This is a genomic window from Opacimonas viscosa, assembly GCF_024199005.1.
GTDB classification, from domain to species: Bacteria; Pseudomonadota; Gammaproteobacteria; order Enterobacterales; family Alteromonadaceae; genus Opacimonas; species Opacimonas viscosa.
Map to the genome: position 1 here is coordinate 57672 of NZ_JANATA010000008.1, position 57671 is coordinate 115342.

Below are 57671 nucleotides of genomic sequence, written 5' to 3' on the forward strand. Positions count from 1 at the left end.
TTCGATTGGCGCCAGTAACCATGAGCTAAACCAATATTGGGAGCACAACAATAGCCAACTGAATCCGACAATAGCGCAAATACGACCAAGTTTTTTTTGTTGAAAAAAATAGCAAATCCACGCAACAACGATAGCGCAAAAAAAATGATTTAATGGTGATGTAAGATAGAGCAACTAAACGTCCCTTTTTATTCAATGCTTTCTTTTTATTCAATGCTTTATGGTTCTCTGCCGAGCAAAATGACTAAAGTTAGCTACACTTATTTTAGATCTATTAAAAATATACCCATAAACCTTAGTGTAAAAACATCAAAAGACAAAGTTTATTGTCGATATTAATGATATCTATTGTTTAGTGAGAACTCACACTATCACATCAAGGAAGAACTATGTTCACGAAAAAATATGCATTGCAGCTCACCTTACTAGGAGGGCTGATTGTAACACTTAGTTCAGCGGTATTGGCAGACCAAGTCGATTCCCATTTGGACAATCTCAGTGAGAAAAATTTTTTAGAGGTTAGTTCAGGTCAAACTATCCCAGTGTCTTCCTTGAGTAGTACGATTCAAAAAGTCAAACAAAGTGTGGTCGGTATTGGTATTTTTACGCCTTTGCAATCTCGCTCTGCAGAACTTCGTGGTACGGGGTTTGTGTTTGGCGATGGCCAATATGTAGCAACGAATTATCATGTTGTTGCACAGACCCTTGATCCTACTATTGTCCAATACTATACGGCACTCGCTGGTTCGGGCAAAAACCCGAGTGTGGTGAAAGCTGAGATTGTGGGAATTTCTCCACAGCACGATCTGGCGATCCTGAAATTAGACAAAAAACTAACACCCATTTCTTTAGCCAGTGATGATTTTATTCTAGAAGGGACGGATATTGCCTTTACGGGCTTTCCAATAGGCGCTGTTATTGGTTTATATCCAGCAACACATAAAGGTATGGTAGCGGCCATAACACCAGATGTGTTGCCAGTATGCAACAGTACATCATTGACTCATCAAAAGTTCGGCCGGTTGGATAATCCGATGATGATCTATCAATTAGATGCGATTGCTTACCCAGGTAATAGCGGCAGTCCTGTTTATGATCAATATACCGGTTCGATTGTCGGCATTATTAACAAGGTCTTTGTGACAGCCGGCAAAGAGTCGGCGATTACGACGCCATCAGGGATCAGTTATGCCATTCCCGTGAAGTATTTAAGAGCGCTTGCCAAGAAACATGGGATACAGGTTTAACAGGCTGAATTATGTCAGTAATTTTTACACAAACAAATATCGACGCAATTAAAATGTACTTCTTTCAATGACTTATGACTTGGCGTGACTTTTGCAGCCTAAATGATATAGAAGAACTAAAGCAAACAAATAGATAAATATGTTTATGCACAGCGACTTATCAATCACTGTGCATAAACAACGATTTTGATATCAACTCAATTTGAATAATTTACACGGAGTTTGTAAATGAAAGAAAATAATCACTTATCACACAACATTGATGAGCAAAGTAATACGCCAGACACGAGTGCTCAAACTAGACGTAATTTCCTCGTCAAAAGCTCCAAAGGCGTAGGTGCTGGCTTATTAATGGCAGCATTACCGACTAAATCCGTATGGGCAACAGGTATTGGGAATTCAATGGCTGCTTCTGGGCACGGTTCTGATTTGGGCGGTGCTGTTTCTTTGCGGATCAGAGGGAGAAACTATTTATTAAACAATGTGGCGAGCTTTGATTTAGATCAGACATTTGAAAATGTCTTTGGGATTCGAGCATTTCGAGGTGCGAATAATACGTATGGAGCAGATGTCACTTTGCGTATGGTATTGAGTGGCGTTGATGCGAATAATGTAACGGATAACCAATTGAGAGGACCTGGTAACTTAAATAGAAATATGGCCAGAGTTTATTTAAATGCGATTTACCACAACGGTATTCAAATAGTGTATCCAATTCTTGATCTCAGCAATTTACCGCCTTTTGATACGGCAGTTAACTTTGCTAATTATTTAGCAAATTCAGCCGTTACAGATAAAACTGGAACTGCTACTGCATTAACTAGTTTGGTTCAAGACCCAAATTCTGATATTGTCTAATGCTTAGCTAAACAAAAGGACTTATCATGCCGATAAAGGATTATCTGCAAGAAGGGGTGTTTTTACATCCCTTTTCTGATCAAAGCGGTTGTACACTTTTTAATGATCGCTCAACACAAATGCTGACTCTGTTCTTCTCAGAATCGGAGTTATTAAACATTCTGACACAGTTTTACTGTGACCCGACAAAACTTCCTGATGACCGTCGCAGTATTTGTTTTGCCTTGTTAAGACAGGATTTTATTCATCCCACCAAGGTAGCTGCATGAAAACATTTGATTTGTTGCTGCCACCCTTTAATTTTCGTATCTCTACGGACATTCCATTAGTGATCGAGAATTTACAGGTGATTTATCAGCAACAACTTTTTGCTGCAAACACTTTGCCCTTTATTGATTACCACCTTAGTGTTGTTTTTACAAATGGCCTACGCAAATGGGTAAAACCACAAGCCCGTTTTTTTTGTGACCAGCACGAGCCGTTCAAACCGCTTAACGAATCACAAGCGTTCGCCATGTTAGAGTGGGGCATGAATTGGGCAATTGCTAGTTATGAAATGCGGCATGTCATTATTCACTCTGGTGTTTTAGCCAAACATAATCAAGCCGTTTTATTTCCAGCACCACCAGGTTCAGGGAAAAGTACCATGACGGCACATTTGGCGTTTAACGGGTGGCAGTTGTTTTCAGATGAGATGGCGTTAATTAAACCGGGAACAAATATTGTTACCCCTTTTGCGCGTCCAATTTGTTTGAAAAATCAATCTATCACGCTAGCTAGAAAGTGGTTTCCAGAGGCCTCTTTCTCCTCGATTGCGAAAGATACGCACAAAGGGGATGTCATCCATATTGCACCGCCAGTGAGTGAGTCGACGCTGTTTACAGATGCGCCGATTTCGGCGATTGTCTTTCCTACTTATTCAGCAGGTAGTGATATCGATATTGTCGCCTTGGATCAAGCACAAGCTATGCATCACCTAGCCGATAATGCTTTTAACTTTAGCGTGTTAGGGAACGAAGGCTTTGCGACCTTATGCCATGTTGTGGAACAAGCACAATGTTTACAAATTCACTACAGTGATGTCAATGATGTCCAAGCGTTTCTCGAACAGGACATTTTAGCGCATGAATAAACCCGTTTTAGCGAGTGAACTGATTGAGTTATTTTTAGATCCTCAAGTAGGCCTAGGCTTTACAGAGTCTAAATGGTCACATGTAATCACCGTTCTCAGACATGAAAAGTTACTGGCCAGATTTGGCTTCATAGCCAAAGAAGCTGGTGTATTGAGAGGTTATCCTGAATGTATCCAACGCCATTACCTCAGTGCAATGGCGTTAGCAGAAAGACACCGCAAACAAGTGTTTAGTGAAGTACAAGAACTACAGAAAATATGCACTGCTAAAGCTAAAACGTGGTTATTGTTAAAAGGGGCTGCTTACACGATTACCAACAGTAAAGCTGGCTTAGGGCGAGTGTATAACGATATTGATGTGCTGGTGGATAAAATCCATTTAGCGCAGACCGAGCAATACATGCAACTATCTGGGTGGTTACCACAAGCGCAATCAAGTTATGACGAAACGTATTACCGAGCATGGACTCACGAGATCCCTCCTTTGGTGCATGGGCATCGCGGTACAGTAGTCGACCTTCATCATAATATTGTCCCCCCAGTCTCAGGTAGAGCACCTGATATGTCTGCTTTGTATCAGCATATAGAGATGACCGCAGAAGCCGTACCGACATTGAGTAAACCTGCATTAGCCCTGCATAGTGCAATTCACCTATTCTTTAACGAAGAATGTCAATATGGTTTTAGAGATATCACCGATATTGTCCTCTTGTTTGAAGAGTTTAATGAAGCACAATGGTCTACTTTTATAGCTTTGGCGACTGAAACTGATTTTATTATTGAGGCTGAACTAGCCGTACATTTTGCGCATAAGTTGTTCCAAGTACAACCGCCGAAAACAATTCTAGAACGCTTCAAATCAGAACCATCGGCAATACAAAAATTTCGATATTGGCTTTTTGCCGCAGCGGTATTACCCAAACATCCATTCCTAGTGCAGTCTTTTACCGACACGAAGTTGTGGTGCATTATGTTGCGTGGACACTACCTAAAAATGCCGATAAAAACGTTGTGTTACCACCTCATAATGAAAACATATCGCGGTTGTGTTGAGAGTATTGCAGGAAAGCATTTTTTTACCCCACAAGATGTGGCTACCCAAAGAGTGCAACCACATCCTAATGGCCCCATTGAAAAGGATTATTAAATAATGAAAGTATTAGTGACAGGTGCCGCTGGCTTTATTGGAGCGCATGTTACCCGGGCTTTGCTCGAGCGTGGTGACTCGGTAGTTGGAGTGGATAATATTAATGATTATTATGATCCTAAGTTGAAATATGATCGCTTGGGATGGATTGATGGTCATCCAAATACTCATTTATTCCGATTTTTTAAATTGGATGTAGCTGACCAGCAAGGGATGTCAGAATTATTCGCCAATGAACAATTTGATAAAGTCATTCATCTTGCAGCACAAGCTGGTGTCCGTTATTCCATAGAAAATCCACATGCCTATATCAGTGCCAATGTCGTGGGTTTTATGAATATTCTTGAGGGGTGTCGCCATAATGCGGTAGCACATTTAGTGTATGCTTCTTCAAGTTCGGTCTATGGGGCCAATGAAGCGATGCCGTTTTCAGTTGAACACAATGTTGATCACCCCATTTCGTTGTATGCCGCAACTAAAAAAGCCAATGAAGCCATGGCGCATACTTATAGTCATTTATACAATTTACCGACGACAGGGCTACGGTTTTTTACTGTGTATGGTCCTTGGGGACGCCCAGATATGGCCCCAATTAAGTTCACCAAAGCAATCATGGCAGAAGAGACCATTCAGGTTTACAACTATGGTAATCATCGTCGTGATTTTACTTATATCGATGATATTGTCGCTGGTGTTGTACATACACTGGATCACACTGCAACAGCCAATACACAATGGCAAGCTCAAGCCCCTGACCCTGCAAGTAGTAAAGCACCTTGGCGTGTATATAATATAGGTGCACAAACCCCAGTACACTTGTTAACGTTTATTGAAACGTTGGAAAAAGCATTGGGTAAAGTCGCGAACAAAGAGTTATTGCCCATGCAACCAGGTGATGTGCAAGATACTTATGCCGATGTGGAGGCCTTGGTTAACGATGTGGGTTATCGGCCTAAAGTAGGGATTGAAAAAGGCGTAGAAGCTTTTGTGAAATGGTATAAAGAATACCATTCCCAGCACTTATCTTTGGTGCAATAAACCCGAGTGTATCGAGTGTTTATTTAATGCTGAAACAACGCTGCGGATTGTCGTAGTTTAGGTGGGAGAAATCGATTAACGGTTTCTCTACCCAGATTAAATAACTGCGTTTTCTCTTCTGGGGTAAATCCGAAATTAACGGCAGATAAGGATTTTGTATTTACTACAATAGTGCGATTCCAATAAGCCTGATGGACATATTCTCTGGATACTGCATCCATAAAAGTTTGGATAAGCATGGATACAAAGGTAGGGAGTTTTATCCATTTCTTCATAATGGGAGTTTTATCCTCAGAGCTCCCTTGTAGACGAAAACAAATCGAAGGGGTAGCATCTCCTTGCCAATCTCTAAATAATGCATCTTCAGATAAAATCGCGCCGTCTACTAAGATATGGTTTTCAAACTCTTTGAATGTGAAAACTAAAGGTATGGACATTGAGTAACGCACAGCTTGTGAGACTTTGATATCAGGTGTATTAGTCTTATTAAAGATGACTGGTTGACTATTCGCAACGTCAGTCGCGACAATATGTAAATCATACGCTAAATCAGCAAAAGTTTGTCCCTGGAGTTGTTTATCCATCCACTGCTCAAATACATCTCCAGAACCTAAGCCCCCTTGTGTCATTAAGCGCCATAGTGAGTTTTCTCGAAACATATTAAAGTTTGTTTCTTTGGCCAGCGTAAACATTTCTCCAATCGTTTTGCCTGAAGCAAACATAGACGCGACGACAGCACCACCAGAAACCCCAACCAAGGTTTTAAAATCAATTCCTTGGTCATGTAAAGCTTGAATGATACCAATGTGAGTTGAAAGACGTGTACCACCACCAGAAAAAATCGGGACAATTTGTTGTGGGGCCATTGAGTTATTAAGATGTTCGGATGCTAACATGGTTTGCTTTTAGTTATTGCTATTTTACTTTAGCATAGTAGATAAGATCTTAATTTGCCTATAAAAATCATGATTATCTGTTAGAGTCTAGTTATTGGTGATGGCTGTTGCAGCCTGACAGATTAATGATGAGTGCCACTATTAAGCAAAAAACGCTAGCTCAAGGTCCTCAGTCAGAATGAAACATTGAGTATTTGAGATAGCGTTTTGTAAATATGCCAGTGGCAATTTGTAATATGTGGATTAATGAGCTGCTAGACTTGCTTTCATCTCACGACGTCGTGCATGTAAGAGAGGCTCTGTATAGCCGCTAGGCTGGACGGAGCCCAAGACAATTAAATCACGAGCCGCTTGATAGCCAATGGACTGATTCAGGTTAGGCGTCATCGGAATATACTCTGCATCTGCTGCATTTTGCTCATCTACCAACGCAGCCATGCGAGCTAATGTTTCATCTATTTGCTCTAGAGAGACTAAACCATGCTCTAACCAGTTAGCGATATGTTGAGCAGAAATACGTAAAGTCGCTCGGTCTTCCATTAACCCAACATTATGAATGTCTGGGACTTTAGAACAACCCACTCCCTGGTGCACCCAGCGCACAACATAACCTAAAATCCCTTGAATATTGTTGTCTAACTCAGCTTGAATTTCCCTAGCTGATAAGACTCGTCCTGCTTCTAATAATGGAATATCTAGAATCGTATCGGTACCATCAAATTCTTCTTGTACCATTGTTTGTTGTAACCCAAATACATCGATTTGGTGATAATGCAACGCGTGTAAGGTTGCTGCAGTCGGAGAAGGTACCCATGCTGTGTTTGCACCGGCTTTAGGGTGACCAATTTTGGCCTCCATCATATTTGCCATTTGGTCTGGAATAGGCCACATACCTTTGCCTATTTGTGCTTTACCTGATAGCCCGGCACTCAAACCCGTGATGACATTGGATTTTTCATAAGCATGGATCCAAGGACGCGTTTTCAGTTCTGCTTTTGGAGCAAAAGCGGCGAGTTTCATCGAGGTATGGATTTCATCTCCAGTGCGATCCAAGAAGCCTGTATTGATGAACACTAAACGGTGCTGTGCCTCTGCAATACATGCTTTAAGATTGAGAGATGTACGACGTTCTTCATCCATTAAACCCATTTTTAAGGTATGGCGCTCGAGAGATAAAGCATCTTCAATCGCATTAAATAAATCATTACAGAAACGCACTTCTTCCGGGCCATGCATTTTGGGTTTAACGATATAAATACTGCCCGCTTTGGAATTGCTAAAAGGACTGTTACGGCGAAGATCATGGATCCCAATTAACGTGGTGATCATGCCATCCATAATCCCTTCAGGAATCGGCTCACCATTAAATAAAATTGCATCATTGGTCATTAAGTGACCAACGTTTCTGACAAACATGAGGCTACGTCCAGAGAGCGTCAGTGCTTGTCCGTTAACACCGGTATAAACACGATCTGCATGCATCTTGCGCGTGATCGTCTGATCCCCTTTTTGTACGGAAGTCGATAAACTACCTTGCATGAGACCTAACCAGTTTTGATAAACCAAGGTCTTATCTTCAGCATCGACAGCTGCGACTGAATCTTCACAGTCCATAATAGTACTGAGTGCTGACTCCATAAAAATATCTTTGATACCCGCGGGGTCCGCATCGGCAATTGGATGATTTTCAGCAAATTGGATTTCGACATGTAAGCCGTTATTTACCAAGACGATACATGAGGGGGCTTCGGGATTGCCTTGATAACCTAAAAACTGACCTATGTTGGCGAGTTCTGTTTGGGTACCATCAATGAGCGTAATCAATAATTGGCCAGTGCTGATATCATAGCGTGTGGCATTGACATGGGAGCCGTTCGCTAAAGGGGCTATATCATTTAAATACTCACGGGCTTGGCGAATGACTTTTTGGCCTCTAAGCGGGTTATACCTTGCAGTTTTTTCAGCCCCATCTTCATCATCAATCACATCTGTACCGTATAGCGCGTCATATAAACTACCCCATCGGGCATTGACAGCGTTAAGTGCATATCTGGCATTATTGATAGGTACTACAAGTTGTGGACCGGCCATGGTGGCTAATTCGGGATCAACATTTGCAGTGGTAATAGAGACATCACCTGGCACCGGGACAAGGTAACCAATCTCTTGTAAAAAGGCTTTGTACTGAGCGAATGAGGCGTCAGGTTGTGTGGTATGAAACGTATCAATTTGCGCTTGTAAAGCGGAACGTTTTTCCAATAACGCATTATTTTTAGGGACAAATTCTGTCAATACCTGCTCGAAAGAATGCCAAAACTCTGCAAAATCTACACCTGTATTGGGTAATGCTTGCTGTTCAATAAATTGGTCTAGCGTTGATGCGATATCTAATGCGCCGCGACGGATGTAGGTTGTCATTGGAAGTTCCTTATATTGCTTTATGTAAAGAGTATAAGTGAATTTGCATATATTGATTAGATTATAATAACTATGTTTGTTATTTATTTTATGAATGTATAATCACTCACTCATTTGCGTGGCAACATCTGTGATGAGTTTGCGCAACCATATGTGCCCAGCATCGTGATGTAAGAGTGCACTCCAAGCCATTTTTAAGGCAATCGGAGGAATATCAAATGGCGGAGCTGTAATAGCAATATCCGGATCATCAGCATAAATACGAGCTGCTCTACTAGGGAGTGTCGCAATCAAGTTCTGTGTTTTAGCCAGCTGTAAAGCAGCATGGTAATGGCGTGTAAATACGCGAATGTCCCGTTTCTTCCCAAGCTTAGTAAGCTCAGCATCTACCCAGCCTAATTTTTGAACTTCATTAGGATCAATCCCTACACCCACACCAAAACCGGTTTTACTCACCCAAATATGCTGCGAGTTTAGGTAAGACTGTAAGTTAAAATCATTGATGATAGGGTTTTTGGCTGCCATGACACAAGAAAATTGATCATACCAAATTACCTTTTGGTGAAATGATAATGGCAGGTCATCAAAGCGGTTAATTGCCATATCAACGCGACCTTGTTCCACATCGTGGAAGGTTACATCAGATGGCGTAATGAGATCTAAAGTAATGTTAGGCGCTTCAGTATGCAAGCGTTCGATAAGCCCCATTAATAGTGTGGACTCAGCATAGTCACTCGTCATAATCCGAAATGTACGGTGTGAAGTGGTCGGCTCAAATTCTACTTCGGGCTGAATAGACGTTTCTAATTTGCTTAATACATCGCGGATGATCGGCTGTAATTCTAAAGCGCGTTTGGTCGGTGTCATACCATCGCTGGTTCTGACCAACAGCGGGTCATTGAATAAATCACGTAGTCGCTTTAGACCATTACTCATTGCCGGTTGCGTGATACTTAACTGGATCGCAGCTTTGGTTACACTGCCTTCACGTAACAAGACATCCAAGTATACAAGTAAGTTAAGATCCACTTTAGCAATGTTCATGAACGGTCCTAAAAAATGATTTTGATTATTATAATTTAAACCAATACTTATTCGATACGCTATTGGTAGTAATGATATTGATTTATGCGTTCTCTACTGAGATATAAATGTGTCGCTTGAGGAAACCCAAACAAAAAAGCCCAATCAGCATGTGCAGATTGGGCTTTTAAATCAATTAGTGTTTAGTCAAATTGATTCATAGTGTTGTCTTCACCAGATGCTTTAAGTGCTTGGTCACCTGAGAAGTACTCTTTATGCGTATCACCTAAATCAGAACCTGCCATTGCTTGGTGTTTAACACACGCTAAACCTTGACGTAATTCTTGACGTTGAACACCTTTAACATACGCCAGCATACCTTGGTCGCCGAAGTAACCTTTGGCTAAGTTATCAGTCGATAACGCCGCTGTGTGGTATGTAGGTAAAGTGATTAAGTGGTGGAAGATACCTGCTTCACGAGCCGCATCTGCTTGGAAAGTACGAACTTTCTCATCAGCAACAGCCGCTAATTCAGTCTCATCATACTCAACAGACATTAGGTTAGCACGGTCATATGCAGAAACGTCTTTACCTTCTTCTACCCATAAATCAAAGATTTGCTGACGGAAGTTTAAGGTCCAGTTGAAAGATGGTGAGTTGTTATACACTAACTTCGCATTCGGTACTGTTTCACGGATTGCATTGACCATCTCAGCGATTTGACCTACGTGTGGTTTTTCAGTTTCAATCCATAGTAAGTCCGCACCGTTTTGTAGTGACGTTACACAATCTAGGACTACACGGTCAAAACCAGTGTTGTCTTTAAACTTGTATAAGCCGTTTGGTAAACGTACTGGCTTAACAATTTCGTTGTTTAACTTCATGACGGTATCGCCATTTTTTAACGCGTTCAGATCTTCTACTGGAGACGTTTCCAAGAATGCATTGTACTGTTCAGCTAAATCACCTTCTGTGTTAGATACTGGGATTTTTTGTGTCAAACCAGCGCCTAAAGAATCAGTACGAGCTACGATAACACCATCATCTACACCTAACTCAAGGAATGCATAACGAACAGCGTTAATTTTTGCTAAGAAATCTTCATGTGGCACGGTAACTTTACCGTCTTGGTGACCACATTGTTTTGCATCAGAAACCTGGTTTTCGATTTGGATACAACAAGCACCTGCTTCGATCATGCGTTTTGCGAGTAAGTACGTTGCTTCTTCGTTACCAAAACCAGCATCAATATCAGCAATGATTGGTACGATATGCGTTTCAAAGTTATCGATTTCAGCTTGAATAGCAGCGACATCGCCACCGTTTGCTTTTGCATCGTCAAGTTTGTTGAACAAGTTGCCTAATTCACGTGCATCCGCTTGACGTAGGAAAGTGTAAAGCTCTTCGATAAGTGCTGGAACAGATGTTTTTTCATGCATAGATTGGTCTGGTAAAGGACCAAACTCAGAACGTAATGCAGCAACCATCCAACCTGAAAGGTATAAATAAGATTTATCTGTAGTGCCTTGGTGCTTTTTCACTGCAAGCATTTTTTGTTGGCCTACGAAACCGTGCCAGCAACCTAAAGACTGTGTATACTGAGCAGAGTCAGCATCATAGTCTGCCATATCTTTACGCATAATACCTGCGGTATACTTAGCGATGTCTAAACCTGTCTTAAAACGGTTTTGTGTTTTCATGCGTGCCGCATACTCTGGGCTGATTGCATTCCATGTACCGTTTTGGGCAATTAAATCAGCAAATGCTGCTTGGTCTTGTTGATATTGAGACATACTCTTTATCCTTTCGTAGGGTGGGTAATAAATAACAAAAACATATTAGGTTTTCGTCAACACAACTTCATCCTAGAGCCTATTTCTTGATAAATAAAATCAATACAAAAGATTATCAGCATTCATTACGTGAATGATGGTTTGGCATGGTTTGATTTATGTGTTCTAGAGTGTATTCTTAATGCGTTATTTCTTGGGTGAATACTTGGGGTTGATTGTATTTATGGGATTTATTTAAAACTAAGGTATTATTGGCCAAGCTTGTCCTTGCGACTTTTTCACTTTTCGCTGTCTTTTTTCGGTATAATCTTGTGGTAAGTGTTTTCGGGATCCACTATCGATACAATTTTGATACATGATTTTTGTTAAAACCCGCTGTATTCTCTGACAGCTACAATCTATAACAACTACAATCTCTACCAACCAAAATGGCATATTTATGATGAAAAAAATACTGTGTATAGCCACCTTATCTTTCACTCTATTGGGTTGTAAAACGACCTTAGATCTAGATACTGATTCAGTAAAGCCGAGTGCTGCACCCGCACCTGTGACTGAACTTGTTAGTACTCCCCCATTAAATATTATTATGGTGGTCGCTGATGGTATGGGTCCAGCTTATACCTCTGGTTTTCGTTATTACAATGATGATCCCACTACACCAGAAGTGGAAACGAATTGGTTTGAACGCCATCATGTCGGTAATTCATCGACTTACCCCGCCAGTGTTTCAGGCTTAGTCACTGATTCTGCTGCCAGTGCGACTGCATTAGCATCTGGTGTGAAAAGTTATAACGGTGCGATTGGTGTAGATATCAATAAACAACCTGTTACTACGGTGTTACACACAGCAAAGTTAAAAGGGATGAGAACTGGTCTAGCGGTGACCTCACAGATTGTTCATGCTACGCCAGCGGCGTATGTGGCACATAATGAAAACCGTCGTAATTATGATGCAATAGCCGATAGTTACTTTGACGATCGTGTAGACGGACAGTTTAAAGTAGATGTGATGTTAGGTGGTGGCACCAAGTACTTTAAGCGGGAAGGGCGCGATTTAACGGCTGAGTTTGTCGGAGCCGGATACGTGTATGTCGATGATTACGCAGAATTAGCTGATGTGCCACAGGGGAGTAAACTCCTAGGTTTAATGGCACCTGTTGGTCTCCCTTGGGCCTTGGATGATCCCCAAGCGCAACGCCTGCAAGTATTAACAGAACAAGCCGTACGTCACTTAGAAAATCCAGAAGGTTTTTTCTTGTTAGTAGAAGCAAGCCAAGTTGATTGGGCCGGTCATGGTCGAGATATTAATGGTGCCATGGCGGAAATGTCAGACTTGCATGAGACTTTGTTATGGATTGAAGAATATCAAAAAACACATCCCAATACACTTGTGGTGGTGACTGCTGATCACAGCACAGGCGGCCTAACGCTTGCTGCAAATGGCGAATATCGCTGGTCTCCAGAAGATTTACATCAGATAAATATGTCAGTACCCAAAATGATCGAAACCATGTTAGCTGAACAGATGAATGGCACCGAAAGGGTCAATTTTATCAGCGAGCAGTTAGGCTTTGCATTAACTGCAGATCAAGAAGAAACATTAGTACTGTTGGATATGACACAACAACCAAGACCCTTAGAAGATGTCATCAAGCGCATGATCGATACCCATACCAATACGGGCTGGACAACACATGGGCATACCGCTATTGATGTGCAAATTTTTGCGCATGGTCCACACCAAGACATGTTTGCCGGATACTTGGATAACACTGAGATTGCGAAACGTATTTTTGCTATCTTAGAAAAGTAGTAAATAAACAGATAAACAGATGCATGGTTTTATATGCAGCATTTATTTGGGTAAGTGAAGTCGGTGTACTTAGGTAATGAAGGAGGAATGATATTCCTCCTTTTTTATTTGTTGGCTGCGAAAAGTGGATATCAGGTAGAGCGTCTGTTAACCACGCATAAATGTTTCAATATCTTCTCCGGTCATTTTTTTCATCTGATTAAACAAATAAAAAATAGCACCCATCAATAAAATCATACTAGGGATAACAATAACTGGATAACTAAGTGCCGTCATACGGCCTAGTTCTTCTGTGTATGCAGTTGTGCCAGGTTCTGAGACTAAGATCCATTTTGCCAAGGCATAATTTAACGCAGAAGACAAAAAGAAAGAACTTGCGACAATATAGTTACTAACGTCTATTTTCTTTTCAAAAGCTGCTGCCGCATTATTTTTGTCTAGTGAAGTATTTAGAGCATCCCAGTTAATGATTTTGTCATTTAATACTAATATTTTGATTAATGGTTTTTTCATATAGCGGGTAACTAATACCGCTATACCAATTAACCCTGGGATCGCAGCCTCTTTGATAGCGATATATTCCGCTGGTAATTTTAATAAGCTAAATGTACCTGTGAGTAACACACTCACGATGCCCAGAATAGAAAACATGTTCCACTTTTTGCTTTGTAATAACTCATAACTCCCATAGCCAACAGGGAATGCTAACGCCACAGCAATACTCCACAACGGGCCCAAATATTCAGGTTTGCTGGCATAACTCATAATGACCACAGGAATAATGATATTAAATGCCATATTAGCGAAAAAGTTTTCTTTTGGTTCTGATGCTTGCTCACTTGAGGGAGGGGGATTGGTTGTCATGTGCACTCTCTGGAAAATTGTTAGGCTTAGCTAAAGTCAATATTTAGGGTTAGCCTAATATGATGTGAGGTAAAAATCGAGACATATCTTGGGTTATCTCACTGCTGTCTTCGCGTACTGAAATGCCAGCAGGTAAATCGTCTACCAACCAAGAACCAATCAAAGTATGTTTATCAGCAAACTTTGGTAATGGTGTATATGCTTGGTAAATATATCCCTCTGCGCCATATGGACCAGAGGATTCGGTGAGAATACCCGTTTCATCAAAGATACTGATGTTTGCTCCTTCTCGAGAAAAAATAGGTTTTTTGACCCATTTTCCATGAGTGGTTTGGTGGTGTTCATCGGCAAAGTATGCAGGTAATAAATTAGGGTGTTCAGGGAACAAACGCCATAACATGGGTAATAAGGCTTTATTTGAAACAATAGACTTCCACATCGGCTCTAACCAGTTCACTTGTGCTTCTGGTACAAAGCGACCAAACTCTTCAGCAAACATAAACTCCCAAGGGTAGAGTTTGAAGCACTGTGCAATGACACGATCTAGTTTATCGGTAAAAAAGCCTTCAGGTGAAATCCCGATATCCTCGATAAATGAAAAATGCTGAGTCAACTCTGCAGCCTCGGCGCAATCTTGAAGATACTGGACTGTTCCTCGATCTTCTGCTGTATCTTTGCAACATGCAAAGTGAATATTGTGCCATTGCTCAGTGGTTTTAAGATTACGAAAACGATGCACCAGCTTTTCTTGTAATGAATTAAACTGATCACTGTTTCTCGGTAGCGCTCCTGATTGAATATTATCTTCCAACCACAACCATTGCCAAAAGCCTGTTTCATATAAGCTAGTGGGTGTATCACCATTATTTTCTAGTAATTTAGCCGGGCTGGTTCCATCATACGCAAAGTCCATACGTGAATATAAAGATGGCTCACTAGACTCCCAACTGTCTAGAATGGGCTGCCAAAATGACTCTGGGATACAAAATTTTTCTAACCATTGAGCATCGCGTGCTACGACGTCTACCACTGCCAAACACATTTGGTGTAACTCTTGGGTAGGAGTCTCAAGCTCATCTTCAATTTGCTTTAATGTGAATTGATAATAGGCGTTTTCTTGCCAATAAGGCTCACCATACATGGTATGAAAATGAAATCCATATTCTTGGGCAAGTGTTCGCCAGTGGGATCTTTCAGCAATGTTTTGCCGTAACATCTGTTAAGACCTATCCGCCGAAACTTCTGGTACTGGTACGTGCTACTGATTGACCAAAACCACCTCTAGACAAGGTCTTACTTGCTGTAGGTTTTGGTTTAAAACTACTTTGATACACCTTGGTACTGCGTTTATGCAACCCACCATATGATCTGCCATCAGCAGTGAACCATTGATTGCGCAAATTAGAGCGTCGCGAATAAGACGTAAATAAAGGTTGAGAGTAATAACGTTTTTTCTTCTTCTTTTTAAAATCGATATCTATATCATTGTCTAAAAAGCGGCTAAGCATAAAACCAGCCATGAAAGGCATAAAAAAAGAGCCATTACGGTTTTCAATATATTGGCAATTACTATCACCAAATTCATATTCGCAGTCATTTTCATTACTGAAACGTGGAGCCACTCTTTCCGCTTCCTCTACTGCTTCTTGGTAAGCAAAGGTACATTCAGTCATGTAATTAGGGTTGTCACTGGCACATTCATCAATGCTACGGTAGAGATTGGCTTCCATAGGATCTTCACCACAGCCACTGAGCAATACCGAAGCGATACCTACCGCGACGGGTTTAACAGCAAACCATTTGCGCAACTGAGGCAGATGAATGGTTGCACTTCTTTTGCTGCGGTGTGCTGTGTTCGGTTCTGGGGAAGACTGGTCGTATTGATTCATAACGTCCTCCTTAATATGTCATGCAAGCCGCATTTAATAAACCAACACCCACTGAAACTGAAGCTAAAATAACGCCTGCAGAAAGTTCGGCTTTTTCTAAACGCTCAGCAATTTTGGGCATAAAAGTAAAGCGTAAGATAGCAAAGGCTAATAATTGTGCTATCAATGCAATAACACTCCAGACCACATAATCAGTGAATGTGTCAGAGTTACTGATAGCACCTGAAATAGCGATACAAAAACCAATAATAGCCCCACCGAAAGCAACGGCAGCCGCTGTGTTTTGTTGGTCTTTAATTAAAGACCATTCGTTGTGCGGAGTAACCAAGGCATATAAAAATTTGAAAGCCAAAAGGAAGAGCAGTGCACTACCAAAATACACACCGAAATTAGCGAGGCCAGAAAGTGAAGTGGCAATAGTTTCCATTAGAGTTTTTCCCATTCAATCGTATTAATCCGTGAGCATGCGATATAAAACAAACGATCCCCTGCAGATACGGCATCGTCAAAATCAGGATTGACGATAATATGTTGTTTGTCGTTTGCTTTAGCATAGCCAATGAAAATAGCATTGTGGACTTTTTTCAATCCTAAAAAGACATTTTCTATAGCTAATTCAGAAATCTCTTGAGGCACAATTGTCGAATATTGCTCTTGGCCAGCTTCGACACTCAACAAATCATGATGTAACAGACTTGAGCCTGGGTCAAATGCCGATTTGGCGAGCATTTCAACTGCCACGCTCGGGGTGCACTCGACATTTGGGCAATGTTGTTGGAGCAACTCGACCAAGCTTTCATCATTAAAATACGCAACTATGTGCGCATCTTTATTGTTCTTTGAGCAATACAAAGCCGTTGTCATCGTCATATCGTCTTCTGGATTATCGATGAGAATAGTTTTTGCTTCGGTAATATTCGCTTTGTCCATATCGGTATCACGATTGAATGAAGCAACTTTAACAAACTCAATAATACCAGGTAGGGGATTAGTAATATCCGCTCTCACGCATAACACTATCTCATTTTTTTCCAAACTTTGTTCGCGCTCTGCGATGAGTAGTTGCAACAGTTGCATGGTTCTTTCACCATTCCAACCAATCACTAAAATATGGTTAGTTTCCATAATGTCTTTTAATCCTTTGATATTTTTTTGCCATTGATTACTCGCAAATGCCGCGATGCGACCAATGACGAGGGCAAAAATACTTAACCCAACAGGGATAATGAATAGACTGACCACCAACTTACCCATAGCGGTGGTGGGTGAATAATCACCATAACCTACGGTAGAGCTGGTCACTGCCAAATAATATAAAAAATCGACAGGGTCAGTCAGTGGCGTTTCTTTGGCTAAATACAATAACCACCAAGCGACACTAGCGTAGAGCAAGGTGCCTGCAGCGATCGTAACTGCATTTGCTTGGTTGAAATACTGCATTACAACACGTTTGACTTTGTTCCAAACGGTCATTGCTTCCCTTTGAAGAAGATAAAATTTATAAAATATTAACGAGAATCAAAAGAAATTACCACTGCTGAAAATGTAAGCATTTGTCAATAAATTAGGACTGAAGTAGTGCGGACTAAAATCAACGTGCTTGATATGCACTGTCCTTGTATATAGCAAATCCATGATTCATCCTGAATCAAATTAGCTGATGGGTTGATGATATAAGGTCACCATTAGGACAAAAAAAAGCCCATAAAACTATGGGCTAAAGGTTTTCTTGGAGAACACACATGAATGTATTGATTTAAATATAGTTAAGTCTTAGTACTTGCCATGATATGCAAATATACCCATGTATGGTTTTTCATACCTATTGGGGAGTTGTGCTGAAGCTTGTCGCACAGATGTGGCTGATATATGATTGCGCGGTCTTAAATTACTAACGTTTTATCGGCGCATTATATGAAAACTTCAGATTTTGGTTTTTCTTTACCAGAGCATCTTATTGCGAAATACCCTACTGCAGAGCGCACCGCTTCGCGCTTACTTCGCTTGGATGGTCAAACAGGACAAACCTCACACCATCAATTCCCCGATATGTTAGATTTTGTCAATGCAGGTGATTTACTCATCTTTAACAATACTCGGGTTATTCCTGCGCGTCTACTGGGGCAAAAAGCCTCTGGCGGTAAAGTGGAAGTCTTGGTCGAGAGAATGCTCGATGAACACCGGATTTTGGCTCATGTGAGAGCTAATAAATCGCCTAAACCCGGAAACGTGTTAATCCTTGAAGGCGCCATTGAGGCAACGATGATCGCTCGCCATGACGCTTTATTTGAACTGGAATTTGCCGGCAGTGAATCGGTGTTAAGTTTACTTGAAGCACATGGACATATGCCATTGCCTCCTTACATAGACCGTCCCGATGAAGACTCCGATAAAGAACGCTACCAAACTGTCTATAATGAAAAGCCCGGTGCAGTTGCAGCTCCGACTGCCGGATTGCATTTTGATGAAACGTTATTAAATAAGCTTAAAGAAAAAGGTGTGCAAACCGCTTTTGTGACCTTGCATGTTGGGGCCGGTACATTCCAACCCGTCAAAGTAGATAATGTTGAAGAACATATCATGCACTCCGAATATGCTGAAGTACCTGAAACGGTCGTGGAGCAAATAAAAGCGACGAAATCTGCGGGTAATCGAGTAATAGCAGTCGGTACTACTTCGATGCGTTCAGTTGAATCTGCCGCAAAAAAAGGCGACCTGACAGGTGAATTAATTGTTCCTTTTTACGAGGATACACAGATATTTATCTATCCTGGTTTCGAGTTTAAAATTTTTGATGCGATGTTCACCAATTTCCATTTACCAGAGTCTACTTTGATGATGTTAATTAGTGCTTTTGCTGGTAAAGACAATGTCATGTCAGCATATGCTGATGCGATTGCCAACGAGTACCGTTTCTTTAGTTATGGTGACTCTATGTTTATTGAAAAGCGTTAAGATATTTATTGTGTTTTTTGTTATACTGCGCCCCAGAAAAATTGTGTCATAGAGAAGATTGTGGAATTTAAATTACTTGCTACTCAAGGTAAAGCACGTCGTGGACAACTCGTATTCCCTCGCGGAATCGTTGAAACACCTGCATTCATGCCAGTCGGGACCTACGGAACCGTAAAGGGAATGACCCCAGAAGAACTGAAGGATACCGGGGCCCATATTTGTTTGGGCAATACCTTTCACCTCATGTTACGTCCTGGCACAGGGATTATTCAGCAACATGGTGATTTACACGATTTCATGCACTGGGATAAGCCAATTTTAACTGATTCAGGTGGTTTCCAGGTATTTAGTTTAGGTGCAATGCGCAAGATTGATGAGCATGGGGTGACCTTTCGCTCACCGATTAACGGTGAAAAAATCCTATTAACCCCAGAAAAATCAATAGAAGTTCAACGTGAACTTGGCTCCGATATTGTCATGATTTTTGATGAGTGCACACCATATCCAGCCACTGAACAAGAAGCGCGTGTTTCCATGGAGTTATCATTACGTTGGGCTCAGCGCAGTAAAGATGAACATGGCGATAGTCAATCCGCTTTATTTGGTATCGTCCAAGGTGGAATGTATCCAGCGCTGCGTGAAGTCTCTTTAAAAGGCCTAACCGATATTGGTTTTGACGGCTACGCAATTGGGGGCTTATCAGTCGGCGAGCCGAAAGAGGACATGATTAATGTTTTGGATCATATTGCTTATCAATGCCCAGAAGACAAGCCTCGCTACTTGATGGGAGTGGGTAAGCCGGAAGACATTGTGGAAGCGGTAAGACGTGGTATTGATATGTTTGATTGTGTAATGCCCACCCGCAATGCGCGCAATGGTCACTTATTTGTCACCGAGGGCGTCATTAAAATCCGTAATGCTAAACACAAAACAGATACTGGGCCATTAGATGAAAAATGTGACTGTTACACTTGTAAAAATTATTCTCGGTCATACTTACACCATTTAGACAAGTGTAATGAGATATTAGGTGCACGTTTGAACACGATTCACAATCTGCGTTATTACCAGCGTGTGATGCAAGGATTGAGAAGTGCTATCGAAGCAGGTACTTTAGATGATTTTGTGGCAGAATTTTATGCCCAAAAAGGAATGCCGGTACCGGCATTAGCCGAATAATTTAAAATAAGAATTTACATAAATATAGGAACTATTATGAGTTTATTTATCGCAAACGCACACGCTCAAACAGCCGGTGGTACTGGCGCAGCAAGCGGCTTTGAAATGTTAATTATGTTAGCCGTTTTTGGTTTAATTTTTTATTTCTTGTTATACCGCCCTCAGGCAAAGCGTGTAAAAGAGCATAAAAACCTAGTTTCATCGCTTGCCAAAGGTGACGAAGTGTTAACTCAAGGTGGTTTAGTTGGCAAAATCACGAAGGTTTCTGATGATAAAGATTTCATCGAGATCGGTTTAAATGATAACCAAAACGTTGTTGTGCAGAAAGCTGCGGTAACAACCATCCTACCTAAAGGGACGATGAAGTCTCTATAAGTATGATTAAGGCAGACTGCGGTTTGCCTTTATTTTTTATGCCTCTTGTTTAAGGACATGTTGTGTTAAACAAAACTTCCCTTTGGAAATTGTTGTTGGTATTAGTTGTGGTGGGTGCGAGTGCTCTCTATGCTTTACCTAACATATATGGTGAAGATCACGCCATCCAAATTTCTGCAGGCCGGAATGCTCAAGTGACCGAGCAAATGATCACGTCTATCGAAGCGCAACTAAAAGCGAACGATATCGCCATTAAACGCACTGAATTTACTGATGGTAAAATTCTGGTGCGCGTACCCGACTCTGATACACAGTTAGTTGCACGTGAGTTATTGCAAAAGCAATTGGGTGACGAATACTTTGTGGCGATGAACTTAGCACCTGACACACCCAAATGGTTAGCTGATCTTGGCGGTGCTCCGATGAAGCTAGGTTTAGATTTACGTGGTGGTGTCCATTTCTTGATGGAAGTGGATATGAATTCAGCCATTGGTAAAGCCCAAGAAGATTTAGTCGGTGATTTTAAATCAGCTTTGCGTGAAGAAAAATTACGTTATCGCTCGGTTAAACAAGCTGGGGCAGGTGTTAATATCCAGTTCCGTGATCAAGCTACACTAGACTCAGCACGTTTTTTCTTGCGTAACCGCAACCCAGATTTGGTGTTTACGGAGCGTGATGGTTTGGTCATCGTGGCAACGTTTAGTGAAAACCGTTTAAAGCAAATTCGTGACTACGCAGTAAAACAAAACATCACTATTATACGCAATCGTGTTAATCAGTTAGGTGTCGCTGAACCATTAGTACAAAAACAAGGTGCAGAACGTATTGTCGTCCAATTACCTGGTATTCAAGATACGGCAAAAGCCAAAGAGATTTTGAATGCGACAGCGACGTTAGAGTTTCGTATGGTAGACCAAGACAATGATGTTCGCGATGCGGTAAATGGACGTATTCCGGCGAGTTCTATCTTGGTAAAAGACCGTTCAGGTCAACCTCAATTGTTGAAAAAACGTGTCATGTTAACGGGTAATCACATTGTTGACGCGAACAGTGGTGCGGATGAATACGGGATCCCTCAGGTCAATATCTCTTTAGACTCCAAAGGTGGCAGCAAAATGTCACAAGGGACCAAAGACAATATTGGTAACCCCATGGCAACTGTGTTCATTGAATATAAATCAACCGGTGAACGCGATGCTAACGGCAAACTAATTTTTGAGAAAAAAGAAGAAGTCATTAGTATTGCTACTATTCAAGCTCGCTTGGGTAGTAACTTTCGTATTACGGGTTTAGATTCTCCCAAAGAAGCACGGGATCTGTCTTTGCTACTTAGAGCAGGTGCATTGATCGCGCCAATTACTATCGTCGAAGAAAGAACGGTTGGTCCCAGCTTAGGGGCTGAGAATATTGAATTAGGCATGCAAGCTATCCAAGGCGGTCTGCTGTTAGTGCTGGTCTTCATGCTTATTTATTACAAAGCATTTGGGATAGTGGCCAACGTCGCTTTGATTGCGAACCTAGTGATGATTGTCGGTATTATGTCGATGATTCCTGGGGCTACACTAACCTTACCAGGTATGGCCGGGATCGTATTAACTGTTGGTATGGCAGTCGATGCAAACGTCTTGATATACGAACGCATAAGAGAAGAGTTACGTGATGGACGTTCACCACAACAAGCCATACATCATGGTTATGATAGTGCTTTCTCAACAATTTTAGATGCTAATATTACAACATTTATTGCTGGTCTGATTTTATTCGCAATCGGTACCGGACCGATCAAAGGGTTCTCGATTACTCTGATGATTGGTATTGCGACATCTATGTTCACTGCAATTGTTTTGACACGAGTGATCGTGAATTTAGTTTGGGGCGGTCGTCGCCTTGAAAAGCTTTGGATATAGGGAGTAGTTCATGCAATTATTGAAATTAAACAGCACCATTAAATTCATGAAGCTACGCATCCCAGCGTTGGTTTTCTCTACCTTACTTATTTTGGGGTCGCTAGGGTCATTAGCCGTAAACCAATTAAATTGGGGCCTAGACTTCACTGGTGGTACGTTAATCGAAGTAGGTTATCCAGAAGCCGCCAAGCTAGACCAAATTCGTCAACAATTAGACCGTTCTGGTTTTGGTGACGCGGTTGTGCAAAACTTTGGTTCTAGCCAAGATGTATTGATTCGTCTTGCGCCACGCGATGGCGTTAAAGCGGTCGAGATCGGTGATCAAGTCATGGCGTCCTTACGCGAAGCAGGCCAAGAAGTTGATATGCGTCGGATTGAGTTTGTGGGTCCTAATGTAGGTGAAGAACTCACAGAACAAGGTGGGTTAGCCATGCTAACAGCCCTAATCTGTATCTTGATCTATGTCGCAATGCGTTTTGAATGGCGCTTTGCACTAGGTTCAGTATCAGCATTAGCACATGACGTGATCATTACTTTGGGTTTGTTTTCCATTTTGCAACTAGAGTTTGATTTGACTATTTTGGCAGCGGTTCTTGCGGTCATTGGGTATTCATTAAATGATACGATTGTTGTATCTGACCGTATCCGAGAAAACTTCCGTAAAATACGTAAATCAGAACCAGAAGAAATCATTAATATTTCTTTAACACAAACACTTAACCGAACCATCATTACCTCAGTGACAACCATTTTGGTGTTATTGGCATTGTTCTATCAGGGTGGGGCATTGATTCACGGTTTTGCAACGGCGCTATTATTCGGCGTATTCATCGGTACTTATTCTTCGATTTATATTTCGAGTTCAGTCGCGTTGTTATTAGGTATTTCAAAAGAAGATTTAATACCTGAAGTTGTTGAGAAAGAAGGTGAAGATTTAGAGCCGATGCTCTAACTATTGAGGGGGGAGCGGATAACTTTTATCCCTCAACCCTGGTTCCGAAAGCTTTTTCTAATATGCTCAATCTAGTATGACTGTATAAATAAAGTCAAAAAAACCGACGATACTCACAAGTATACGTCGGTTTTTTTTGGTCTTTCTTATTTTAGATGTTTCACTAAATGCTGTACGACTCTTGGGTTACCTGCGACGATTTGACCTTTATCAATCGGGTCATTACCACCAGAAAAATCGGTAACTAAACCACCTGATTCGCGAACGATTAATTCACCCGCAGCCATATCCCATGGTTTTAAACCTGATTCCCAATAACCATCAAATTTACCAGCAGCAACATACGCTAAATCTAGTGCTGCAGAACCGGTACGACGAACATCGCCACAAGAATGGAAAATCGGAGTGAAACTCTCCATATATTGATTAAACGATGACTTATCTTTGAAAGGAAAAGCGGTACACAAGATAGTATCGCTAACATCTTTTTTGTTATTGACGCGAATACGGAAGCCGTTTAGCTGGGCCCCTTGACCTTTTGACGCAGTAAATAAATCACCACGAATCGGATCGAAAATAACTGCTTGGTCTAAACGACCTTTGTAAAGAAGTGCAATAGAAACACAAAAATGGGGGATACCTTTGATAAAGTTCGTAGTGCCGTCAAGTGGATCAATAATCCATTTGAACGTTTCATCACCTTTGATAATGCCACTTTCTTCACCCATAAAGCTATGGTCTGGGTAAGATTGTTGAATTTTCTCAATGATGGCTTGTTCTGCATCCTGGTCAACCTTGGTCACATAATCTTGTGAGCCCTTAACGGAGATGGTTAGGTCTGAACGGTTTTCAAAACCACGTGTTATTACACTGCCCGCGCTTCTTGCTGCACGGATCGCTATGTTTAGCATTGGATGCATGAATTTCTCACTACGTAAATTGTCAAAGAACATCGAAAATAAATCGTTTATTTTCTAAATCGAAAGTTTATAACCATATGATTATAGCAAAAAAGTAGACCAAGGGGAATTTTAGTAAATATTAAACTTTTTCGCCAAAATCAATGATAGGAAACTGGTCTAGAGATGCATGTTTATGACTTAAAACAGTCCTCCCTAGTGATTTAAAACACGCCCTTATGGTAGAATACAGCAATTGTGAATTGGATGATGACTACCATGCTAGAAAATATTAAAGTCGTTCTTGTTAACACCTCTCATACAGGAAATATTGGTTCCGCAGCTCGGGCTATGAAAACTATGGGCTTGAGCCAATTAGTGTTAGTTGATCCCGTTTCTGCACCTGATGGTAAATCCAGTGCTTTGGCCGCTGGTGCCGGAGATGTTTTAGCGAATGCACAAACCGTTGGCACTTTAGCTGAAGCCGTGGCCGATTGTGCATTGGTAGTGGGAACTTCAGCACGCTCAAGAACGTTACCATGGCCGATGCTCGAACCCAGAGAGTGTGGGCTAAAAATGGTTCAAGAAGGACAGCATGGTCCTGTTGCACTTGTTTTTGGTCGTGAAAACAATGGTCTGTCTAATGATGAGCTGCAGCAATGTCATTATCACGTTTGTATTCCCGCAAATCCAGAATACAGTTCCTTGAATTTAGCAGCTGCAGTACAGACGCTATGCTACGAAGTGCGAATGGGCTATTTAGGGCAGGAGAGCTATCCTGAACCAGAAAATGAATACCCACTGAGTGCCGATCTTGAGCGTTTTTATGTTCACTTGGAAAACACGTTATCAGATGCTGATTTTATACAAAAGAATCATCCTGGTGTGGTCATGACCAAATTACGACGTTTAGTTAACCGAGCTCGACCAGAAGCTCAAGAATTAAATATTCTGCGTGGTATTTTATCCTCGGTTGATAAACTCACCAAAAAGGACTAGCAAAAGCCATGTTTCGTCATATTCGTGAAGATATAAAAAGTGTTTATCACCGTGATCCTGCCGCCCGTAATACGCTAGAAATATTGACTAATTATCCAGGCTTACATGCAATATGGTTACATCGCATTAGCCATAAATTATGGGGTTGGCGATTAAAATGGATTGCTCGTACTCTATCTACGTTTGGCCGGTTTATTACCGGTGTCGAAATTCACCCTGGCGCCACCTTAGGCCGTCGTTTCTTTATTGATCATGGCATGGGGATTGTGATCGGTGAAACCGCACAAATCGGCGATGATGTCACCTTGTATCACGGTGTCACTCTAGGCGGAACATCCTGGAAAGCGGGTAAACGTCACCCTACATTGGAAGATAATGTTGTGATTGGTGCTGGTGCTAAGGTGCTTGGCCCCATTACGATAAAGAAGGGAGCTAAGGTAGGAAGTAACTCTGTGGTGGTGAAAGATGCGCCAGAAAATTCGACGGTGATAGGCATTCCAGGTCGGATCATTTTAGCTAAAAGCGCGGAATCAAAGGAACAAAACACCGATGGTAAACGAGCCAAAATTGCCCAGAAATACGGTTTCGATGCGTATGCTGTATCAGACGATAATCCAGACCCAGTAGCTTCAGCAATGGGCATGTTGTTAGAACACGTGCATCTGATGGACAACAAAGTACAAGAAATGTGCACTGCTATTCAGGAAATGGGTGGTGAGGTGTGTAGTGAAAGTGTGCCAAAAATGAATTTAGATGATTTTGAGGCAACGGGTATGAGCCAAGCAAAAGCTGAAGATCACGACAAATTTGACCCTATTATCTAAGGTGTGGCATGTACCTTTTACAAACCGTTAACAATACTTGACTAATTTAGTCGGATATATACTTGACTAAAATAGTCGGGATTATATAATTGACTTGTGTTTGTTCTGGGTAAGTTTATGAAATTAACATCTAAAGGTCGTTACGCTGTTACTGCTATGCTGGACGTTGCTCTACATTCAGAGAACGGCCCTGTCCCATTGGCTGATATTTCAGAGCGCCAAGAGATTTCTTTATCTTATTTAGAACAATTATTTGCAAAATTACGTAAACAGCAGCTCGTGACAAGTATTAGAGGCCCTGGTGGCGGATACCGCTTAGGTAGGTCAGCTGATAATATCGCCATTGGCGAAGTCATCGCAGCGGTAAATGAATCCATTGATGCGACAAAATGTAATGGCAAGGCCGACTGTCACGGCGGCGAAAAGTGTTTAACCCATAATTTGTGGCAAGATTTGTCTGACAGAATTAGTAAATTTTTAGATAGCATTACATTAGGTGAGTTAGTTGCCAAGCAACATAATAGAAACCATGTAGATGCTGTCAATGATAACCTTAACCAAAAAATCAACGTTAGTTTTCAGTTGTAACCGGAGCGCAGAATGAGCGATTTACAATTACCGATTTATCTAGATTATTCCTCGACTACACCAGTTGATCCACGTGTAGCGAAGAAGATGACCGAATGCCTCGAAATGGAAGGTAATTTTGGTAATCCAGCTTCCCGCTCACACCGTTTTGGTTGGGTCGCAGAAGAAGCAGTTGATATTGCACGTAACCAAGTTGCAGATTTAGTTAATGCAGATCCTCGTGAGATTGTATTTACTTCTGGTGCTACAGAATCAAATAACCTAGCTATCAAAGGCGCGGCTACTTTTTACCAAAAACGCGGTAAACATGTAATTACATTAAAAACAGAGCATAAAGCCGTTTTGGATACGTGTCGTCAACTAGAGCGTGAAGGTTTCGAAGTGACATATTTGGAGCCTGAAGCATCAGGTTTAGTGGACTTAGGTAAGTTAGAAGCAGCCATGCGTGAAGATACGGTTTTAGTTTCCATCATGCACGTAAATAATGAAATTGGCGTGATACAAGATATCGCAGCAATCGGTGAATTATGCCGCAGTAAAAAAATCTTATTCCACGTCGATGCGGCACAGTCGACAGGTAAAGTTGAGATTGATTTAAAAACACTAAAAGTGGATCTGATGTCTTTTTCTGCTCACAAAACATACGGGCCTAAAGGCATTGGCGCATTATACGTTTGTCGTAAACCTCGTGTACGTATCGAAGCGCAAATTCACGGCGGTGGCCATGAACGCGGCATGCGTTCAGGTACATTAGCCACGCACCAAATCGTAGGTATGGGTGAAGCATTTGCCCTAGCGAAACAAGAGCTCGCTGCAGAAAATGAGCGAATTTTGAAATTGCGCACGCGTTTATGGGATGGCATAAAAGATATGGAAGCCGTCTACCTAAATGGTGATCTTGAGCATCGTGTACCACACAATCTAAACGTATCCTTTGCTTATGTCGAAGGTGAATCTTTGATCATGGCCTTGAAAGATATGGCCGTATCTTCTGGTTCGGCATGTACTTCAGCATCTCTTGAGCCGTCATATGTACTGCGAGCTTTAGGCTTAAATGATGAATTAGCACATAGTTCCATTCGCTTTAGTTTTGGTCGTTTTACGACAGAAGAAGAAATTGACCATGTCATTGGCGTGATTAACAACGCGATTGGCAAGTTACGTGAAATGTCACCTCTTTGGGACATGTACAAAGAAGGGATTGATTTGTCTACTGTTGAGTGGGCACATCACTAAAATGAGTGAGCCAGCCTTTATGGTTTGGCTCAATATCAGTCACTACGATTGCTAGTGACGATAGGTAAATGATAAAATTATTAATACTAGCTAGTCTAAAACAGCTAGTTTGCATGAGAAGGGTAAGATCATGGCTTATAGCGAAAAAGTAATCGACCATTATGAGAATCCACGTAATGTTGGTGGTTTTGATAAAAATGACCCTAGTGTTGCCACTGGCATGGTAGGTGCTCCGGCATGTGGCGATGTTATGAAGTTACAATTAAAAGTAGGTGAGAACGGTATTATCGAAGATGCAAAGTTCAAAACTTACGGTTGTGGTTCTGCCATTGCTTCTAGTTCACTTGTCACTGAGTGGGTTAAGGGTAAGACATTAGATGAAGCAACAGAAATCAAAAATACTGATATTGCTGAAGAACTAGCATTACCACCAGTGAAGATTCACTGCTCAATCTTAGCTGAAGATGCAATTAAAGCAGCAGTAAAAGATTACAAAAGCAAAAACTAAGTAATATAAGTAGGAGAGACCCCGTGGCAATTACGGTAACTGATGCAGCAGCAAAAAGAGCAAGTGACTTTCTGACGAACAGAGGGCATGGCTTGGGCTTGCGTTTAGGCGTAAAAACTACAGGCTGTTCTGGACTTGCTTATGTTCTTGAGTTTGTCGATGAACTCAATGAAGACGATACTGTGTTTGAACACAATGATGTAAAAATCATTATAGATGGTAAAAGTCTTGTGTATTTAGACGGCACAGAGTTAGATTTTGCCAAAGAAGGCCTCAACGAAGGTTTTCAATTTATCAACCCAAACGCAAATGGCGAGTGTGGTTGTGGCGAAAGCTTTAACGTATAGTTTTTGCAATCGCCTACATTAGCAGTTCAAAATTTTGAGCTGCTTTTTATTTTGAGCCTATTCTTAAAGCTTATTATATCTAATATATAAAGAGTTGTTGTTGATGAATTTTTTTACTTTGTTTGATTTACCAGAAACACTGGATGTAGATAAGGCGAAGTTGAGTGCTACTTATCAAATACTGCAACAACTGACCCATCCAGACAAATTTAGCACCGGTAGTGACCAAGAAAAACGTATTGCGTTACAAAAAAACTCTCAAGTTAACGACGGTTACAGTGTGCTTAAAAACCCTCTTGCTCGAGCGCAGCATTTATTGAGTCTACGTGGGGTTGATGTGAAAGATGAACAGCACACCATGCAAGACACAGCATTCTTGATGCAGCAAATGGAGTGGCGTGAAGCACTAGAAGATGCACAAAATGATGAAGATGCACTTTGGCAGTTTCATACGGATGTAACCCAAACGATTAAATCTGAGTATAGCCACTTATCAGAACTTTTTAATGAAGAGGCTGACGTAACTATCCTTGCTAATGCACTACGTAAACTCACATTTATGTATAAATTCCAAGAACAAGTGCAACAGCACTTGGACAAATTTGAAGACTAATTATTATGGCATTATTGCAAATTGCAGAACCAGGACAAGCGGCCGCTCCTCATCAACGTAAGCTAGCGGTTGGGATAGATTTAGGAACGACCAATTCATTAGTCGCAACGGTCCGCAGTGGTGTAAGCGAGACCTTAGCAGATAGCGACGGCGAACACTTACTGCCTTCTGTCGTTCACTATGCACAAGATACTACGGTGGTTGGCCTGGCTGCAGAACAAGTCGCGGCCCAAAAGCCAAAAGATACGATTGTCTCAGTAAAACGTTTTTTAGGGCGTTCTTTAGCAGATATTCAAGCAACCTGGCCAAACCTTCCTTATGCATTTGTTGCTGACGAAGACCAGCCCAACAATATTCAACTCGCTGTGGCCGGTAAGATTAAAACTCCGGTAGAAGTATCGTCTGAGATTTTACAAGTATTGAAACAACGTGCAGAAGAGACTTTAGGTGATGAATTAACCGGTGCTGTGATTACCGTTCCTGCTTATTTTGATGATGCGCAACGTCAAAGTACCAAAGATGCCGCGCAACTGGCCGGCTTAAATGTTTTACGTTTACTAAACGAGCCTACCGCTGCGGCTATAGCCTATGGTTTGGATTCTGGCCAAGAAGGTTTAATTGCTGTCTATGATTTAGGCGGTGGTACGTTTGATATTTCGATTTTACGTTTACACAAGGGTGTTTTTGAAGTACTTGCCACGGGTGGAAATTCGGCGTTAGGTGGAGATGATTTTGATCATGCTATTGTTGATTTATGGTCACAACGCTGGGGTCTTACTGATGCGGCAAACAAAACCTACTATCGTGAACTGGTCACTCTAGCGAAAGCGACTAAACAAACATTATCCGCTGTGGCTAATGTCCACCAAGAGTGTGTGTTAGGCGATATTACCTACGATGCTTCTTTGAGCATAACTGAGTTTAATGCTGCAGTGCAGCCTTTGGTCCAAAAAACCATTAAAGCGTGTCGGCGCAGTTTGAAAGATGCTGAGGTGAGTGCTGATGAAATACTTGCCGTCGTCATGGTGGGGGGCTCAACTCGAGTGCCATTGGTCCGTGAGCAGGTTAGTGAGTTTTTCGGTCGACCAGCGTTAACTGCGATAGACCCAGATAAAGTGGTAGCGATAGGCGCAGCGACCCAAGCGGATATTTTAGCCGGTAATAAACCTGATGCAGATATGCTGTTGTTGGATGTACTACCTTTGTCCTTGGGTTTAGAAACTATGGGTGGTTTAGTCGAAAAAGTGATTGGCCGCAATACGACCATTCCAGTTGCCAAAGCTCAAGAATTTACGACCTTCAAAGATGGTCAGACTGCTATGATGGTACATGTACTTCAAGGTGAAAGAGAATTAGTCGAAGATTGTCGTTCCTTAGCCAAGTTCACTTTGACAGGTATCCCACCAATGGCCGCTGGTGCTGCTCACATAAGGGTAACGTTCCAAGTCGATGCCGATGGTTTATTAAGTGTGACAGCTATGGAAAAATCATCAGGTGTACAAGCAGAAATTCAAGTGAAACCATCGTTTGGTCTGGCTGAAGAACAAATTTCATCTATGCTAAAAGCATCTATGACAAACGCGAAAGACGATATGCAACAACGGATGTTAAAAGAACAGCAAGTTGAAGCTGCTCGAGTCTTAGAAGCGTTAAATTCTGCACTCCAAGATAGTGGTGATAAGTTGCTAAGTCCTGCTGAATTAACGGCATTGCGAGACACTATGCAGACACTAGAAAAGGCAGCACAGGGCACAGACACCCAAGCCATTAAAGATGCCATTAAGCTAGTCGACAATGCTTCTCAAGACTTTGCGACTAGAAGAATGGATTTCTCAATACAACAAGCCTTAGCGGGTAAAACCGTTGATACGATTTAATAGAGAAGATTATGACACAAATTATATTTTTACCTCATGAAGAACTATGTCCTGATGGTGCGGTTTTGGAAGCTCAGCCAGGTGAGTCGGTATTAAATGTTGCACTAAAAAATGGTATTGGTATTGAGCATGCTTGTGAAAAAGTATGTGCGTGCACCACTTGTCATGTCATTGTTCGAGAAGGGTTTGATTCCTTAGACGAAGGTGATGAGTTAGAAGAAGATTTACTCGATAAAGCATGGGGACTTGAAGCCGAGTCACGTTTGAGTTGCCAAGCGATTGTTAAGGATGAAGATTTAGTTATTGAGATCCCTAAATATACCTTGAATCACGCGGCAGAAGACCATTAATTCTAAGGTGCATTAAGCGTTACATCTTCATCAGATGAATGGTGTAAAAAAATTAGTGTTTTATGTGGGTTTTGTTATAATCTGCGCAAATTCGATACGTCATACGACAAAATATTTACTTGGAGCCCAAAATGGCCTTACAAAGAACTTTTTCAATCATTAAACCTGATGCAGTTGCAAAAAACGTTATCGGTGCTATTTACAACCGCTTTGAGTCTGCGGGTCTGCGTATTGTTGCATCTAAAATGGTTCACCTTAGCCGTGAACAAGCTGAAGGTTTCTACGCTGAACACAGCGAGCGTCCTTTCTTTGGTGCTTTGGTTGATTTTATGACTTCTGGGCCAGTGATGGTTCAAGTGCTTGAAGGTGAAAACGCTGTTTTAGCAAACCGTGAAATCATGGGTGCAACTAACCCAGCAGAAGCTGCAGCGGGTACTTTACGTGCTGACTATGCGGCTTCGATTGATGAAAATGCGGTACACGGTTCTGATGCTCCAGAATCAGCGGCGCGTGAAATTGCATATTTCTTCTCTGAAGAAGAAGTTTGCCCACGTACTCGCTAAGCAAACAATCATTGTTTTTTGAAAGGGGAGCATTAGCTCCCTTTTTTGCCTTTTATTTTAGCTTTAAGTTTTTATAAGTGAGATAGTCAATGACTGCTGTTGCTGTTGAGAAAAAAACAAATCTGCTGGATTTAAACCGTCAAGGGATGCGTGATTTTCTTTCATCTATTGGCGAAAAACCTTTCCGTGCAGATCAAATTATGCAATGGATTTATCACCATGGTGTCAGCAATATTGATGACATGACAAACATCAACAAAGTACTTAAAGCTAAGTTAAAAGAACACGCAGAAATCGTAGCTCCGGAGATCGCTTACCAACAAAATGCCAGTGATGGCACCATTAAATTCGCGTTAAAATTAGCCGGCGGTCAAGAAGTCGAATCGGTCTGGATCCCTGAAACCGACCGCGCAACTTTGTGTGTGTCTTCTCAGGTTGGCTGTGCGCTAGAATGTACTTTCTGCTCAACCGCGCAACAAGGTTTCAATCGCAATCTTTCTGTGAGTGAAATCATCGGTCAGGTATGGCGTGTTGCGACAACTATTGGTTTATCAAAAGATACGAAGCAACGTCCGATCACTAATGTAGTAATGATGGGAATGGGCGAACCTTTATTGAACCTGAAAAATGTCGTGCCAGCAATGGAACTGATGATGGATGACTACGGTTTTGGTTTATCAAAACGTCGCGTGACACTGTCAACATCCGGTGTAGTACCTGCGCTTGATATGCTGGGCGAACAAATTGATGTGGCGTTAGCGATTTCGTTACATGCGCCAAATGATGAACTGCGCAATGAAATCGTTCCCGTAAACAAAAAATACAACATTGAAACTTTTCTGGCTGGGGTACGTCGTTATTTAGATGTTTCTAAAGCCAATCAGGGTAAAGTGACTGTAGAATATGTGATGTTGTCACACATCAATGACAGTACCGACCAAGCACATGAATTGGCAAAAGTGCTGAAAGGGACGCCATGTAAAATTAACCTGATTCCATTTAACCCTTACCCGGGTTCACCTTACTTATGTTCGAGTAATTCTCGCATCGACCGTTTTGCAAAAGTACTGATGGCAGCTGGTTATACAGTGATGGTGCGCAAAACACGTGGCGATGATATCGATGCTGCTTGTGGACAGTTAGTAGGTGATGTGGTTGATAGAACAAAACGCTTATTAAAAAAGCGCGAGAAAGGCGAACCAATTTCTGTCAAAACAGACAAACAATAACGTATAATCATTTCAAGGATAGATATAAATGTGGAACGATATGCTGAACTGGGCTAAAACATGTTGTTGCATACTGCTGATAACACTAGCAGGATGCTCGAGTACCCTAGAAGAACAAGCCGTCAATGTCACTGACCCTCTGGCTGCAGCAAAAACGCGTATCTCATTAGGTTTGTCCTATCTAGAAGCCGAAAACTACAAACAAGCTAAATTTAATTTAGACAAAGCTCTCAGTTTTGCTCCTCGTTATGCTAACGTCCATTACGGTTTGGCATACTATTTCCAACAAGTTGATGAGATTGAAAAGGCGCGGGATAGTTACCAAACAGCTGTCGGTTTAGCGCCCAAAGATCCAGAAATTGCGAATGCTTTCGGTTCGTTTTTGTGTACCCAGGGAGAGTATGCTGAGGCGACAACGCGATTTATGCAAGCCATTGATAATCAGAGTTATTTAGCTACGGCGGAAACCTACGAGAACCTTGCGTTATGTGCAACATCCCAAGGAGATTCGAGTGCTGCGATTGGGTATTTACAAAAAGCATTAAATCATCAACCGAATCGTGCCAAAAGTCATTTTTTGTTGGCCGAATTGTATTTTGCTGACAAGCAATACAACCAAGCTTTGAAGTCATTAGGCCAGTTTGAACGGGTATCTGGTATTACAGCCGATTCTGTTTATATGACGTATCAAATTGCTGCAGCACAAAACAATACGAAATCGATGCAAGCATGGGCTAAGATGCTGCAAACGCGTTTCCCGCATCACCCACATGCCAAAGCGACTCAACATGTACTTGTGCAAACTGACATGGCAGAGTCGGCGTCCAGTGCGCACAATGGACTAGATGCTGAAACCAAGCCCGTTAGAAAATTAACTCCGAATTTTACTGAATATAAGCGACATATTTTGGCCAAAGGTGAGACCTTGTTTCGTCTGTCAGTGAAGTACCGAGTTACGGTACAGGATCTTATCGATTGGAATGAGTTATCCGATATTAATCGATTAAAAGTCGGGCAGTCGTTAATTGTTGGGCCACAGGATTAATTTAAGGAAAATTGCATGAGCGATTATGAACAGACCGAGGCTGTACCTATCAGTCCAGGTTTTTTGTTACAAGAAGCACGCAAGAAATTAAATTTAACGGTTTCGGAGATAGCCATCCGTTTATTATTGAAAGAAGCCGTGGTCATAGGATTAGAGAATGATGATTACGGAGCGACGTTGTCTCCCACATTCATCAAAGGATACTTGCGGTCATATGCTAAATTAGTTGAGCTGGATCCAGAAGATATTATTGCTGCTTATAATGATATTTCAGGGATAGATATCCAGCAAAAATCACGTATGCAAAGCTTTTCTCGTAAAATTTCACGTGATACTTATGATTCTAGATGGATGTATGTTACCTATGGCATCATTTCTGTAGTGATTATTTTAATTGGCTTATATGCTTGGCAGAATTCAGGAAATAGTCTGGTAGAAGTCACTGCCAACACGAATAGCAGCATAGTGTCCACGAATGAACAAGAGCAAACCTCAACTGGCGTGACTCAGAGTGCCCCTGTGTTACCAACCAACCAAGCTGAAACGGCAGAGCAGGCCGAACAAGAACCGTTTACCCGCATTGAGCAAAGACCAAATGTAGCAACGTCTGCTAATGTATCAATAGGCCCAGAAAACACCGCTCGCCAGGCTACGACGGTGAACAATGATAGTATCCCAGAATTTGTCGAGGTGGAAAATGACCGGAATATTACGACGGTATTAGCGGCTTTAGAAAATGCAGATCCAGATGTATCAAGCTCGGAAGTTTTAGCCTCCGCTACTGACAATCCAACCAACTTAACCGGTAACGATACCCTTAATGACGCCCAACAAAATACGCTGTTGAATATCGTTCGTGAGAATGTCCAGAGCACGATTGAGAACGATGTGTTGTCCGATACGGTTGAACTGGTGTTTACGTTTGAACAAGATTGTTGGATAAAAATTACTGATGCAACGGGTGAGGACATTGCTTATGGCGTTAAAAAAGCAGGTCGAGTTATGCCTGTTTCTGGTCAAGCCCCATTTTCCGTTATTCTGGGAGCGCCCAAAGGCGTTGCCATCACGTTTGCGGGAAGTGATGTTGATATCAGTGCATTCCCAACAAATGCTACGGCACGTTTTACTTTACCATTACAGGAAACTTTGTAGTTATGTTTGCTGAATCTCCAATAACCAGACGAAAATCTTTACGTATCAACGTTGGGTCTGTGCCCATCGGTGATGGTGCACCTATTGCGGTGCAGTCCATGACGAATACACCCACTACGGATGTTGCTGCAACTGTTGACCAAATCAATCGTATTGTCGGAGTCGGAGGAGAAATCGTCCGAGTGTCTGTCCCAACGATGGATGCAGCAGAGGCATTTAAAGAAATCCGCAAACAAGTTTCGGTACCACTGGTGGCTGATATTCACTTTGATTATCGTATTGCCTTAAAAGTAGCGGAATACGGTGTGGATTGCTTGCGTATTAATCCAGGTAATATCGGTAACATGGAACGGGTACGTTCAGTTGTTGATTGTGCTAAAGACAAAAATATTCCGATCCGCATCGGGGTGAATGGTGGGTCGTTGGAAAAAGATCTGCAAGAAAAATACGGAGAGCCAACACCTGCAGCACTGGTTGAATCAGCTATGCGCCATGTTGATATTTTAGATAAGTTGAACTTTGATCAGTTTAAAGTTTCCGTCAAAGCCTCTGATGTGTTTTTAGCTGTTGGTGCTTATAGAGAGTTAGCCAAACAAATCGTACAACCGCTTCATTTAGGTATAACAGAAGCAGGTGGAATGCGTTCTGGCTCGGTGAAAAGTGCAGTAGGGTTAGGGATGCTTTTGGCTGAAGGGATTGGTGATACGTTACGGGTATCTTTAGCTGCAGATCCCGTCGAGGAGATTAAGGTGGGTTTTGATATTCTTAAATCACTCAGGATCCGCTCTCGAGGCATTAATTTTATTGCCTGTCCAAGTTGTTCTCGTCAGGAATTCGATGTGATATCGACCGTTAATGCCTTAGAGCAACGCGTCGAGGATATTTTGACACCCATGGATGTTTCGATTATTGGCTGTGTCGTAAATGGACCAGGCGAAGCTGAAGTCTCTGATTTAGGTTTAACTGGCGCCCGAAATATGAGTGGTTTTTATCTTGATGGGGAACGCCAAAGAGAACGTATTGCCAATGACAATTTAGTCGATGTATTGGAGCAAAAAATCCGTGCTAAAGCCGCTATGTTAGACCCAGCCCAGCGCATAGCCGTCACGTCAGTAGACAAATAAAAAAGCGTCAATGGTAGGTTCTCGGGTTATTCTGTCGTAAATTACTAAAGAATCCGACTGAAAACTATACCTATATCAATAAAGCCCCTATAATATGGGGCTTTATTATTTACAGGAAGTGGCATATTCGTCCTTCCTTACGACCATATCTTAAATTTTACAGGGTATAATAACGTGGCAAAAACACTGCAAGCTATCCGCGGCATGAATGATTGTTTACCAGCTCAGACTGGTATTTGGCAATATGTAGAGCAGATCCTTCGGGAGACTGTTGCACAATACGGATATCAAGAAATCCGTATGCCAATTGTGGAAAGCACAGAGCTTTTTAAGCGCTCTATTGGTGAAGTGACAGATATTGTTGAAAAAGAAATGTATACCTTTGATGACCGCAATGGTGACTCATTGACTTTGCGTCCAGAAGGTACAGCAAGTGCTGTTCGCGCAGGAAACCAGCACGGTTTGATTTATAATCAACAGCAGCGATTGTGGTATCTCGGTCCAATGTTTCGTCATGAGCGTCCACAAAAAGGACGTTATCGCCAGTTTCACCAATTTGGTGTAGAAACTTATGGCTTGGCGGGACCTGACATCGATGTTGAGGTCATTGCGCTTTCAGCTCGGTTATGGCAAGCCTTTGGTATCTCTGAGCAGGTACGTTTAGAAATTAACTCACTAGGCTCTAACGCAGCGCGTTTGGCTTACAAAGAAATTTTAGTGGCTTACTTGGAAGCACATAAAGACGCATTAGATGAAGATAGCCAACGTCGTATGTATAGCAATCCATTACGTGTGTTGGATAGTAAAAACCCTGACGTACAAAAAATCGTCAGTTCAGCACCTAAATTACAAGATCATTTAGATCCTGAATCAGCAGCACATTTTGCTTTGCTCAAAGAACGTTTAGATGCATTGGGTATTGCCTATACAGTTAATCCTAACTTAGTACGTGGTTTAGATTACTACAACGCGACAGTTTTTGAGTGGGTGACAGATGCCTTGGGTGCACAGGGTACGGTATGTGCTGGTGGCCGTTATGATGGTTTGGTCGAACAGTTAGGTGGAAAATCATCTCCAGCGGTAGGCTTTGCCATGGGCATGGAGCGTTTGATTTTACTTTTAACGGAACTTGGTTTAACGGATGCTGTCCGAGCACCTGTAGATATCTATGTTACTGCATTAGGTGACGAAACAGCTGCTTATGCACAAAAAGTTGCAGAATTTTGCCGTGATAACACACAACTGCGTATCCAAATGCACTGTGGTGGTGGTAATATGAAAAAACAAATGAAACGAGCGGATGCCTCAGGTGCAAAAGTGGCCTTATTACTCGGCGCAACTGAAATGACTGAAGCAACAGTCACGATAAAGTACATGCAAGGTGAAGTTGAGCAAAGTCGTTGTGAGCTCAGCGCGTTACCAGCGCAATTACAAGATTATTTTAACTAAGCGAACAGGTACACTTTCGTTTAGGTATTTTTGGTTTAAGAAAAGCTGTATACAGCAATAAAGGAAACAACATGGAACAATTCGAAACAGAAGAACAACAAGTCGAAGCCATCAAACGTTTTTGGAAAGAAAATGGTGTAGCCATTGTTATCGGTGCTGTGCTCGGCCTAGGTGGTTTGTGGGGCTGGCGCTATTATGATGAGTCACAAATAACCGCTAAAGAAAGTGCTTCAGAGGCGTACCAAGAAATGCTAGTGGGTTTGTCTCCAGATAGTACAGTAGCTGATTTAGAACCTTTCATCCAAGCAAATCCGGGTAAAACATATACGACATTAGCCAGTTTAATTGCAGCACAAACGGCTGCTAACCAAGATGATTTAGCTAAAGCAGCAGAACTATTGGCTGCGGCCGTTGCCAATGAATCTGACCTCGCATTAAAAGATCTAGTCAATATCCGTTTAGCGCGTGCTTATTACGGTTTAGGCGAAAATCAACAAGCGTTAGCGACACTTGCTAACATGACAACAGAAGCTTTTGTTTCTGCTAAAGAGGCGTTACGTGGTGATATTTTAGTTGCCCAACAAGACTTTGCTGGTGCGACTGCTGCGTACCAGGCTTCACTCGATGCGAAAGATGACGCGAACGTTAAAATGCGTCTTGATGATGTTGCTCTTCAAGCCGCCAACGCAGGATAAACTATGTCTTATTTCGCTATTCGTAATATCGTTACAGCAACAGGCCTCGCCTTATTATTATCTGGATGTAGTTCGCTTTCTTCGGTCGGCACAGCAGTGGGTAATTTATTTGTAGATGAAGAAGAGTTAGAGATTCGTGTGTTAGCCCCGATTGAATCAAAAGTTGCGGTTAACGTGGCTTGGCAAACACAAGTAGGTTCTGGTACTGGAGAGTTTTTCTCAGGTTTACAACCGGCATTTGCAGATAACAAAATTTTTGTTGCAGATCGCCAGGGCAAAGTGGTTGCTTTAGATCCTTCTGGAAAGGAGTTATGGTCTACCCGTCTTGGTGGCAGTGCAGGTTGGTTTAGTTCTGGTACCTCAGCAAAACTATCTGGTGGCTTAAATGTCGGTGCTGGCAAAGTTTTTGTAGGTACGGAAGATGGTCGTTTAGTGGGGTTAAATACTGAAACAGGCGCTGTTGAGTTTGATACTACCGTGGTGGGTGAAATTCTAGCACGCCCGATGATTGATTCTGGTATGGTATTTGTTAATACCACAGCAGGACGCTTATTTGCACTTGATATAGCAACTGGTGATGAAGTGTGGATGCATGAGTCAGATGTGCCAGCACTTTCTTTACGCGGTATTTCGACCCCTACAGTAACTAATGGTGGGGTATTAGTTGGTACGGGTACTGGCAAACTCCAAGTAAATATCATGGAGACTGGACTGATTGCTTGGGAAGCAACGGTAACGACGCCATCTGGTGCAACTGAACTAGAACGCATTATTGATGTCGATTCCCAACCTATTCTCTACAACGGTATTGTGTATGTAGTCTCTTTTAACGGTTCATTAGCAGCGGTTGAACTGCGTAGTGGACGAGTGGTTTGGCAACGTGAGTATGCCAGTTATCGCGACTTGGCCTTAGTGGGTACAAAATTAATAGTGACCACAAACAATGGTAATGTCTTTGGTTTGGATAGTCGTAATGGTGTTGAGCTATGGTCACAGTCAAGCTTGAAAGGTCGAGCATTAACGGCACCTTCGGCCTATAAAGGGAATGTGATTGTGGGTGACAAATATGGTGCAGTACATGTTATTGATATTAACGAAGGTGGATTACTTGGCCGTGCGTTATTAAACGATAGCGAAGATGCCAAGTTTAATGCACCTGCAGTAGTGGCTGGTGAGCAAATCATTATGCAAAATGTCCAAGGTAAAGTTTACGCATTAACGCTACAATAAACAGGCGTTATAAACGTCTACTTGGCACAATATATTCGCCTGTAATTTTCACTTAACCAGCTTAGGCTGGTTTTGTATTTAGTAAGTCTTCATATTTTAAAGGAAACACCATGTTACCTGTCATCGCCTTAGTTGGCCGTCCCAATGTCGGTAAATCCACGTTATTTAACCGTTTAACCAATACGCGGGATGCGTTGGTCGCTGACTTTCCAGGATTGACGAGAGACCGTAAATACGGTCAAGCCAATGTCGATGGTCGCCAGTTTATCGTGATTGATACTGGTGGTATCACTGGTGATGAGGAAGGCATTGATGCCGCCATGGCAGAACAATCTTTGTTGGCAATAGATGAAGCTGATGTAGTGTATTTTCTAGTGGATGCACGAGCGGGCTTAACTGCAGCGGATCAGGGGATTGCAGATTATCTGCGCAAGCAAGAAAAAACAGTATATGTCGTCGCGAATAAAGTCGATGGTATTGATGGTGATAGTGAGTCTGCCGAATTTTTTGCGATGGGTATGGGCGATGTCCAACAAATTGCAGCTGCACATGGTCGAGGTGTCGCGCAATTACTCGACTTATCTTTGGATCCGTTACTTCCGCACTTCCCCGATATGGCCGCGATTGAAGATGAGCGCAACGATGACGATGAAAACGCCCAAGCACAATTAGAGCGCCTCCAAAGCTTGCCGATTAAACTAGCGATTGTCGGTAAGCCTAACGTGGGTAAATCTACCTTAACCAATCGTATTTTAGGCGAAGATCGCGTGGTGGTTTATGACCAACCTGGCACCACTCGCGATAGTATTTTTATTCCCATGATGCGCGATGAAAGAGAGTATGTGCTGATTGATACGGCAGGGGTACGGAAGCGTCGTAAAATCAATGAAGCAGTAGAAAAGTTCTCGATAGTCAAAACATTACAAGCGATTGAAGAATCCAATGTTGTGTTGCTGGTGATTGATGCTCGTGAGGGCATCACAGATCAAGATTTAAGTCTGTTAGGGTTTATCCTGAACTCAGGGCGTTCTTTAGTCCTTGCCGTGAATAAATGGGACGGTTTGGACCAATATATTAAAGACGAGGTGAAGCGTGAATTAGACCGGCGCTTAGGATTTGTTGATTTTGCCCGTTTACACTTTATTTCAGCGTTACATGGTACAGGTGTTGGCCATTTGTTTGAATCTGTCCAAGAAGCCTATGCATCAGCAACTAAACGAATAAATACTGCTATGCTCACTAATATCATGGAAATGGCCCAAGACGATCATAATCCGCCAATGATGCGTGGGCGAAGAATCAAAATGAAATATGCACATGCCGGTGGGTATAATCCTCCAGTGATTGTTATCCATGGCAATCAAGTGTCTGATCTGCCTGATTCTTATAAACGTTATCTGATGAACTATTTCCGTAAATCATTACAGACCATGGGGACTCCGATTAAAATCGAGTTTAGAGAAGGTGCGAATCCGTTTGAAGGTAAACGCAATAAGTTAACGTTGTCCCAAGAACGTAAACGTAAACGCCTCCTGGCATTTCACAAGAAAAAATAAGAAACCTCTCGTATCACTTGTTCGGTAAACATTGCAATGTGACTGATAATTGCTTATAAATTAAACATAGGTACTTATTTAGTTATATTGCGGTGGCACTCCCATGAACTCATCAAGTCAGTTACTTTGTTGTATAGGTCTATTCTTTCTACTGATACCAAATACTTTCGCACAAACCGCAGTATTGGAGAATCAGTCGCGCTCAGTGAAATCCGTCAATGTCGCAGATGTGAAACTTAAAACAACATCGCCTAAAAAGTTAAAAAAACGTTTACTCGAAGAGGAAGAGTTGCCTGAGATCCAAGATAACTTAGAAACTATAGGGATAGTTTCAGGTGTACCCATGTCATATTACCGAAGACAAATCGAGATTGCGGAATTAGATTTTTATGATTTGTACAATTCGTTAGCGGATGAAAGTAAGTACTTGATGTATTGCCGAAGAGAAGCGAAGGTGGGTTCTAAAATTAAGCGCATGGCCTGCTATCCACAATATTTTCTTGAGGTCTACTCACAAATGTCTCAGGACGCTTTTGCGAGTACTCCCACAGATAAGTTAGCAATGGGTATTGTCTACAATCCACCGAGCTTAGATGATATTGAATTTCTCACACAAAGAGATAAGAAAAAAGCCTTAAAATATGTGGAAGATTTAGTCAAAGAACATCCTGCCTTATTAGCAAAACTGCTCAAGATGAATAATGCTATTGAGGTTTACGAGGAACAAAAAGCCAAAAGATAAATGAGATGCGACCCTCATAATTTGACCTATTCAGTTTTACTATTGCTTAGTGAATAGTTATTTATTGACCAAAATATTTGGTTTAGTCTATAAACCTTGGGCTATGATGATATCAATAATAAGGGCTAAGTGAACTTCAGTTATTTGTGAATATCATCTTTTCTAAATGATAAATACCGTTCTGAAAGCCTACCCTATACCACACTCTACATAACTAAAATAAAGGTATATCATGACACATGCTGTTTACCCACATTTATTAGCACCACTAGACCTTGGTTTTACCACGTTAAAAAATCGTACTTTGATGGGGTCAATGCATGTCGGTTTAGAAGAAGAAAAAGGCGGTTTTGTAAAATTAGCGGCATTTTACGCCGCACGCGCAAAGGGTGGCGCAGGCTTAATAGTTACTGGTGGTATTAGTCCAAATATTGCTGGTTGGGTGGCACCATTCGCTGGGCGAATGAGTGCACGTCGACATGCCAAAAAGCACCAAGTCATTACAGATGCTGTGCACGCTGAAGGTGGCAAAATATGCATGCAGATTCTTCACTCCGGTCGTTATGGTTATCACCCTTTTAATGTTTCTGCTTCCGCAGTTAAATCTCCCATTACGCCATTTTCACCAAAGGCACTTTCTAGTCGGGGCGTTCACAAAACGATTAAAGATTATGTCAATAGTGCGCATTATGCCCAACAAGCTGGTTATGACGGTGTAGAAGTCATGGGATCTGAAGGTTACCTGATTAACCAATTCTTCTGTGAACGGACCAATTTTCGGGATGATGAATGGGGTGGTAGTCTAGAGAATCGAGCACGCCTAGCGATAGAGGTCGTATCGCAAATTCGTGCCAAAGTCGGCGTAAACTTCATTATTATTTATCGTCTTTCCATGCTGGATTTAGTGGAGGGAGGTGCACCTTGGGAAGAAGTCGTGTATTTGGCAAAAGCGATTGAAAAAGCCGGTGCAACGTTAATCAATACAGGCATTGGTTGGCATGAATCGCGTGTACCAACTATAGCGACTTCTGTGCCGCGTGCTGCGTTTACTTGGATCACGAAACGCATGAAGTCTGAGGTTAGCATCCCGTTGATCACCACGAATCGAATTAACACACCAGAAGTGGGGGAGTCAGTACTTGCTAACGGCGATGCTGATATGGTTTCTATGGCTCGACCATTTTTAGCGGATCCTGATTTTGTCAACAAAGCTGAGCGTAACCAAGCAGATCAGATCAATACTTGTATTGCTTGTAATCAAGCTTGCTTAGACCATGCTTTTGAGCAAAAGCGCGCGAGTTGCTTGGTCAATCCTCAAGCGTGTTATGAAACAGAACTGATTTTTAAAACCGTTAGCACTCCCAAAAAATTAGCGGTGGTTGGTGCTGGCCCAGCAGGTTTAGCCTTTGCTTGTTATGCTGCTGAACGCGGTCATGATGTTCATTTATTTGATAAAGCAAGCGAGATAGGTGGGCAGTTTAATTACGCGAAACAGGTGCCAGGTAAAGAAGAATTTTATGAGACTTTGCGTTACTTTGCTAAACGACTAGAGGTCACTGGGGTGACGGTTCATCTAGAGAGTGAGGTAGATAGTCAGTTTTTTGCCGAACGAGATTTTGCGGAAGTGATATTGGCGACAGGGATTAAGCCACGTGCGTTATCAATCCCAGGGGCAGACCATGCCAAGGTGATGAGTTACTTGGACGTGCTACGCGATCATAAACCGGTGGGACAAAAAGTAGCAGTGATTGGCGCCGGTGGCATTGGTTTTGATGTATCTGAATTTTTAGTAGAACAAGAAAATTTAACCACTAACAAGGACAAATGGTTAGCACATTGGGGTATTGATCCTGAGTTTACAGCCCCAGGGGCATTAACGACCCCAGTGCGTCACGCTGCTGTTCGAGAAGTGTATTTATTGCAACGGAAATCATCTAAGGTAGGAAAGGGGTTGGGTAAAACCACAGGATGGATCCATCGGACATCGCTTGTGAACCACAATGTACAAATGATACCAGGTGTTCAATATGACAAAATTGATGACGCAGGGTTGCATATCACCGTTAATGATGAAGCAAAGTGTTTAGACGTTGACAATATCATTGTCTGTGCAGGGCAAGAGCCATTTCGCAGTTTATATGATGAATTGACTCAGCAGGGGTTAACGACTCACTTGATCGGTGGTGCAGACGTTGCGGCTGAACTAGATGCTAAACGTGCCATCCGCCAAGGAGCCGAGTTAGCTGCAAAAATATAAATAATGTTCCGTATAGGCTCAGGTAAGTGCTGTATAAACCCTAACTCTGGTTAATCGATTAGCTGGCAATTTCGTGCACATATTGGCTCACCAAGTTCGATGATGACATTTCCGCTTAGAGCACTTTACTACGTATCTCACCATCATGTAATTTGGTGGTGAGCACATCGCCAGTGGTGACATCTTGTGCACGTGTAACCACTTCTTCATCTTTAAAGCTAATACTGTAACCACGGCTTAACGTCGCTAGAGGGCTGACAGAATTCAACATGCCACTGAGTTGTCCTAAGTGCTGTTCTTTGCGCTGAATTTGCTGTTTGTTGCCTTGGTGTAAACGCTGCGCTAGGTTTTCTAAGTGTTGGGCTTTGAAGTTAATTAAGTTCGTTGGTGTCTGTTGAGCTAAACGGTTATGCAACTGATTGGCGGCTTGTTTATGACGGTTTAATAAGTGTTGCATGGCATTGTTTAATTGTATGCTGAGACGGTCAACACTTTGGGCTTGTTGCTCTAATTTATGTTTGGGGTGGTTTTGTTGTAGTTTGCCGGATTTTATTTCAAGTAGGTGTTGTGCTCGCTGGATTTTCTGGATGATAGCGTCGTGTAAACGAGCTTCCATATGTACGATTTGATTCAGTACTTCCAACATATCTTTACTGACGAGTTCAGCTGCTTGTGATGGTGTCGCAGCACGTGCGTCAGCCACAAAATCCGCAATAGTCACATCTACTTCATGGCCAACGGCACTGACTATAGGAAGTTGTGAACTAAAGATAGCGCGGGCTACTTTTTCTTCATTAAAGCACCATAAATCTTCCAATGAACCACCACCTCGACCGACAATAAGCACATCGACTTCACGACGCTGGTTGGCAATAAAAATACTGGAAACGATTTGATCTGTCGCCGCAGTGCCCTGTACTTGAGTCGGATAAATAATGACTTCTATACTGGGATTACGAGTTTCAAGTACCGTTAAAATATCATGCAAAGCGGCTCCAGTAGAGGATGTGATAACGCCTACTTTTTTGATATTAGTTGGTAATGCTTGCTTGGTTTGCGTGGCAAATAATCCTTCGCCAGCAAGCTTGTTTTTTAAAGCATCAAATTGTTGCTTTAACAAGCCTTCACCATCTGCTTCCATATGTTCTACGATGATTTGGTAATCACCGCGCGGTTCATAAAGGCTTATTTTTGCACGTAATAGGATTTTATCGCCATTTTTGGGGCGGACACCAACACGAGAATTGGCACCGCGGAACATGGCGGCCTTGACTTGCGCTTGATTGTCTTTGAGGGTGAAGTACCAATGGCCAGATGCTGCAGCCACAAAATTGGAAATTTCTGCCGTTAACCAAATTTGCCCAATTTGATTTTCTAAGGCATTTTTAGCCATGCGGTTTAATGCACTAACAGTTAAAATTTCACGGGACTGTGACTGGTTAGCATACATAGAAAATAACCCTTTTAGACATGATTGAAAATGTTGTCATGGAAAATGCAATTTATAGTTTACCTACACCATAAAAGCCCCTATAATTGTACCGCAATTAACACCCTTTCACTAAAGGTTATTTGCATGCTAAGAATTGCTCAAGAAGCACTCACTTTTGATGATGTTCTCATCGTTCCTGGACACTCACAAGTCCTACCTCACACTGCCAACTTGCAAACGCGTTTAACGCGCAAAGTGAATTTAAATATTCCTTTGATTTCTGCTGCTATGGACACAGTTTCAGAAGCTCGTTTGGCAATTGCATTAGCCCAGGAAGGCGGCATTGGCTTTATTCACAAAAACATGTCTGCGGAACAACAGGCCGCGCACGTTAGACAAGTGAAAAAATATGAATCAGGAGTGGTCTCTGACCCGGTTACCGTTGCTGCAGAAGCAACCATTGGCGAAGTAAACGAACTTAGTCAACGCCTAGGGTATTCTGGATTTCCTGTCACGGACAAAGATAACAACTTAATTGGGATTGTGACGGGCCGAGATTTGCGTTTTGAAACACATCTTGATGCGTCTATTGCTACTGTGATGACGCCCAAAGAACGTCTGGTTACGGTGAAGTCTGGTGAGTCATCTGAGCGCGTTTTAGAATTAATGCATGAACACCGTATTGAAAAAATCCTAGTAGTGGATGATGCGTTTAAACTACACGGTCTAATCACAGTAAAAGATTTCCAAAAAGCAGAAAATAAGCCCAATGCATGTAAAGACGAGTTAGGTCGTTTACGTGTAGGTGCAGCTGTTTCTGTTGGCCCAGGTACAGATGAAAGAATTCAAGGCTTGGTAGAAGCAGGTGTTGATGTGTTACTTATAGACACTTCCCATGGGCACTCCCAAGGCGTGATTGACCGCGTTAAAAAAGTGCGTGCCGATTATCCTGATGTACAACTGATTGCGGGTAATGTAGCAACCGGTGCAGGTGCTCGAGCATTAGCAGAAGCGGGGGTCGATGCTGTAAAAGTAGGGATAGGTCCAGGTTCTATTTGTACTACTCGGATTGTCACTGGTTGTGGTGTGCCTCAAATCACTGCGATTTCAGATGCAGTTGATGCCGTTGCCGATATGGATATTCCGGTCATTGCGGATGGTGGTATTCGTTTCTCTGGTGATATTGTCAAAGCCTTAGTAGCCGGTGCCAGCTGTGTGATGGTTGGCTCTATGTTAGCTGGAACAGAAGAAGCGCCAGGTGAAGTAGAACTGTATCAAGGTCGCTATTACAAATCTTATCGCGGGATGGGTTCTTTAGGTGCAATGAATCAAAGCAATGGTTCATCTGACCGTTATTTCCAAGATAGTAAAAACGCTGAAAAATTAGTCCCTGAGGGGATTGAAGGTAGAGTGGCTTACAAAGGACCTATTACCAATATAATTCATCAACAAATGGGCGGTTTACGTTCAGCGATGGGTTTAACCGGCAGTGCGACTATTCATGAACTCAACACTAAACCAGAGTTTGTTAAAGTAACAGCTGCAGGTATGGGTGAGTCACATGTACATGATGTTAGCATCACCAAAGAAGCGCCTAACTACCGTTTAGGTTAAGTAACCCACATTTTTTAACAGGCTGGAATTTTCTCCAGCCTGTTTTGTTTTTATAAAGAGACAATGACATGACTGCGAATATTCATTCACAAAAAATTCTTATCCTAGACTTTGGTTCTCAATATACCCAATTAATCGCGCGTCGCGTACGAGAAATCGGTGTTTATTGTGAGCTTTGGGCGTGGGATGTTACAGAAGAACAGATCAAAGGGTTTGCGCCTGATGGGATTATCTTATCTGGTGGTCCAGAGTCAGTCACTGAAGCTGGTTCACCGCGAGCTCCTGAGTATGTATTTAACGCAGGTGTTCCAGTCTTAGGTATCTGTTATGGTATGCAAACTATGGCAGCTCAACTAGGTGGTGCAGTGCAAGGTTCAGATGTTCGTGAATTTGGTTATGCACAAGTAGAAAGTGTGGCAGCAAATGCACTCTTTGCCAAGATCGAAGATCATATCGCTCCATCTGGTAATGCGTTATTGGACGTGTGGATGAGCCATGGTGATAAAGTCTCTGCTATACCTGAAGGTTTTACCAAAGTAGCACAGACTGATAGCTGTCCGTTTGCTGCGATGGCCAACGAAGATAAAAAGTTTTACGGTGTACAATTCCACCCAGAAGTGACGCATACTCGCCAAGGTGAACGTTTACTCGCGAACTTTGTATTGAATATTTGTGGTCTAGAAAAGTTATGGACACCAGATGCGATTATTGAAGATGCGGTCGCACGGATCAAAGAAAAGGTCGGAGATGATGAAGTTATCCTTGGCCTTTCTGGTGGCGTAGACTCGTCTGTTGTAGCGATGTTATTACACCGTGCTATCGGTTCAAAGCTGACATGTGTATTCGTTGATAATGGTTTGTTGCGTCTTAACGAAGGCCAGCAAGTCATGGATATGTTTGGCGATCACTTTGGGTTGAATATCATTAAAGTAGAGGCAGAAGAACGCTTCCTAAATGCTTTAGCCGATGAAAGTGACCCAGAAGCTAAACGCAAAATCATTGGTCATGAGTTTGTTCGAGTCTTTGACGAAGAGGCTAGCAAGTTAGTCAATGCTAAGTGGTTAGCTCAAGGCACAATTTACCCTGATGTTATTGAATCTGCTGGTTCGGCGACGGGTAAGGCTCACGTGATTAAATCTCACCATAACGTGGGTGGTTTACCTGAAGACATGGAAATGGGCCTAGTGGAGCCGTTACGTGAATTATTTAAAGATGAAGTACGTAAAATTGGTCTAGAACTAGGTTTGCCATATGACATGTTGTACCGTCATCCTTTCCCAGGTCCTGGTCTAGGTGTACGAGTGTTAGGTGAAATCAAGAAAGAATATTGTGATTTGTTGCGTCGGGCTGATGCCATTTTCATTGAAGAACTGCATGCAGCTGATCTGTATCATAAAGTGAGTCAAGCATTTACCGTATTCTTGCCTGTGCGCTCCGTAGGGGTAATGGGTGATGCGCGTAAATATGACTGGGTTGTTTCTTTACGTGCAGTGGAGACGATTGACTTTATGACAGCGCATTGGGCGCATTTACCATATGATTTCTTGGGGAAAGTGTCTAATCGTATTATTAATGAGATTGATGGGATTTCACGAGTGGTTTACGATGTCAGTGGCAAGCCTCCTGCGACGATTGAGTGGGAGTAAGTCCTATCTTGTGAGCATTGGCAAGGAAGCAAAAAGCGATAGTGGAAATGATACGCATTGACAACATTAATCATCCTAAGAAGAAAGTCTTGTTTCTTGGTTATGACCAAACACAGACAACCATCATTGATGCACTCATAGCCAATGAATGTGCGGTCGATCATACTCAGGATATCATTGACACTATCTCAGGCTATGACTATGTAATCAGTTATGGATATGCCCATATCCTTAAACAAAGGACACTCGATAGTTTTGGGTGTCCTGTATTTAATTTACACATATCTTATTTGCCATATAATCGTGGTGCTCATCCAAATTTTTGGTCGTTTTATGACAATACTCCTAGTGGTGTCACGATACATTTAATCGATAGTGGGATTGACACTGGCCCTATTGTGCAACAACGATACGTAAATTTTAAAGCGTCTGATGACACTTTTGTGAAGACACATGCCGTGTTAGAACAAAACATGGAGGATTTGTTTCTTGAATTCCTCCCATCGATGCTCAACGACACATGGACAGCTAAAAAACAAAGGGGTAAAGGAACGATCCACTTTGTGAAGGATTTACCACATAATTTTTCTGGATGGAACGCAAAGATATTTGACGAACTTGAAAGATTAGATCTCGAAGGATTGAAGTATGACACCAAATAGTATTGTGATTAACGCAAGGGAAATTTCTCGTGAAAAACCTCCATACATAATTGCGGAGGTGTCAGCTAATCACAACGGCTCGATAATACGAGCTAAAGAAACCATTCTAGCAGCCCGAAACGCTGGGGTTGACGCAGTTAAAATCCAAACGTATACACCCGATACCATGACCATTGATGTCCAGAAGTCGGATTTTCTGATAGAGGATGGACTATGGAAGGGACGGTCTTTGTATGATCTGTATAGCGAAGCATATACGCCTTTTGAGTGGCATAAAGAACTTTTCGCTTATGCAAATGAGATTGGAGTAACACTGTTTTCTTCACCGTTTGATGAAACTGCTGTGGACTTGCTTGATAGCTTAGATGTACCAGCTTTTAAAATAGCCTCATTCGAAGTGGTCGACTTACCTCTTATTAAGTATATAGCGAAAAAGGGTAAGCCGATACTAATGTCAACGGGCATGGCTTCGTCTGATGAAATTGGTGAAGCACTAGAGGCAGCCAAATCTGTCGGAAATAACAATATCTTGTTGTTTCATTGTATCAGTAGTTATCCAGCGCCTTTGTCTGAAGCAAACTTAAACATGATTCCGCTTCTACAGAAGGAATTTAAAATTCAAGTTGGCCTCTCTGATCATACCGTGGGTAATCTAGCCAGTGTACTGGCGACTTCAATTGGCGCGACTGCCATAGAAAAACACTTCACGATAGACCGATCTGATGGTGGCGTAGATAGTAGCTTTTCGCTTGAACCCAATGAAATGAAAGCACTAGTCAATGCAACAAAAGAGGCATTCCAAGCGCTAGGGCCTCAATCATTTAGTCGTGCAACAGCTGAAGATGGTAATAAAGTTTTTCGTCGCTCATTGTATTTTGTTGAAGATGTCAACGAAGGAGATGTCATCACTAAAGAAAGCGTGAGAAGAATTCGTCCTGGGTTTGGTCTAGCTGCGAAATATTATGATCATGTCATTGGCTCGACATGTCTCATGCCCGCCAAAAGAGGTGATAGAGTAACTGTTCAGCACTTCAACAAAGGAGGCACTAAGTGAATTTGTTAGTTGTCTTATCACATTTAATGTCAAAAAATTGTGTATTAGGTGAGGAGTCTGCTGCGCGAGCTGATATGGCAATCAAGCTATTTTCGAGTAATGAATTTGATAAATTAGTCACACTAGGTTGGGACTATCGTGGTGATTGTGCTACACCCATTGCTGAAGTCGTTAGCGATTACATCGTACACAATTCAGATATTCCCAAAGCGTCAATCATAGTTATCAGGGAGTCACGTGATACAGTGGGTGATGCGCTATTCTGTTTTGATTCCCTGCACAAAGAGAAACTAAAAAAAGTGACGGTGATTACATCAGATTACCATGTAGAAAGGGCGAGTACTATTTTCACTCATGTCTTTAGTAAAGCTGTTTCAATCGAAGTCTATGGAGTGCCTACAAAAGCAAACTTCGATTCAGAAATTTTGTTCCATGAGCAACAATCACTAGAAGCTTTCCATCAAACATTCAAAGGCGTTGATTTTTCATCTCGAAGTGAGATGTTTAAAGTACTTAGCGAAAAACACCCTTTCTATAATGGTCAAATCCATCCTAAAATTTCTTGTCCATGAGTTAATGTCCCTTCAATTAGATAACGTTAAGCCGTCACTCTAGAAAGTTACCCTAAGCACCAACCCATAAACCAATTCATGGTGCAGATTCACCATAAAAAACTTACACAGTCGTCCAAACTACCTACTTTGCTCAAAAAATGAATGCGCTTACATTTTACTGTTATTTGTTCTATTATGTTGTTTGTTAACATTTTTTTAATAAGTGGTATGTATGTTTTTGAATAGAAAACAATCTCAGTTAGTCGGTATAAGAATAACAATAATCGATGACGCAATGGGCAAGAGAATGAGTACAAAATTTTTAAAATCATTTTTTCAAATGCTTTTATGTGTATTAGCGATAGTGAGTATTGCTGCATGTGGTGGCGCTGGTTCCTCATCACCTGCGACACCCACTCCGACGACGCCAACAACACCTGCACCAGTAACTCCTGTTCTTTCCGATTTTATGTTTATGTCGAGTACAAATTCTGGTGTTTCTGAAACTATCAGAGCGGAGATCAACGATTCCACTATTTTTATCAGAACTCCAAAAGTCATGGATGTGAGTAATCTAGTGGCTACATTCGTGTTCAGCGGGGCGAGTGTTTTGGTCGGGGATGTAGAGCAAGTATCTGGCGTGACGGTAAACGACTTTACTCAACCTGTAACATACACTGTGCGCAATGCAGCAGGAACGGGTAAAAACTACACGATTGAATTAATGCAATTTACCGGTTTACCTGTGATCAATCTGACAACAGATAACGGCAATGATATTACCAACCGCGATGATTACACGACAGGAACCGTCGAAGTTTTTGGCAACGGTGTTGTTAGTGATTTAGACAATATGGAAATGGAAATAAGAGGCCGAGGAAACTCTACATGGGGTATGCCCAAAAAGCCCTATCAAATGAAATTAGCTGCAAAGCGCGAATTTTTGGATATGGAAAATGATAAAAAATGGTTATTTTTGGCTGAATATGCAGATAAAACCATGCTGCGCAACAAAATAGCATATGAATTAGGTTATCTAAGCGCGCTTGATTGGACGACTGATTCAGAATTTGCTGAAGTGTTTTTAAACCGAAATTATATCGGGACTTATCATATTACCCAGAAGGTTGAAGAGGGTGGAGACCGAGTCGATATTGGTGATGATGGTTTTTTATTAGAGATAGACCAGCTAGACCGGCTCGATCCTGATGATGTATATTTTGAGACAGATACCTTTTTAATCAATATCAAAGAGCCTAGCTTGGCACAAGGAGATAGTCAGTATCTGTATATCTCTCGTTTAGTTCACGAGTTTGAGCAGGCGCTATATGGCAATCAATTTGCTGATCCGGTAAACGGTTATCAAAAATATATTGACCTAGATAGTTTCATTGATTGGTATTTAATTAGTGAAATAACCAAAAATGTAGACTCTCGATCATTTTCTAGTATTTACTTTCATGTTATTCCTGGGGAAAAAATTAAAATGGGACCCTTATGGGACTTTGATTTGTCCTTTGGTAATGTCGATTATGCAGATCCTGAGTTTCCAGAAGGATTTTGGATAAAGCAAAACCCTTGGTATGAACGTTTGTTTCAAGATCCTAATTTTGTGCGTCAGGTCCAAGAACGCTTTGCTTACTATGATGAAAATCGAGATTTCTTGTTAGCAAAAGTCGATGAATATGCAGATAAATTGCGTTATGCCCAAGCTGAAAATGATGCTAGATGGCAAACTATTGGCATCTATGTCTGGCCAAATCCAGTCGTGCTGGATACTTATGAAGCTGAAGTCGACAGGTTAAAATCTTGGTTTAATACGCGTATGGATTGGCTGGATAACGCACTTAATCAACTATAAAAAATAGACCGAAATAGCCTGATTTTTCATACAAAACGTCGATTATTGGGCTTATAGTTCGAGTTTTTTGAGAATTTATAGGCTTTTTTCTGTTTTGTCACATATAAGTAGGTAGAATAAATTAAACCACCTAAATTCGGCCAACATGAACTCAAATCCAACACAAGAACAACTCTGGTTTTTACCTTTGGGAGGAACCGGAGAAATCGGCATGAACATGAACCTTTATGGGCATGCTGGTGAATGGTTGATGGTGGATTGTGGCCTGACATTCAACGCTCCGATTAATCCTGAATTTGATAATGATGAACGGGTGACCCGTCACCCCTTAGTGAGTGCTGATCCGACTTTTATTGAAGACAGAAAAGATGCATTACAGGGGATTATCATTACTCATGCACATGAAGATCATGTCGGCGCAATCCCTCACCTTTGGCAACGCTTTAAAAAACCTATTTATACAACGGCTTTTACTGCAGAAGTCCTAAAACGTAAACTCTCTGAAACTGATTTTGCTGAGGAAGTCCCGATTGTCATTGTTGATCACAAGGCACGTTTTTGGATTGGTGCTTTTGAATGTGAATGGTTGGGTATCACACATTCAATTCCTGAGCCCTATGGTTTGGTGTTGCGCACCTCTGCTGGCAGTGTGTTCCACACCGGTGATTGGAAGATTGATCAACAGCCGGTGGTGCACTCAGTGATGAATGTCGACCATTTTAAACAGCTTGGTAATTTAGATATTACCGCGATGGTATGTGATTCAACAAATGCGTTGAAATCAGGATTTAGCATTTCTGAAAGCCAGTGCGATATAGGTTTGTATCACTACATAAATAGTGCACCGAAACGTGTTATCGTGACGTGTTTTGGTTCTAATATAGCGCGTTTAATTACACTGGCTAGAGTCGCAGCACGTACAGGGCGCTATATGGCGTTATACGGTCACTCTTTAAAAAATATGTTGGCCGTTGCGCGTCGGACTGGATACTGGCCAGATGAATGTCAGGTTATTGATCATAGACATACTGGGTATCTTCCTAAACACGAAGTCCTTGCTGTTGCGACTGGTTCTCAAGGGGAGCCTAAAGCTGCTCTTGCACGCATGGCCAAACAAAACCATCCACAAGTCGAATTGGATGCTGGCGATAGGGTCATTTTTAGTACGATTGTTATACCAGGTAACGAAGAAGCGGTGGCGAATTTAATCCTGCGTTTGGAGGCGATGCATGTAGAAGTCATCCAAGCACAAGACAGTGCTTTACCTATTCATGCGTCAGGCCATCCTAATGAGGAAGAGTTAAAGCTGATGTATCATTGGGTACAGCCCAAAATAGCTATCCCTACCCACGGTGAACCAGCACATTTAGCTCGACATGCACAGATTGCCAAAGAGATGAAAATTCACTCTCAGTTACTTGGCAGAAATGGCGACCTTTATCAAATAGCACCACAAACAATGGTTAAACGCGGGTTTGTAGCTGCTAAGCGCATTGCGATTAAACGACCTCGCTCATAAGAAACGTAGTTGTACACCTAAGCCGATGCGCTGTTGATGACGATTATAGTCAATCATCGAATCGCCATAGCCGTTGAAATATTGCAACATCAAGTTGTAACGCTGGGCAAATGGGTAAGATAAGTTTAATTCAATACTACCGCGATTATCAGACATATCTAAGTTGTTTCTCAAGCGACTAAACAACTTAAAATCTTGGCCTAGACGCACTGCAAAACCGAGCTCTATACGACCAATATTATCTAATATATCGGGATTATCATCACCAAAAGGATCGTTGTCATCGAGCTTTTTATCTTCTGGTAAGCGATACCAAGTCCTGAGGTAATAAGCTGCGTTTTGACTGCTAAAAAAAGTAGTCAAAGTCAACCGATTCCAACTGCGAGAGAAGATCCCTGTTTGTCCATTTGACTGGTGGTTAATACCAAGAGCTATCGAATTAAAGCGCATATCAAGTGCACTGAGATTCGTTTGCCACTGATAAAAAACTTCAGGCTCATAGTTAGTCTCACGAAAGGGTTTAGATAATTCATCGTTGTAGACTTGCCAAAAAGACACCAAAGTAAATCCAAAAAACAATCCACTATCTTTTTTCTGGGTGACCCAAATTGGCATTTTTAAGCTAATTTGGTATTTGGCTTCGAAGTTATCAATTTCTTGATTATTGGCGGTTGGTAAAGAGATATCATTGGGGTTGGTCACATAGCTCAGCGGTAAAAGATAATTTTGTCGATATTGTGAAATGGCAAAGGGGTTATCTAGTAAACGCTGTTCGATGATCTCTCTTTCATCAAAGATAGACGGTGCTTTGGGATTGTCTAAAATATCCTCATAGGTGTCGACTAATGACTTTGTAATGCCAGAAAGGGGTTTTTCTTGGGCAAAAACTGGGGGGCACACTATAAAAAGAGTACAGAATAAAACGCACTTTAGAGAAAAAAATTGACATACACTAACCACTTTTCCATGTGAATAATTTTAGCATAGCAGAGTTAATTTATTGAGAAGCATGAATTTGAGCTAGCTATAAAAAAACTAGCTCAAGTTTATATCGTTAAGCGCAGCTTGAGGTGCTATGCCTACAACCATTACAACGATGTTAAGAAATCCACTAAATTATCAATCGACAACATACTCTTTTCACCTGTACGGCGATTTTTGTACTCTACTTCGTTGTTATCCAGATTGCGTTCCCCGATGACGATTGCGTGAGGAACACCCACTAACTCCATATCGTTGAACATGACACCCGGACGTTCTTTACGATCATCAAATAACACTTCAACACCCTGTGCTAGTAAATCGTCATAAAGTTGTTCTGCGACTTCTTTGATGCGATGAGACTTGTGCATATTCATTGGAATAATAGCGACTTTAAATGGTGCAATAGCATCAGGCCATTTTATTCCATACTTGTCATGGTTTTGCTCAATGGTAGCAGCCATGATTCGCGATACACCGATGCCATAACAACCCATAGTCAAGGTTTCGTGTTTACCTGTTTCAGATAACACACCACAGTTCATTGCTTTGGAGTACTTGTCACCTAATTGGAAGATGTGACCAACTTCGATACCACGTTTGATTTCTAATGTGCCTTGACCATCTGGTGACTTATCGCCAGCTTCAACGTTGCGTAAATCAAACTCTGTAAATTCACTAACATCTCTTGACCAATTCACCCCAGTAAGGTGTACATCATTTTCATTTGCCCCACAGACAAAATTAGGAATAGTCGCGGCAGAACGATCAGCTATCACCGGAATGGCCAATCCTACCGGTCCGATAGAGCCGAAATTACAACCTAATTGTGCCTCTACTACAGTTTCATCCGCCATAGCAAACGGAGTACCAACTAGAGGATGTTTTTCAGCTTTAATTTCATTCAAAGTATGGTCGCCACGCAGTACTAATGCGACCAATGGTGTGTTGCCATCTTCATCGGTAACACCATAGACGATCAATGTTTTGACCGTTTTCTCTACGGGGATATTGAGGAAGGTGGATACATCACTAATCGTTCTCTGTTCAGGAGTCGCGACTTTCGTTAATTCGGCTTCTGCTTCTGCAGGCTGTGTAATCGCTAAAGCTTCAGCCATTTCGACGTTAGCGGCATAATCTGAAGCATTGGAAAATGCGATATCATCTTCACCAGAATCCGCTAATACATGAAACTCATGTGAGGCCGAACCACCGATCGAACCAGTATCTGCGATAACCGGCCTGAAATCTAGCCCAATGCGCTCGAAGATTCGACAATACGCTGCGTACATTTTGTCGTAAGTCGTTTGTAAACATTCTTGGCTCAAATGAAAAGAGTAGGCATCTTTCATGGTAAATTCACGACCACGCATAATGCCAAAACGTGGGCGTACTTCATCACGGAACTTAGTTTGAATTTGGTATACGTTCAAAGGCAGCTGCTTGTAGCTAGATACTTCGTTACGGACCAATGCAGTGACGACTTCTTCATGGGTCGGACCCAACACAAAATCACGGTGATGACGGTCTTTGATCCGTAAAAGTTCAGGGCCATATTCTTCCCAACGTCCTGATT

General features: G+C 41.8%; 53 protein-coding genes (2 of these 53 cut by a window edge). 39 read left to right on the top strand and 14 right to left on the bottom strand.

Annotated elements, in window-relative coordinates:
* On the bottom strand, nucleotides 1–51 hold the beginning of the coding sequence (locus tag NLF92_RS06090; protein ID WP_254099852.1) for a YdcF family protein. Its footprint begins 576 nt before the window's first position; 51 of the gene's 627 nt are visible here — the first part of the coding sequence; the start codon lies at nucleotides 49–51; its stop codon lies off the left edge, out of view.
* Between the two features lie 338 nt (nucleotides 52–389).
* Here NLF92_RS06090 and NLF92_RS06095 point away from each other — a divergent pair, with 338 nt between their 5' ends.
* The 6 genes from NLF92_RS06095 (at nucleotide 390) to NLF92_RS06120 (ending at nucleotide 5422) form a co-directional block, all read left to right on the top strand.
* Complete coding sequence (locus tag NLF92_RS06095) at nucleotides 390–1247, top strand: S1 family peptidase (protein ID WP_254099854.1); 858 nt, start codon at nucleotides 390–392, stop codon at nucleotides 1245–1247.
* A 228-nt stretch (nucleotides 1248–1475) separates the two neighbouring features.
* Nucleotides 1476–2105, top strand: a complete 630-nt coding sequence (locus NLF92_RS06100) for a hypothetical protein (RefSeq protein WP_254099856.1) — start codon at nucleotides 1476–1478, stop codon at nucleotides 2103–2105.
* A gap of 26 nt (nucleotides 2106–2131) precedes the next feature.
* Entirely contained in the window at nucleotides 2132–2374 is a 243-nt protein-coding gene (locus NLF92_RS06105; protein ID WP_254099858.1) for a hypothetical protein, read from the top strand.
* Nucleotides 2371–3237 carry an HprK-related kinase A gene (locus NLF92_RS06110; protein WP_254099860.1) on the top strand — a complete coding sequence of 289 codons (867 nt, stop codon included), beginning with the start codon at nucleotides 2371–2373 and terminating at the stop codon, nucleotides 3235–3237. Before NLF92_RS06105 ends, NLF92_RS06110 begins: the two co-directional genes overlap by 4 nt.
* Nucleotides 3230–4384, top strand: a complete 1155-nt coding sequence (locus tag NLF92_RS06115) for a nucleotidyltransferase family protein (RefSeq protein ID WP_254099862.1) — start codon at nucleotides 3230–3232, stop codon at nucleotides 4382–4384. The genes NLF92_RS06110 and NLF92_RS06115 overlap by 8 nt, the downstream gene beginning before the upstream one ends.
* A 3-nt stretch (nucleotides 4385–4387) precedes the next feature.
* The gene (locus NLF92_RS06120) at nucleotides 4388–5422 is read left to right on the top strand and encodes an NAD-dependent epimerase (RefSeq protein ID WP_254099864.1); all 1035 of its coding nucleotides are present in this window, start codon (nucleotides 4388–4390) and stop codon (nucleotides 5420–5422) included.
* A gap of 23 nt (nucleotides 5423–5445) precedes the next feature.
* Here NLF92_RS06120 and NLF92_RS06125 read toward each other — a convergent pair whose 3' ends face one another.
* The 4 genes from NLF92_RS06125 to NLF92_RS06140 all read right to left on the bottom strand — a co-directional run bounded on the left by NLF92_RS06125 (nucleotide 5446) and on the right by NLF92_RS06140 (nucleotide 11552).
* Nucleotides 5446–6318, bottom strand: a complete 873-nt coding sequence (locus NLF92_RS06125) for a patatin-like phospholipase family protein (protein WP_254099866.1) — start codon at nucleotides 6316–6318, stop codon at nucleotides 5446–5448.
* A 243-nt stretch (nucleotides 6319–6561) separates the two neighbouring features.
* Complete coding sequence (locus tag NLF92_RS06130; RefSeq protein WP_254099868.1) at nucleotides 6562–8736, bottom strand: malate synthase G; 2175 nt, start codon at nucleotides 8734–8736, stop codon at nucleotides 6562–6564.
* A gap of 102 nt (nucleotides 8737–8838) precedes the next feature.
* Nucleotides 8839–9780, bottom strand: coding sequence for a LysR family transcriptional regulator (locus tag NLF92_RS06135; protein ID WP_254099870.1), 942 nt, complete (start codon nucleotides 9778–9780; stop codon nucleotides 8839–8841).
* 182 nt (nucleotides 9781–9962) lie between these two features.
* Complete coding sequence (locus tag NLF92_RS06140) at nucleotides 9963–11552, bottom strand: isocitrate lyase (protein ID WP_254099871.1); 1590 nt, start codon at nucleotides 11550–11552, stop codon at nucleotides 9963–9965.
* 439 nt (nucleotides 11553–11991) lie between these two features.
* Between NLF92_RS06140 and NLF92_RS06145 the strand changes: the two genes are divergently transcribed.
* Nucleotides 11992–13368 (top strand): alkaline phosphatase, encoded by a 1377-nt coding sequence (locus NLF92_RS06145; RefSeq protein ID WP_254099873.1) that lies wholly within the window; start codon nucleotides 11992–11994, stop codon nucleotides 13366–13368.
* A 147-nt stretch (nucleotides 13369–13515) separates the two neighbouring features.
* Here the strand turns inward: NLF92_RS06145 and NLF92_RS06150 are convergent, their stop codons facing one another.
* The 5 genes from NLF92_RS06150 to NLF92_RS06170 are packed head-to-tail and all read right to left on the bottom strand — an operon-like array spanning nucleotide 13516 to nucleotide 17594.
* Entirely contained in the window at nucleotides 13516–14232 is a 717-nt protein-coding gene (locus NLF92_RS06150; RefSeq protein WP_254099875.1) for a VC0807 family protein, read from the bottom strand.
* A 49-nt stretch (nucleotides 14233–14281) separates the two neighbouring features.
* Complete coding sequence (locus NLF92_RS06155; RefSeq protein ID WP_254099877.1) at nucleotides 14282–15448, bottom strand: glutathionylspermidine synthase family protein; 1167 nt, start codon at nucleotides 15446–15448, stop codon at nucleotides 14282–14284.
* A 10-nt stretch (nucleotides 15449–15458) separates the two neighbouring features.
* The gene (locus NLF92_RS06160) at nucleotides 15459–16121 is read right to left on the bottom strand and encodes a DUF1190 domain-containing protein (protein WP_254099879.1); all 663 of its coding nucleotides are present in this window, start codon (nucleotides 16119–16121) and stop codon (nucleotides 15459–15461) included.
* 10 nt (nucleotides 16122–16131) lie between these two features.
* Entirely contained in the window at nucleotides 16132–16548 is a 417-nt protein-coding gene (locus NLF92_RS06165) for a DUF350 domain-containing protein (RefSeq protein ID WP_254099881.1), read from the bottom strand.
* Nucleotides 16548–17594 carry an ion channel gene (locus NLF92_RS06170; protein WP_254099883.1) on the bottom strand — a complete coding sequence of 349 codons (1047 nt, stop codon included), beginning with the start codon at nucleotides 17592–17594 and terminating at the stop codon, nucleotides 16548–16550. The genes NLF92_RS06165 and NLF92_RS06170 overlap by 1 nt, the downstream gene beginning before the upstream one ends.
* Nucleotides 17595–18035: 441 nt before the next feature.
* Between NLF92_RS06170 and queA the strand changes: the two genes are divergently transcribed.
* The 5 genes from queA to secF all read left to right on the top strand — a co-directional run bounded on the left by queA (nucleotide 18036) and on the right by secF (nucleotide 23489).
* Entirely contained in the window at nucleotides 18036–19076 is a 1041-nt protein-coding gene (queA, locus tag NLF92_RS06175) for a tRNA preQ1(34) S-adenosylmethionine ribosyltransferase-isomerase QueA (protein WP_254099885.1), read from the top strand.
* 60 nt (nucleotides 19077–19136) lie between these two features.
* Nucleotides 19137–20255, top strand: a complete 1119-nt coding sequence (gene tgt / locus NLF92_RS06180; protein WP_254099887.1) for a tRNA guanosine(34) transglycosylase Tgt — start codon at nucleotides 19137–19139, stop codon at nucleotides 20253–20255.
* 36 nt (nucleotides 20256–20291) lie between these two features.
* Complete coding sequence (yajC, locus tag NLF92_RS06185; protein ID WP_254099889.1) at nucleotides 20292–20630, top strand: preprotein translocase subunit YajC; 339 nt, start codon at nucleotides 20292–20294, stop codon at nucleotides 20628–20630.
* A gap of 62 nt (nucleotides 20631–20692) precedes the next feature.
* Entirely contained in the window at nucleotides 20693–22537 is a 1845-nt protein-coding gene (secD, locus tag NLF92_RS06190; protein ID WP_254099891.1) for a protein translocase subunit SecD, read from the top strand.
* 10 nt (nucleotides 22538–22547) lie between these two features.
* Nucleotides 22548–23489, top strand: coding sequence for a protein translocase subunit SecF (gene secF / locus NLF92_RS06195; protein ID WP_254099893.1), 942 nt, complete (start codon nucleotides 22548–22550; stop codon nucleotides 23487–23489).
* A gap of 146 nt (nucleotides 23490–23635) precedes the next feature.
* Here the strand turns inward: secF and suhB are convergent, their stop codons facing one another.
* Nucleotides 23636–24409 (bottom strand): inositol-1-monophosphatase, encoded by a 774-nt coding sequence (suhB, locus tag NLF92_RS06200; RefSeq protein ID WP_254099895.1) that lies wholly within the window; start codon nucleotides 24407–24409, stop codon nucleotides 23636–23638.
* Nucleotides 24410–24667: 258 nt separating this feature from the next.
* On the opposite strand from suhB, the gene trmJ reads away from it, so the two are divergent.
* The 20 genes from trmJ to NLF92_RS06300 all read left to right on the top strand — a co-directional run bounded on the left by trmJ (nucleotide 24668) and on the right by NLF92_RS06300 (nucleotide 44772).
* Nucleotides 24668–25387: a tRNA (cytosine(32)/uridine(32)-2'-O)-methyltransferase TrmJ gene (trmJ, locus tag NLF92_RS06205; protein WP_254099897.1), complete on the top strand. Its 720-nt coding sequence runs from the start codon at nucleotides 24668–24670 to the stop codon at nucleotides 25385–25387.
* Between the two features lie 8 nt (nucleotides 25388–25395).
* Complete coding sequence (gene cysE / locus NLF92_RS06210; RefSeq protein WP_254099899.1) at nucleotides 25396–26211, top strand: serine O-acetyltransferase; 816 nt, start codon at nucleotides 25396–25398, stop codon at nucleotides 26209–26211.
* A gap of 117 nt (nucleotides 26212–26328) precedes the next feature.
* Complete coding sequence (gene iscR / locus NLF92_RS06215) at nucleotides 26329–26799, top strand: Fe-S cluster assembly transcriptional regulator IscR (RefSeq protein WP_254099901.1); 471 nt, start codon at nucleotides 26329–26331, stop codon at nucleotides 26797–26799.
* A gap of 12 nt (nucleotides 26800–26811) precedes the next feature.
* Nucleotides 26812–28035 (top strand): IscS subfamily cysteine desulfurase, encoded by a 1224-nt coding sequence (locus NLF92_RS06220; RefSeq protein WP_254099903.1) that lies wholly within the window; start codon nucleotides 26812–26814, stop codon nucleotides 28033–28035.
* Nucleotides 28036–28165: 130 nt separating this feature from the next.
* The gene (gene iscU / locus NLF92_RS06225) at nucleotides 28166–28543 is read left to right on the top strand and encodes a Fe-S cluster assembly scaffold IscU (protein ID WP_254099905.1); all 378 of its coding nucleotides are present in this window, start codon (nucleotides 28166–28168) and stop codon (nucleotides 28541–28543) included.
* Nucleotides 28544–28566: 23 nt separating this feature from the next.
* Nucleotides 28567–28890, top strand: a complete 324-nt coding sequence (gene iscA, locus NLF92_RS06230) for an iron-sulfur cluster assembly protein IscA (RefSeq protein WP_254099907.1) — start codon at nucleotides 28567–28569, stop codon at nucleotides 28888–28890.
* Nucleotides 28891–28993: 103 nt separating this feature from the next.
* A complete protein-coding gene (gene hscB / locus NLF92_RS06235; protein ID WP_254099909.1) occupies nucleotides 28994–29503 on the top strand; it encodes a Fe-S protein assembly co-chaperone HscB in 510 nt (169 codons plus the stop codon).
* Nucleotides 29504–29508: 5 nt separating this feature from the next.
* The gene (gene hscA / locus NLF92_RS06240; protein WP_254099911.1) at nucleotides 29509–31380 is read left to right on the top strand and encodes a Fe-S protein assembly chaperone HscA; all 1872 of its coding nucleotides are present in this window, start codon (nucleotides 29509–29511) and stop codon (nucleotides 31378–31380) included.
* An 11-nt stretch (nucleotides 31381–31391) separates the two neighbouring features.
* A complete protein-coding gene (gene fdx / locus NLF92_RS06245; RefSeq protein WP_254099913.1) occupies nucleotides 31392–31730 on the top strand; it encodes an ISC system 2Fe-2S type ferredoxin in 339 nt (112 codons plus the stop codon).
* Between the two features lie 131 nt (nucleotides 31731–31861).
* Nucleotides 31862–32293, top strand: a complete 432-nt coding sequence (gene ndk / locus NLF92_RS06250; protein WP_254099915.1) for a nucleoside-diphosphate kinase — start codon at nucleotides 31862–31864, stop codon at nucleotides 32291–32293.
* 89 nt (nucleotides 32294–32382) lie between these two features.
* Nucleotides 32383–33522: a dual-specificity RNA methyltransferase RlmN gene (gene rlmN, locus NLF92_RS06255; protein WP_254099917.1), complete on the top strand. Its 1140-nt coding sequence runs from the start codon at nucleotides 32383–32385 to the stop codon at nucleotides 33520–33522.
* Nucleotides 33523–33550: 28 nt separating this feature from the next.
* A complete protein-coding gene (pilW, locus tag NLF92_RS06260; RefSeq protein ID WP_254099919.1) occupies nucleotides 33551–34567 on the top strand; it encodes a type IV pilus biogenesis/stability protein PilW in 1017 nt (338 codons plus the stop codon).
* Between the two features lie 15 nt (nucleotides 34568–34582).
* Entirely contained in the window at nucleotides 34583–35719 is a 1137-nt protein-coding gene (locus NLF92_RS06265; protein ID WP_254099921.1) for a RodZ domain-containing protein, read from the top strand.
* Between the two features lie 2 nt (nucleotides 35720–35721).
* Nucleotides 35722–36843 (top strand): flavodoxin-dependent (E)-4-hydroxy-3-methylbut-2-enyl-diphosphate synthase, encoded by a 1122-nt coding sequence (gene ispG, locus NLF92_RS06270; RefSeq protein ID WP_254099923.1) that lies wholly within the window; start codon nucleotides 35722–35724, stop codon nucleotides 36841–36843.
* A 174-nt stretch (nucleotides 36844–37017) separates the two neighbouring features.
* Nucleotides 37018–38292, top strand: coding sequence for a histidine--tRNA ligase (gene hisS, locus NLF92_RS06275; RefSeq protein WP_254099925.1), 1275 nt, complete (start codon nucleotides 37018–37020; stop codon nucleotides 38290–38292).
* Between the two features lie 71 nt (nucleotides 38293–38363).
* Nucleotides 38364–38987 (top strand): YfgM family protein, encoded by a 624-nt coding sequence (locus NLF92_RS06280; protein ID WP_254099927.1) that lies wholly within the window; start codon nucleotides 38364–38366, stop codon nucleotides 38985–38987.
* Nucleotides 38988–38990: 3 nt separating this feature from the next.
* On the top strand, nucleotides 38991–40217 hold the full coding sequence (gene bamB, locus NLF92_RS06285; protein WP_254099929.1) for an outer membrane protein assembly factor BamB: 1227 nt from the start codon (nucleotides 38991–38993) through the stop codon (nucleotides 40215–40217).
* Nucleotides 40218–40327: 110 nt separating this feature from the next.
* Complete coding sequence (gene der / locus NLF92_RS06290) at nucleotides 40328–41773, top strand: ribosome biogenesis GTPase Der (RefSeq protein WP_254099931.1); 1446 nt, start codon at nucleotides 40328–40330, stop codon at nucleotides 41771–41773.
* Between the two features lie 103 nt (nucleotides 41774–41876).
* Complete coding sequence (locus NLF92_RS06295; protein WP_254099933.1) at nucleotides 41877–42515, top strand: hypothetical protein; 639 nt, start codon at nucleotides 41877–41879, stop codon at nucleotides 42513–42515.
* 232 nt (nucleotides 42516–42747) lie between these two features.
* Nucleotides 42748–44772 (top strand): NADPH-dependent 2,4-dienoyl-CoA reductase, encoded by a 2025-nt coding sequence (locus NLF92_RS06300; RefSeq protein WP_254099935.1) that lies wholly within the window; start codon nucleotides 42748–42750, stop codon nucleotides 44770–44772.
* A gap of 115 nt (nucleotides 44773–44887) precedes the next feature.
* Here NLF92_RS06300 and xseA read toward each other — a convergent pair whose 3' ends face one another.
* Nucleotides 44888–46222, bottom strand: coding sequence for an exodeoxyribonuclease VII large subunit (xseA, locus tag NLF92_RS06305; protein WP_254099937.1), 1335 nt, complete (start codon nucleotides 46220–46222; stop codon nucleotides 44888–44890).
* A gap of 126 nt (nucleotides 46223–46348) precedes the next feature.
* Between xseA and guaB the strand changes: the two genes are divergently transcribed.
* The 7 genes from guaB to NLF92_RS06340 all read left to right on the top strand — a co-directional run bounded on the left by guaB (nucleotide 46349) and on the right by NLF92_RS06340 (nucleotide 55114).
* Nucleotides 46349–47818, top strand: a complete 1470-nt coding sequence (gene guaB, locus NLF92_RS06310) for an IMP dehydrogenase (RefSeq protein ID WP_254099939.1) — start codon at nucleotides 46349–46351, stop codon at nucleotides 47816–47818.
* A gap of 68 nt (nucleotides 47819–47886) precedes the next feature.
* A complete protein-coding gene (guaA, locus tag NLF92_RS06315; RefSeq protein WP_254099941.1) occupies nucleotides 47887–49464 on the top strand; it encodes a glutamine-hydrolyzing GMP synthase in 1578 nt (525 codons plus the stop codon).
* A 47-nt stretch (nucleotides 49465–49511) separates the two neighbouring features.
* Complete coding sequence (locus NLF92_RS06320) at nucleotides 49512–50126, top strand: formyltransferase family protein (protein ID WP_254099943.1); 615 nt, start codon at nucleotides 49512–49514, stop codon at nucleotides 50124–50126.
* Nucleotides 50113–51180, top strand: coding sequence for a pseudaminic acid synthase (pseI, locus tag NLF92_RS06325; protein ID WP_254099946.1), 1068 nt, complete (start codon nucleotides 50113–50115; stop codon nucleotides 51178–51180). Before NLF92_RS06320 ends, pseI begins: the two co-directional genes overlap by 14 nt.
* Entirely contained in the window at nucleotides 51177–51752 is a 576-nt protein-coding gene (locus NLF92_RS06330; protein ID WP_254099948.1) for a YdcF family protein, read from the top strand. The genes pseI and NLF92_RS06330 overlap by 4 nt, the downstream gene beginning before the upstream one ends.
* Before the next feature lie 289 nt (nucleotides 51753–52041).
* Nucleotides 52042–53595 (top strand): CotH kinase family protein, encoded by a 1554-nt coding sequence (locus NLF92_RS06335; protein WP_254099950.1) that lies wholly within the window; start codon nucleotides 52042–52044, stop codon nucleotides 53593–53595.
* A 145-nt stretch (nucleotides 53596–53740) separates the two neighbouring features.
* Nucleotides 53741–55114 (top strand): ribonuclease J, encoded by a 1374-nt coding sequence (locus tag NLF92_RS06340; protein WP_254099952.1) that lies wholly within the window; start codon nucleotides 53741–53743, stop codon nucleotides 55112–55114.
* Here NLF92_RS06340 and NLF92_RS06345 read toward each other — a convergent pair.
* Together NLF92_RS06345 and NLF92_RS06350 are read right to left on the bottom strand one after the other, a co-directional pair.
* Nucleotides 55109–56014: a phospholipase A gene (locus NLF92_RS06345; RefSeq protein ID WP_254099954.1), complete on the bottom strand. Its 906-nt coding sequence runs from the start codon at nucleotides 56012–56014 to the stop codon at nucleotides 55109–55111. The two genes, NLF92_RS06340 and NLF92_RS06345, sit on opposite strands and share 6 nt — an antisense overlap.
* Before the next feature lie 188 nt (nucleotides 56015–56202).
* Nucleotides 56203–57671: the 3' portion of a proline--tRNA ligase gene (locus NLF92_RS06350; RefSeq protein ID WP_254099956.1), read on the bottom strand. Its footprint extends 244 nt past the window's final position; 1469 of the gene's 1713 nt are visible here — the last part of the coding sequence; the start codon falls outside the window, past its right edge; its stop codon occupies nucleotides 56203–56205.

Coding starts and splice junctions, on each gene's coding strand:
- NLF92_RS06280 (WP_254099927.1), top strand. CDS start 38,364: ATGGAACAATTCGAAACAGAAGAACAACAAGTCGAAGCCATCAAACGT.
- rlmN (WP_254099917.1), top strand. CDS start 32,383: ATGACTGCTGTTGCTGTTGAGAAAAAAACAAATCTGCTGGATTTAAAC.
- iscR (WP_254099901.1), top strand. CDS start 26,329: ATGAAATTAACATCTAAAGGTCGTTACGCTGTTACTGCTATGCTGGAC.
- guaA (WP_254099941.1), top strand. CDS start 47,887: ATGACTGCGAATATTCATTCACAAAAAATTCTTATCCTAGACTTTGGT.
- pilW (WP_254099919.1), top strand. CDS start 33,551: ATGTGGAACGATATGCTGAACTGGGCTAAAACATGTTGTTGCATACTG.
- hscB (WP_254099909.1), top strand. CDS start 28,994: ATGAATTTTTTTACTTTGTTTGATTTACCAGAAACACTGGATGTAGAT.
- der (WP_254099931.1), top strand. CDS start 40,328: ATGTTACCTGTCATCGCCTTAGTTGGCCGTCCCAATGTCGGTAAATCC.
- hscA (WP_254099911.1), top strand. CDS start 29,509: ATGGCATTATTGCAAATTGCAGAACCAGGACAAGCGGCCGCTCCTCAT.
- NLF92_RS06110 (WP_254099860.1), top strand. CDS start 2,371: ATGAAAACATTTGATTTGTTGCTGCCACCCTTTAATTTTCGTATCTCT.
- NLF92_RS06170 (WP_254099883.1), bottom strand. CDS start 17,594: ATGACCGTTTGGAACAAAGTCAAACGTGTTGTAATGCAGTATTTCAAC.
- NLF92_RS06155 (WP_254099877.1), bottom strand. CDS start 15,448: ATGTTACGGCAAAACATTGCTGAAAGATCCCACTGGCGAACACTTGCC.
- NLF92_RS06295 (WP_254099933.1), top strand. CDS start 41,877: ATGAACTCATCAAGTCAGTTACTTTGTTGTATAGGTCTATTCTTTCTA.
- NLF92_RS06320 (WP_254099943.1), top strand. CDS start 49,512: ATGATACGCATTGACAACATTAATCATCCTAAGAAGAAAGTCTTGTTT.
- bamB (WP_254099929.1), top strand. CDS start 38,991: ATGTCTTATTTCGCTATTCGTAATATCGTTACAGCAACAGGCCTCGCC.
- NLF92_RS06150 (WP_254099875.1), bottom strand. CDS start 14,232: ATGACAACCAATCCCCCTCCCTCAAGTGAGCAAGCATCAGAACCAAAA.
- ispG (WP_254099923.1), top strand. CDS start 35,722: ATGTTTGCTGAATCTCCAATAACCAGACGAAAATCTTTACGTATCAAC.
- NLF92_RS06115 (WP_254099862.1), top strand. CDS start 3,230: ATGAATAAACCCGTTTTAGCGAGTGAACTGATTGAGTTATTTTTAGAT.
- NLF92_RS06335 (WP_254099950.1), top strand. CDS start 52,042: ATGAGTACAAAATTTTTAAAATCATTTTTTCAAATGCTTTTATGTGTA.
- iscU (WP_254099905.1), top strand. CDS start 28,166: ATGGCTTATAGCGAAAAAGTAATCGACCATTATGAGAATCCACGTAAT.
- NLF92_RS06140 (WP_254099871.1), bottom strand. CDS start 11,552: ATGTCTCAATATCAACAAGACCAAGCAGCATTTGCTGATTTAATTGCC.
- yajC (WP_254099889.1), top strand. CDS start 20,292: ATGAGTTTATTTATCGCAAACGCACACGCTCAAACAGCCGGTGGTACT.
- NLF92_RS06265 (WP_254099921.1), top strand. CDS start 34,583: ATGAGCGATTATGAACAGACCGAGGCTGTACCTATCAGTCCAGGTTTT.
- NLF92_RS06160 (WP_254099879.1), bottom strand. CDS start 16,121: ATGAATCAATACGACCAGTCTTCCCCAGAACCGAACACAGCACACCGC.
- secF (WP_254099893.1), top strand. CDS start 22,548: ATGCAATTATTGAAATTAAACAGCACCATTAAATTCATGAAGCTACGC.
- NLF92_RS06220 (WP_254099903.1), top strand. CDS start 26,812: ATGAGCGATTTACAATTACCGATTTATCTAGATTATTCCTCGACTACA.
- NLF92_RS06340 (WP_254099952.1), top strand. CDS start 53,741: ATGAACTCAAATCCAACACAAGAACAACTCTGGTTTTTACCTTTGGGA.
- NLF92_RS06165 (WP_254099881.1), bottom strand. CDS start 16,548: ATGGAAACTATTGCCACTTCACTTTCTGGCCTCGCTAATTTCGGTGTG.
- suhB (WP_254099895.1), bottom strand. CDS start 24,409: ATGCATCCAATGCTAAACATAGCGATCCGTGCAGCAAGAAGCGCGGGC.
- NLF92_RS06095 (WP_254099854.1), top strand. CDS start 390: ATGTTCACGAAAAAATATGCATTGCAGCTCACCTTACTAGGAGGGCTG.
- NLF92_RS06145 (WP_254099873.1), top strand. CDS start 11,992: ATGATGAAAAAAATACTGTGTATAGCCACCTTATCTTTCACTCTATTG.
- NLF92_RS06130 (WP_254099868.1), bottom strand. CDS start 8,736: ATGACAACCTACATCCGTCGCGGCGCATTAGATATCGCATCAACGCTA.
- cysE (WP_254099899.1), top strand. CDS start 25,396: ATGTTTCGTCATATTCGTGAAGATATAAAAAGTGTTTATCACCGTGAT.
- xseA (WP_254099937.1), bottom strand. CDS start 46,222: ATGTATGCTAACCAGTCACAGTCCCGTGAAATTTTAACTGTTAGTGCA.
- guaB (WP_254099939.1), top strand. CDS start 46,349: ATGCTAAGAATTGCTCAAGAAGCACTCACTTTTGATGATGTTCTCATC.
- NLF92_RS06100 (WP_254099856.1), top strand. CDS start 1,476: ATGAAAGAAAATAATCACTTATCACACAACATTGATGAGCAAAGTAAT.
- trmJ (WP_254099897.1), top strand. CDS start 24,668: ATGCTAGAAAATATTAAAGTCGTTCTTGTTAACACCTCTCATACAGGA.
- fdx (WP_254099913.1), top strand. CDS start 31,392: ATGACACAAATTATATTTTTACCTCATGAAGAACTATGTCCTGATGGT.
- NLF92_RS06125 (WP_254099866.1), bottom strand. CDS start 6,318: ATGTTAGCATCCGAACATCTTAATAACTCAATGGCCCCACAACAAATT.
- ndk (WP_254099915.1), top strand. CDS start 31,862: ATGGCCTTACAAAGAACTTTTTCAATCATTAAACCTGATGCAGTTGCA.
- NLF92_RS06120 (WP_254099864.1), top strand. CDS start 4,388: ATGAAAGTATTAGTGACAGGTGCCGCTGGCTTTATTGGAGCGCATGTT.
- NLF92_RS06135 (WP_254099870.1), bottom strand. CDS start 9,780: ATGAACATTGCTAAAGTGGATCTTAACTTACTTGTATACTTGGATGTC.
- queA (WP_254099885.1), top strand. CDS start 18,036: ATGAAAACTTCAGATTTTGGTTTTTCTTTACCAGAGCATCTTATTGCG.
- pseI (WP_254099946.1), top strand. CDS start 50,113: ATGACACCAAATAGTATTGTGATTAACGCAAGGGAAATTTCTCGTGAA.
- NLF92_RS06105 (WP_254099858.1), top strand. CDS start 2,132: ATGCCGATAAAGGATTATCTGCAAGAAGGGGTGTTTTTACATCCCTTT.
- NLF92_RS06300 (WP_254099935.1), top strand. CDS start 42,748: ATGACACATGCTGTTTACCCACATTTATTAGCACCACTAGACCTTGGT.